Consider the following 54878-nt stretch of genomic DNA (forward strand, 5'->3'; position numbering starts at 1 on the left):
GACCCGACGTAATGCAGGTCCGCCTGGGTGACGGTCGCCCGATGGATCTTGCCGTTGAGCACCGTGCGCAGCACAGACCTCTCCTCCACACTTAGGTAAGCCTAAATGACCTTAGGTAAGGCTAACCAGCGCCGACACTCAGGGACAAGTCGCCAGCCGGGACGTGCCGGGAGAGAATCCGTGGCCTACCGCACCCTGGCCAGTTCGCCACCAGGTGTATTAGGGTGCGCCACCCGTCAGCCCGCGTCCCCGGCCTCGTCGACCAGCCCGCGGATCGCGGCGGCGACCACCTCGGGCTCCGTGACCGGCACGTAGTGCCCGGACTTCTCGGCGAAGACGTGCCGCCCGCGCGGGCTTCCGGCGACCCGGGCGGCGTGCGAGGCGTTGGCCGCGGCGCGCAGGCGTGCGTTCATCCCACCTCCGGCGAGTTTTCCGGAAATCACCGTTATCGGTATGTCGCCCAGGTCCGGGGTGTTCTCCCGGAAAGCGGCGAGCTCGTCGAGAAACGTACGGGCCTGCTGGGCGTGGGTCCGCACGATTCCGGTCGTGAACCCCTCACGCCGGATGTCGCGGGCCGCGTCCGCGGGCAACGCCTTGGCCATGCCGCGGTAGACGACACCGAGCATCCCGGCGCGCGCCAACGCCAGGTTGAGCTTGATGGCGACCCGCTCGAGCTTGCGGAAACCCGGGCTGAACAACACATCGGCCGCCTCGTCGGTCGGGTCGACCAGGACGAGCCCGGCGATCCGCGCCGGCCGGTCCGCGGCCGCGAGGCGGACGATCGGTCCGCCCGCGCTGTGGCCTACGAGCACGAACGGACCGGGTCCGAAGTGGTCGAGCAGACACCCGAGATCGTCGGCCATCCGCCGCATCGTGCGCGACCGCGGGTCGGGCGCGCTGCGGCCCAGACCCGACCTGTCGTAGACGATCGCCCGCGCCCACTCGCCGACGAGCGGCTGGACCAACGCCCACGACGAGCGCGACGCGGCGGCCCCGGCCTCGAAGACGACGGTCGGGCCGGTTCCCGGTCCCGGCAGCACCTGGGCGTACAGCTCACGTCCGTCCCCGGTGGGTACGGCGACCGGTTCACCTTGGATGTGCGCCATGCTTCCCCCTGTGCCGATTAGGCGGATCTGATGGCGACAGTTGTACCCCGGCATCAGCCCACAGGCACCGGGGCCTTTTCCGCACCATTCCCGGAACAACGGGGACAAGAAAGTCACTAGACCGAACGGGTGACACCATCTACCCCCGGGATTTGCGCTCGACCGGCGAGTGACGGACCCTCCCACGGTCCGGGGTATCGCAATGCGGAAGCGCCTCATACCAGGGTTCGTAACCCGGGAAACCGGTACCCCGTGGCACACCGACAATCGGGGGAATCAGAGCGGGATCGGCGCCGAACGGCTTGACGGGGAACCCGCCCTGGGGAAGACTCCGGCGCGTTCCGTTACTGGTGTAGCGTGCGACAATGTCGCCGTTCACCCACTGGGGAAACACTGTCGCCGGGCAGGCAGGACAGTGCTTCGGGTGAAGGCGGTACTGGGATAGAGCGATGTCGTTCGGCGTACTTGGGGGTACCCGGTGACTTCAACGCAGGGGCTCTTGAGGAGGACCGTCACGAGCGCAAGGTTGCCGCGGTTGTCGCACGAGGACTGACTACCCACCACGCGATCGGACCACCACTGTCATTCGAACTCCTGGGGGAGCTCGAGAGAACATGAGCGTGTAAGATGACCAAGACAAAAGAGATCACGGAGACCCCGATCGGGCAGCTGCCCGTTTCGACGTCCCTCGAGTTATGCCTACGGACGGTGCATTCCCGACTGTCACCGTGTTTCGCCAGAGCCGAGCCGCGGATGCGCGCGCTGAACTACATGTTCGGGCTGGCGAACATCGTCAAGAAGCCGTCTGTCGGGCGGCGCAACATAGCCACCTACGAATCGGAATACCGCGCCGACGGCGCACAACGCCTGCTCACCACCGCGCGATGGGACGACGGGGAAGTCCGCCGCAAACTGCGTGAGATGGCCAGGGCGGCCGCGGCGGCGGGCGGCGACTTCTACGTCACCGAGGCGACCTTCGCCAAGAAGGGCAACCGCGCCGTGGCGGTGGACCTGCAGTTCTCCACGGAGAACGGCCGGGCGCAGAACTGCCAGAACGCGGTCGCCCTGCTGTACGTCGGTCCGGACAGGAAGGTCTTCCTGCTGGACATCGACCTGTACCTGCCGCCGACGTGGTCGGAGAGCGAGCGCCTGCGCAAGCAGGGCAACATCCCGCCGGAGGTCAGGCACCGGTCCAAGTCGGCCATCGCGTCGGACATGATCCAGCGCGCGATCGCCGACCAGTTCCGGCCGAGGCGGATCTACCTGTCGCTCAACTGCCCGAACAAGCTGCGGTTGCTGATGCTGTTGCAGCAACAGCAGATCCCGCACCTGACGTGGCTGTCGTCGGCCGAACTCGGCCAGCTCGACGAGTCGGTCGAGCCGCGCCACCCGGGGGGTACGAGAACGGATCTCGTGCCACGGCAGATGCCCCGGCAACGACCGTCACCGATGACGGTCGCACTGACGCCGAGTCCGTCGTTGGCCACTGCCGGGAAACGCGGCAGCACCAGCTACTTCCGGGCGTGCATGCACCATCCCCTGTCCCCCAACGGAATGGGGCACGCCATGGCGGAGATGCACCACCTCGACCGGCGTTGGCGCGCGATCCGCACCCGATCCCAACTGGACCGCTACGAAGTACGCGGCTGGGTCGGCTGGCACAGGCACATGACGCTGGCGATGGCGGTCCAGTTCGCGAGCGAACTGACCGAGGAACCCGTGCCGGTCTAGAAGAACACCGCGCTCCGGGTGGATGACGCGGTCCTGGTGCGAATTCCCAACGGGGATCAGACGGTCAGGACGACCTTGCCCTGGAGGTGGCCGTCGTCCAGCAGCCGGTGCGCGTCGGCGACGCGCTCGAACGGGAACGTCTCCTGCACGTGGATCCGGAGTTTGCCCTGGTCGACGAGTTCGACGAGTCGTCGCAGGGCGACCGGGTCGGGGTCGACCGCGATGCCGCTGAAGCGCGATCCGGCTGCCTCGGCCTTGGCGGCGAGCGCCGCGTCCTCCTCGGCGACCGCCGTCACCAGGTGGCCCCCTGGGCGGAGCACGTCGAGCGAGCGTTCGACGGTGTCGCCGCCGAGGGTGTCGAGCACGACGTCAATGTCGCTGACCACCTCGGTGAAGTTGACCGCGGTGTAGTCGATCACCTCGTCGGCGCCGAGCGCCTCGACGAACTCCCGTTTGCGTCCGCTGGCGGTCGTGATCACGTGCGCGCCGAGTGCTTTCGCGATCTGGATCGCGACGTGGCCAACCCCGCCACCGCCGCCGTGGACCAGGACGCGGTCGCCGTCGGTCACGCCGCCGAGGTCCACGAGACCCTGCCAGGCTGTCAGTCCCACAACCGGCAACGCCGAAGCCTCGACGTGGGAGAGCGACGCGGGCTTGCGCGCCAGGTGCAACGCCGGCGCCGCCACGAACTCGGCGTACGCGTTGGCCGCCCGGGGGAACAGCGGCATTCCGAACACCTCGTCACCGGGCCGCAACCGCCACGTCTGCGCCTGTTCGACCACGCCGCTGATGTCCCAGCCGAGGACGAACGGCGGCTGGCCGAGCAGCGGGAACTCACCCGCGCGCAGGCGTGCCTCCAGGGGGTTCAGCCCGATCGCCTTGACACGGACGAGGACTTCGGTCGGCAGCGGCCGGGGTTCGGGTGCGTCCACAATGGTGAGTGCTTCGGGGCCGCCGACCGTCTGCTGGGTGATGACTCGCATGGGTCCCAGACTAGGTTTCCGACAGGAACCCGCAGGTACCCTTCGACGTCATGAGCGAGTACGGTCCCGGCGGTCTGTTCCTCGCGGACTGCCCGGCGCGGATGGTGGTCGACCTGATCGCCGACAAGTGGACAGTGGTCGTGCTGGCCGGACTCAGCGAAGGCCCGGTGCGCCACGGCGCGCTGATCGAGATGATCGGCGGCGGCATCTCCCGCAAGGTGCTCACGCAGACGCTCCGGCGCCTCGAAGCACACGGCCTCGTCCGCCGAAACGCCTACGCCGAGGCGCCACCCCGAGTCGAGTACGAACTCACCCCGCTCGGGGCGACCCTGATCGATCCGATCCACACGCTGACCGAGTGGGCGAGGACGCACGGCGAAGAAGTCCTCGACGCGCTCGACTCAGCTTCGTGATCAGACTGTGCCGCCACCACGACCGGTTGAAGAGAACCGGTACGGCATTGAGGCGTGGTTGAACGCCAAGGTGGCCGTGGTACCCGTCAGGTATGGCTGACCACAAGAAGCTGGCGGCGAAGCTGCTGGACGTCGCGGGTGAGACCTACGCCGAGCAGGCAGGTATCCGACTGGCCGACAAACCGTCCCCGTTGTACCGGTTGCTTGTGCTCAGTGTGCTGCTGTCCACGCGCATCAAGGCCGACATCGCCGTCGCGGCCGCCGCCGAACTGGGCAAGGCGGGGATGAGGACACCGGAGAAGATGCGGGCAGCGACCTGGCAGCAACGAGTCGATGCTCTGGGACGAGCACACTATGTCCGCTACGACGAGAGCACGGCCACCGCGCTCGGTGATGGCGCGCAGTTGCTGCTTGATGAGTACAAAGGGGACATGCGGGGTCTCCGGAAGGCCGCCGACGGCGACGCGGGCGCGTTGCACGGGCTGTTGCGGAAGTTTCCCAGGCTCGGACCCGTCGGGGCGGACATTTTCTGCCGTGAGGCACAAGGCGTGTGGCCCGAGCTGCGGCCGTACTTCGACCGCAAGACGCTCGACGGGGCCAAGCGCATCGGTCTGCCCGGCGACGCCTCGGCGCTGGCGAAGCTGGTCAAGGGCGACGACGTGGGCCGACTCGCCGCGGCGCTCGTCCGTGTCAGCCTCGACAAGGAGGTGGCTCGCCGACTGTGACCCTGCGCGCCAGCACAAGGGTTCGCGACACCGCGACGGCTCCCCGTTGATCACACGACAGATCGTGCCGTGCGCCGGTGGCAGCGCAAAGGGCTTTCATGTGGCACGATCGCGCTCGTGACCAGCAAGCCCGCCGACGCCCAGCGACTGGGTGACCTCGCGCGGCTCCGCCGTGTCCGCGACCGGATCGACCGGGACTACGCACAACCGCTGGACGTCGAAGCCCTCGCCCGCGGCGTGCACATGTCGGCCGGGCACTTGAGCCGGGAGTTCCGACGCGCGTACGGCGAGTCACCGTACGGGTATCTGATGACCAGACGGATCGAGCGGGCCATGGCGCTGCTGCGCCGCGGCGACCTGAGCGTCACCGAGGTCTGTTTCGCGGTCGGCTGCTCGTCGCTGGGCACGTTCAGCACCCGCTTCACCGAACTCGTCGGCGTCCCGCCCAGTGTCTACCGGCGTGAGGCGCTCGCGACCGCTGGGATGCCGTCCTGCGTGGCCAAACAGGTCACCAGGCCGATCCGCAACCGCGCCTAGCACGTGAACCTCGTCGGCGACCTCGTGCGCGACAGGACTGTGCGTCACCAGCAGCGTGGCACGGTCCCTCGTGGCGGAACGCAGATCGGCCAGCAGGGCCTGCGCCGTGTCGGCCTCCAGGCCCTCGGTGGGTTCGTCGAGCAGCAGGATCACCGGGTCGGCCAGCAACGCCCGCGCGAGCAGCAGCCGCTGGCGTTGCCCGCCCGACATCGACACCCCGCCCGAACCCGCGCGGGTGTCCCACCCGTCCGGCAGTGATTCGATCCAGTCGAGCAGCCGTGCCCGCCGGGCCGCGTCGGCCAGTTCGTCGCAAGTGGCGTCCGGTTTGGCGAGAGCCAGGTTGTCCCGGATGCTCGCGTCGAACACGTACGCGTCCTGTGTCACACCGGTGATCAAGGCGCGAACGTCGTCGCCGGGGAGCGTCCTGAGTTCACGACCGCCGATCGTGACGCTGCCCTCGTAGTCCACGAACCGCATCAGCACCGCGAGCAAGGTCGACTTCCCCACCCCGCTCGGACCGGCGACAGCGACCGTTCGCCCCGGCCGCACCACGAGGTCGACGGGGTCGTCCAGCCGCCCTGGAACACGCAGGCCGCGTACTTCAAGGATGTGCCCGTCCGGTGTCGCGGGTTCCTGTGGTTCGGGCACAGGTACTCGGGCGGCCGTCAACGACTCCAGCCGACGTGCGGACGTCCGGACATCACGCGACTTTCGCGCGGTGCCAGGCAATGGCGTGACCACTTCGAAGACCGCGACTGTCAGCACGACGAGCACGATGGCCGTGGTCAACGGCAGTCCGGCGTGCCGGACGGACACGATGGCCGCGATCACGGTCGCACCGTGGATGAGCAGGATCGCCGCCGTGGCGAGGCCCGCTGTCATCGCCCTGCGCCTTTCGAACGCGACGAGTTGGCCGTTGAGGTCACGCGCGGTCGCCGCGGCCGAGCCGGTCGCGTTGAACGCGGCGAGATCGGCGGCGCCCCGGAGCAGGTCAGTGGTGTGCGCGGCCAACGCACCACGCACGGCCTTCTCGGCACGCGTTCGTCCCGTGGACACGAAAACCAGCCACGGCACCAGAATCCCCGCGAGCAGCAGGCCAATCGCCAGGATCACGGCTGTCGGCAACGACAGCGTGGCGGTGAACCCGGTCGCCGCGACCGCGACCCCGGTGGCGACCGTCGCGGGAATCACGCAGCGCAGCAACAGGTCCTGTACGGCGTCGACATCGTCCACGAGCCGGGTCAACAGGTCTCCGCTGCGGAACGCCGCCACGCCGTCCGGCGCCAGCGGGATCAGCGCCTCGTACACCCGAGTCCGTTGCGCGGTCACGGCCGCCAGCGCCACGTCATGGCCGAGGAGCCGATCTGCGTAGCGGAGCACACCCCGGCCGAGGGCGAGCGCCCGTACGACGACGATGGCCACTGCCACGGCTGATATCTGCGGGTGTTCCGAGGCCCGCGCGATCAGCCACGCCGCGGTACCCATCAACGCCACCGCGGCCAGTTCAGCCGCGACCGCCGCCATGACAGCGGGCAACAAGCGCCGGTTCATCGTTGTCCACTTCGGATTGTGACGACGCGGTCGACGTGGTCGAGCAAAGCCGGGCGATGGGCGACGACCAGAGCCGTGCGTCCGGCCATCAGCCGCGCGGACGCGGCGGCGACCGCGGCCTCGCTCTCCGCGTCGAGATGGGCGGTGGCCTCGTCGAACAGCAGGATGGGCGCGTCACGCAGGAACGCGCGGGCGATCGCGATCCGCTGGCGTTGCCCCATCGACAGCCCGGATCCGTTCTCACCGAGCAAGGTGTCGTACCCGTCGGGCAGCCGGGTGATGAACTCGTCCGCCGCGGCCGCCCTGGCTGCCTGCACCACGTGCTCGATCGGCGCGCCCGGCCGTCCCAGACGGATGTTGTCGGCGACGGACACCGCGAACAGATGCGGTTTCTGCGGCACCCACGCGATCTGTTCGCGCCAGGCGGCCAAGGGGAGGTCTGCCAGATCACGCCGTCCCACCGTGACCCGGCCGGACTCCGGTTCGACGAAGCCGAGCAGGACCGCGAGCAGGGTCGACTTCCCCGCGCCGCTGGGCCCGACCAGACCGACGCGCTCGCCTGCCCGAATGCGCATCGAGATCCCGGTAACCGCTGGCATGTCCCGATCCGGGTACCGCACAGTGACGTCGTCGAACACGAGGTCGTGCGCGTCCGACACACCACCGGTCGCGGCCCGCTGCGGCGCCGGGGCGTCGTCGAGCGTGGCGAACACCCGGTCGGCGACAGCCACGCCCTCCGCGCTGTCGTGGAACGCCGTCCCTGCCGCGCGCAACGGCAGATACGCCTCTGGTGCGAGGAAAAGCACCAGCAGCGCGGTCGCCAGGTCCACGTCACCGCTCATCAACCGCAACCCCACCGGAACAGCCACGAGCGCGACCGACAGTGTGGCGACCCACTCGAGGACGAGCGAGGACAGGAACGCCACCCGCAACGTGCGCAGGGTCGCTCGCCGGTGGTCGTCCGACATCCGATGCACCACACCGATCTGGTCACGGGCCCGGCCGAACGCCCGCAGCGTGGGCAGACCGGCGACGACGTCGAGGAAGTGACCGCCGAGCCTGGACAGCAGCGCCCACTGGCGTGCCGTCCGCCGTCGGGTGTGCATGCCGACCAACGCGCCGAACACGGGAATCAACGGCAAGGTCACCACGACGACCACCGCCGAGATCCAGTCCGTGACCGCGAGAGCGGCGATCACCAGCGGCGGCACCACCGCGGCACCGACGGTCTTGGGCAGGTAGCTGGTGAAGTACGGGTCCAAGGCGTCGAGCCCGCGTGTGACCATTGTGGTCAGTTCCCCGTGCCGCTCCCGTCCCGCCCGAAGCGGCCCCATGCGCCGGATGTGGTCGAGAACGCGGCCACGCAGTTCGGCTTTGACCGTGGTGGCGGCGCGTTGTGCGAGCATCTGCTGCGCCCAGGCCAGGGCCGCGCGGGCCACGACCACACCAGCCAGGCCGAACAGCAGCGACACCGCTGCACCGGACAGGACCGACGCCAGGATGCTCGCCTGGAGAACGACGCACACCGCGGTCGAGATCGCCAACAGCCCGGTCACGACCAGGTGCCTGCGGATCGCGGGGATCTCTCGTGTCAACCGTCTTTGTGTTGCCCTCATGACGGCCTCAGAAGTAGGTGGGGGTGGTCGGGCCGACGCGGCCGCGGAACAGCCACCAGCTCCAGGCCTGGTAGACGGCGATCACCGGGACCAGGACAAGCCCGAACGGCAACAACGTCATCAGTGTGGTGTGGTCGGCCGCGCCTTGCGAGACGGTCAGCCCGCCCTCGCCGGACGTCAGGAAGTACGGGTACATCCCGGCCCCCACCAGCGGCACAGGCAGCAAGGCCGCCAGCGACGTGGCCGCGAACGCCCACCCGGAACGGTTACGGGCCACCAGCAGCACCGCGATCGTCAACGCGACCACAAGCGCTGCCACCAGAATGAACGCGACCGTTGGCCGGGTCACCGCTGTGCCACCGCTCAGTGCCGTGGTCAAAGCCACGGCCGCGATGGCTCCCAGCAACAAGGGCCGCGCCAGTCTCCTGGCTCGTTCCACGATGTCGCCGCTGCCGCGCAACGTCAGGAACACCGCTCCATGTCCGCCGAGCAGAAGCACATTGCTCACACCGGACATCACCACGAACGGGTTCACCACATCCGACCACCCCAGGGTGACGACCCCGTCTGTCCCATAGGGAACGCCGTGGAGCAGCACACCGACAACCAAACCCCACCCCACGGCAGCGATCAGCCCACCGGCCACGATCAGAACGTCCCACACCTGCGCGTTCCGCGCACGACTGCGGAGCTGCACAGCGGCCTTGCCGACCACCAAACCCAGCAACAGCAGCAGGAACAGCGGGTACAAGCCCGAGATGAGCGTGCCTTCCAGCCTCGGGAACGCACCGAACAACACCCCGGCGAACGCGATCAGCCACACCTCGTTGCCGAAGAAGAACGGGCCGAGCGCCGCCCGCACCACGCGCCGACCACGTTCGTCACGGCCGATCAGCGGGTACAGCATCTGCGTGCCGTAGTCGTAGCCGCCCAACACGAAGTAGCCGCCGAGGACCAGTCCCATCAGGACCAGCCATACCATTTCCATACTCACGCCCACTGCTCCTCTTGACCGATGTGGACACCGTCGGGCCCGCGCCGCACGAACCGCACGATCAGCCACCAGTTGGCGATGGCGAGCGCGAGCAGGACTGCCATGAAAGCGATCAGCGAGGTCCACATCGTCGCCGTGCTCACGTGGGAAACGGCCTGGTCGACGGTGAGTTCGCCGTAGACGACCCACGGTTGCCGACCGACCTCGCGAAACAGCCACCCGCCAAGGGAAGCGACGAACGGCAACGGGACGATGACCACCGTCAGCCACGCGACCCATCGAACCGCCCACCGGAAGAACACCAGAATCGCCGCGATCGCCGTGATGGTGTTGATCGTGTAGCCGAGGTAGACCATGACGTCGTGTGCCAGCGCGACGAACCCGCCGCCTTCGGCCGCGGCGAGCTTCGACGGCTGTGTCCTGCCCAGCAACGGATACTGGAGCGCGCCCACCTCGTACACCGCGATGCTCAGCACCGCACCGGCCACTGTCCCCCACCGCAGCCATCCGCGGAAGAACTCACGATCCCCTTTGAGGTACCGGTACGCGCTCACACCCGCCACGAACATCGCTCCGGTCATCAACGCGGCCACGGTGACGTGCGCGAGGGCGAGCAGCGCGCTCGGGTTGGTCATCACCGCCCCAAGGTCAGTCAGGTACGCGATGCCGTCGCGCATCTCGTGGCCGACGGGGTGCTGCATGAACCCGTTGGCCACCAGGATGAAGTACGCCGAGGCGTACGCGGTCAACGCGACCAGCCAGATCAGCGTGGCGTGCAGCGCGGGCCGCAACCGTCCCCAGCCGAAGATCCACATCCCGAGGAAGGTGGATTCGGCGAAGAACGCGATGAGCGTCTCCAGCGCGATCGGCGCGCCGATGACGTTCCCGGCGACCTTGCCGAGACCGCTCCAGCCCAGTCCGAACTGGAACTCCATCACGAGCCCGGTGACGATGCCCAGCGCGTAGTTCACCACGTAGAGCTGGCCCCAGAAGCGGGTCGCTCTCAGCAGCTTGGCTTTCCGTTCCTGGTCGCGGCTGAGCACGGCGGCGGTGTGCGTGATCGCCACGAGGGGAACCAGCCCCAGCGTCAGGATGACGAACAGCCAGTGGATGCTCGTCGTTCCCGCGAACTGCAACCGGGCCAGATCCACAACGTCCATGCCGTGGACGCTACGAGCTCCCGCTTATAACATCCACGACCAATACGGCCATGAGTTCATGTCTTCCGGAGCATGACTTGGGCGAGGTCGCGCAGCTTCAACGCCGCCGCTGGCAGGTACGTGTCCTCGCGCCACACCAGGCTCAACACGCGTTCGCAGCCAGGCGCGTCGATCTCGATCCACACCCCGGAACCACCGGTCGGCGTCTGCGCCCCGCGCGACATCGCCGGCACAAGCCCGACGCCCAGCCCGGCACTGATCAGATCCGCCGACGTGCCCAGCTCGTCGCACTCGCACGCGATCACCGGGCGCAACCCGGCGCCCGCGAACAACCGGTCCAGCAGCGCCCTCGGCCAGTACCCCACCCGGGAGGTCACGAACGGCTCCCCTGCCAATTCCGCCACGGTGACGCGGTCCTTCGACGCGAGCGGATGCGTCGTCGGAACGCCGAGCAGCACCCGTTCCCGCAGGAGTTCGACCGACCGCAGCGACGGCCCGGCCAGCGGCTGCGAGGCGAAGCACAAGTCCACCTCGCGGTCACCGAGCTGACGCACCATGGTGTCGGCGTTCGACTGGAACAACCGGACGTCGACGCCCGGGTACTCGTTGCGCAACCGCGCCACCAGCGGGGTGACCGTCAGCAGGGTCTCCGCCGCGACCGTGACACGGCCGTGTTCGAGCCCGGCCGCGTCCGCCAGTTCCCGGCGTGCCTCGTCCAGCTCGCCCAACGCCCGGTCCACGCGCCGCAGGAACGCCATGCCGAACGAGTTGAGCCGCACCTGCCGCCCCAGGCGGTCGAACAGCGGGACGCCGAGCTCCTTCTCCAGGCGCGCGATGGTCCGGCTCACCGACGGCTGGGCGACCCGCAGCTCCTCGGCCGCCTTGCTGATGTGTTCCCGCCGCGCGACGACCTGGAAGTAGCGCAGTTGCAGCAGGTCCATGGCTTCTCCGTGAGCTCAGTCGCCGGCCTGCAGCTCCTCGTGCAGGCCTCCCAGCGCGGTGACGTCGTCGACGTCGCCGGTGTGCGCACGAGTGAACCAGGTCGTGTACTCGGCGATCTCCGACAGGCGCCAGTCGAGCCGGAACAGCTCGATCATCGCCTGGTCGGCGTCGACAGAGCCGACCAGATCCACCAGGTCACGCTCCCGCGGCGCGAGGGCGAGCGACTCCCAGTCGACGAACACGAGTCGTCCCCCAGCCACGACCTGGTTGTCGTTGTGTGGTTCGCCGTGGGTGGCCACCCAGGTATGGCGCTGCCGTTGTGCCTGCTCGGTGAGCTGGAGGTAGCGCGTCGTCCAGCGGCCGATGTCGTCGAGACGTGCGGCGATGGCGGTCCTGGCCTCTTCCCCCAGCGGCCCCGCCGTCCACGGCTCGCTCACGGCCCGCGCCGTCCGATCAGAGAAGTCGGCGCCGACTGGTGGCGTCCACACCGGGATTCCCGGCGGTGGGGTGCTGCCGTGCAACACGTCCAGCGCGGCGATCACCTCGCGGAGGTGGCCGGGTTCGGCCGCCTGCACCTCGGTCGGGGTGATGCCGTCCAGCCAGGCGGTGACGCTGAGGGCCTGCTCGCCCAGCCGGACCGTGAACGTGCCCGTCGTGGCGGGCAGCGGCGGCCACACGGCGGACATTCCCGCTTTGGCCAGCGCGGCCGCACCGGCGTACGCGCCTTCCAGCGACTCGTCGGTGTGCCGGGGCGCCAGCCCGTCCAGGGTCACGAACAGCTGCCTGCCGCCGACGACCTTCCAGTGGTGCGCGCCGAAGCCGACCGGGAGGTGGGTCGCTGTCTCGGCGTCGTCGAGCCAGTACTTGCGGACGGCTTCGAGGACGGCGTCGTCGGTGACCGTGTCCGGCGGGGTGAGCATGGCCGCATCCTCGCAGGCGCGCGGCCGTGACCACTACCGATTTCGGTTCCGGGAGAAAAGTGCAAGAACGGTCGGGCAGTGTGACGATCGCAGGAGAGTCCGCCGTGGTCGACAGGGGTGTGGGAAATGCGCGTGGTCCAGGTCCTCAGTGCCTGTGCACTGGTGACGTTGACGGCATGCGGCCAGCAGGCCGACCCGGCGCAGAGCACGCCACCCGCGGGTCAGAGCGACCGGATCGAGCTGGCGAAGAAGTACGCGCCGCTGGTGGTCCTCGGCAAGGACGAGAAACACCGGCCGATCGACGCGACCACGTTCATCGCCAACTCGGAGCTGCGGTGGAACCGGGACGGCGGCTGCAAGGACGACGAGGTCGACAAACACCCGACACCGCAGTCGCTGACGGACCCCAACCGCTACCACCGGCGGGAGTCGGCGGGTCTTGGCGAGAGCATCCCGCCGTGTGAGCAAAGTGGACGCGAGTTCAACACCACCGACCCGACCCGGCCGTACGACAACGCGGAGCTGGGCGCCAACGGGTACTTCCTCGACGCCAACAACGACCTGCACGACAAGGGCACCAACACGGCACCGTCCTACGTGCAGTACGTGGACGGCACGGACGCGCACAAGGGCAAAACAGGGTACGTGTACTGGTTCTTCTTCCCGTGGAACCAGTGGACGAACCCGTTGGGTGGCCTGGGCGGCAACCACGAGGGCGACTGGGAACGAGTCACCGTGATCGTCGACGACGCCAAGGGCCCGGAAGCGATCGTGTACACGTACCACGGCCACGAATGCCGCAGGCCGCTGACCGAAGTGGACGTGACCGAGGGACGCTTGACGGTGTACTCGGCCGTCGGCACCCACGCCTCCTACCCGGTCGGCGACGTCAAGTACAAGAACAAGGAACTGCCGCCAGGCCTGAAGGACTGGGGCAAGCTGGAGGACAGCACCAGCAAGACCGGTGAGAAGTGGCAGATCTGGAACACGCTCAGGGAAGTCGAGCGGGAGCCGTGGTGGGGTTACGCTGGCGGCTGGGGCGAGGTCGGCGGGAGCGCGGCCACGAACCAGGTCCCCATCCCGTCCGTGCGAACGGACCTGGAGAAGCGGCAGACCGGCCCGGCGGGGCCGTCGAAGCACAAGAACGAGCAGATCCGCACCGAGGCGTTCACCGACCACACGTGCCAGGCCCCGGAGTCAGGCGAGTCCACCCCGACCACCGAGTCCAGCGGACCAACGCAGCCCACGACGCCCGTGACCGTGCCGAACACCAAAGAAGGCGCTATTCAGCGGTACGAGCAGGCCCTGCACGCCATCGGCAATGAGGACACCGCGACGCTGTGCGAGATCGCGGCACCGGCCATGAAGACGGTCCCGATGCCGTGCGACAAGGCATTCCAGGCCATGTTCCGGATGATTCCCGCAGCCAAGCGGAAGGCTTTGCAGACCGCTACCGTCGATCCGGCCAAGGTACAGGTGAAGTCCGGGCAGGTCACTATTCCTGCTGCCGCCATCAAGGCCGGGGTTCCTTTCGCCGAGCGGGAGCTCGGGATTCAGACTTTGGCCTACATGAATGACAACTGGTTCATCATCGACACCTGATTCTTTTCGTTCCGGTTTCGGTATGCCCCAGCCCACCGCGGCCCAAAAAGCCAGAGAATACCGACCGGTCAAGCATCGAACACATCAACGGCCCGCTCCAGCACGGCGACGATCTCACCGACACTCAACCGCACCGCCCCTTCCCGGTCGCCGACGCCGTCGATCTGTGACCGCAGCCGGTACTGAAGCATGCCGTCCGGAAGCAACTCCGCAGACAGGTCGTCAGTAGTAGGCCCCCAGTGAGCGAAGTCCGGCAACTGCCCAGCTCGATAGCGATCGACATCCAACCGCAAAGAGTGAGCGAACTGAGGCACATAAGCCACGTTGTCGAATGGCGTAACAATACGGCCATCCAGCCACACCGTGCAGGCTCGCAGTTGCGCCCCGTCTGGGTCGGCCGGTCCGATCTCGAGCGCAAAACGCGACCGATCCCCAATCAGGATCTCCGCCGCACACCAGCGAGAAACGTCGAAGTCGAAGTCGAGCGCAGCGGCGACAGCATCCATTGTGGCCGCAGTAGCCTTATCGTCGAGCGCGACCGACTCCGGTAGACCGTCGAAACCCAACTGCTCCAACGTGACGCGCAGGTTCGGATAGCCGGGCGCCCGATCAGGGTAAGTGGTGTACACGCCAATGTTGCGCAGCGTTGGCACATGCTGTCGATCCACACCGGACAGCCGGGTACCCGCGAGGTACACACGCGCGACCCGGTGATAGGGAGCGGCGTAGTCAGCGGGACCCAACTCGACCGCGAGACTCGCCTGGTCGCCGTGGATCCCGGCGGTCCGCTCGGCGAACGCTCCGAGCAGTTCGTCGGCGGCGGGGCGCCATGCCGCCTGGTCCTCGCCGTCGACTGTCGGTTCGGACTGCCGCCCTGCCAGACCGAGCAAGCCCTTGCCGCTGTGGTGGCGTACCAGTGGCTCCGGGTCGAGCATCCCGCGGTGCAATGCGGCCAGTGATCGCGGGGTGATCGGCAACGCCCGCAGCGCGATGGCCGCGTCGATCCGCTCGCTCCAATGCCCGAATCCTTCGAGCACCGCGGCCACCTCGGACACGTACTCCTCAACTCCAGTCAGCTCGCACAGCACCTGCGCAGTGCGCACGCGGAACACTCCATGCGCCGAGGCGAGCGTGGACCGCAGCAACGCAACCGTGTCCGACGGCGCACGGCCGAGACGGGCCAGCGCGCCCAGTGATTCGACCGCGACGTGATCATGGTCGGCGACACCGGCGCGCAGCATCTGTTCCGCTCGCTCCGGCGTTCGCTCGTGCTCGGCGATCAGTGCGTCGATGTCGGCGCCTTCGTGCCGCACCAAGTACGGGTCGCCGAACACTTCCCGGCGGAATTCATGCCACACCGCAAGAGGTTAGCCCAGTAGCCGACATCACAATGAAATTAGGTAAGGCTTACCTTATCTTGGAGGGAGTGATGATCTAGGAGAGGGTGTTCGTCATGAACTCGTCCCCGATGGAACGAGCTTGCCGACCGCCGCGGGTGAACCGTTCCCTCCGGGTGGCCGTCGTCGGTGCCGGGCCTGCCGGTATCTACGCGGCCGACTTCCTGGCCAAGTCCGGAGCCGAGGTCGACGTCGACATCTTCGAACGGATGCCCGCGCCGTTCGGCCTGATCCGCTACGGCGTCGCACCCGACCACCCGCGGATCAAGGGCATCGTCGACGCTCTGCACCGGGTTCTCGGCAAGCCCGGTGTCCGGCTGTTCGGCAACGTCCACTACGGCATGGACCTCAAGCTCGACGACCTCCGTCAGCACTACGACGCCGTCATCTTCGCGACCGGCGCGATCCACGACCGGCCACTCGACATCCCCGGCATCGGGCTCGACGGCAGCTACGGCGCCGCCGACTTCGTGTCCTGGTACGACGGGAATCCCCACGTGTCACGGACCTGGCCGTTGCACGCGAACAGCGTCGCCGTTCTCGGCGTCGGCAACGTCGCCCTGGACATCGCGCGGGTGCTGGCGAAGTCCGCCGACGAGATGCTGTCCACCGAGATCCCCGACAACGTCTACCAGGGCCTGCTCGACAGCGCTGTCACCGATGTCCACGTCTTCGGCAGGCGTGGACCCGCGCAGGCCAAGTTCACCCCGCTCGAACTGCGGGAACTGGATCACTCCACCACGTTCGAGGTCGTCGTCGATCCGGCGGACATCGAGTTCGACGACGGCTCGATGGCCGCGATCCGCGGCTCCAAGCAGGTCGACATGGTCGTGAAAACCCTGCAGGAGTGGGCGATCCGCGACCGCAAACCCCACCGCAGGCGGCTGCACCTGCACTTCTTCCACTCCCCCGTCGAGGTGCTCGGCAACGACGGCGTGGTCACCGGTCTGCGAACCGAGCGCACCGAACTCACCGGGGACGGCAACGTCCGTGGCACGGGCCGCTACCACGACTGGGACGTGCAGGCCGTGTACCGGGCGGTCGGCTACCTGCCGTCGCATCTCGCCGACCTGCCTTTCGACCATGACGCCGGGACCGTGCCGCACGAGTCCGGCCGGGTGCTGAGCATCGACGACAACCAGCTTGAGGGCGTCTACGTCACCGGGTGGGTCAAGCGCGGCCCGATCGGCCTCATCGGGCACACCAAGGGGTGTGCGGCCGAGACCGTCAACAGCCTGCTCACCGATGCGCCCAACCTGCCGGGCGCGCCCCACCGTGATCCCGATGCGATCGAGGACTTCCTCAGCGCGCGGGGCATCGACTACACCACGTGGGACGGGTGGCTGCGGCTCGACGAGCACGAGCGGACCCTCGGCCGGGAACGCGGACGTGAGCGGATCAAGGTCGTCGAGCACGAGGACATGGTGCGGATCTCGCGCGGTTAGGTCGTGTACCGAGGCCCCGATCCCGACTGTCGCGGACGGGGCCTCGATACACGGCCTAGTCTTCTGCTGTGCCGAAGCGGATGGTCTTCCTGCTCCTGGTGGCAGTCGGCGTTCTCGGGATCGTCGGGGTAGGGAGCCTGCTCGTCGGCGCGCAACCGGTGAACGTCGGCGAGGCGTTGCGTGTGGTGTTCGCCGATGACCGCAGCGACGCGGCTGTCATCGTGCACGACCTGCGCATGCCTCGTACCGTGCTCGGGATCTGTGTGGGAGTGGCGCTCGGACTTGCCGGGGCGTTGATGCAGTCCCTGACGCGCAATTCGATCGCGGATCCCGGCATCCTCGGCGTCAACGCCGGGGCCGCGTTCGGTGTCCTGGTCGCCGTGGTCGGGTTCGGTGTCGGGCAGTTCAGCGGGTACGTGTGGTTCGCGTTCCTCGGTGCCGCGCTGAGCACGGCGCTGGTCTACCTGATCGGCACGGTCGGGCCGCCGACGACCGCGCCCGTTCGGCTCGTGCTCGCCGGGACGGCTGTCGGTGCGGCGCTGGTCGCGTGCGCCGAAGGCATCGTTTTCCTCGATCCCAAGGCTTTCGACGAGTACCGGTTCTGGATCGTCGGTGACGTCGCCAAGCCCGACCTGTCCGTCACGGGTCAGTTCCTCCCGTTCCTCGTCGCGGGCGTCGTGCTGGCGTTGCTGCTGGGACCGCCGCTGAACGCGCTCGCGCTCGGCGACGACCTCGGCAGCGCGTTGGGTGTCCGGGTCGCCAGGACGCGGATCCTGACCGGGATCGCCGTGCTGCTGCTCTCCGGTGCGGCCACGGCCGCAGCCGGGCCGATCGCGTTCGTCGGGCTGGCCGCGCCGCACCTGGCCAGGACGGTCACCGGGACCGACCAGCGCTGGCTGCTGCCGTTTTCGGCGGTCGTCGGCGCGATCGTGGTCCTGCTCGCCGACATCCTTGGCCGGGTGGTCCTGCCGTCCGGAGAACTGCGGGTGTCGGTCATGACGGCCATTGTCGGCGCGCCCTTCTTCGTCTTCCTCGTGCGCAGGAAGAGGGCCGTCGCATGACCGCCCGCAGCGTCCGGGTCGCCAGCTTCTCACTGCGGTATTCCCCTCGCGCGTTCATCACGTCGACGCTGCTCGGTGCCCTGCTGGTGGTGCTCACCGGTTACGCGTTGACGGTCGGCAAGTTCACCATCCCGGTCGGGCAGGTCCTGTCCATGCTGACCGGAACGCCTGGGCCGCAAGGCGTCGACTACGTGTTCTGGACCGTGCGGATGCCCCGCGTGCTCACCGCCGTGCTCGTCGGTGTCCTGTTCGGCGTCGCCGGGGACATCGTCCAGAGCCTGTCCCGCAACCCGCTGGGCAGTCCGGACGTGCTCGGGTTCGGCGGCGGCGCGGCAACCGGCGCCATCCTGCAGATCCTGGTCCTCGGCGGTGGTTCCGTCGCGATCGCGTTCAGCGCGCTGGTCGGCGCGTTCGCCACCGCGTTCCTGGTCTACGCGATCGCGTACCGCCGTGGCGTCGTCAGCTACCGGCTCGTCCTCGCCGGGATCGGCATCGCCGCACTGCTGGCCGCGGTCAACCGGTACCTGCTCATCAGCGCCGACGTGACCGACGCCTACCGCGCCGCGGTGTGGCTGACCGGAAGCCTGCTCGACCGGACGTGGAACCACGTCACCATCGCGACGGTCGCGGCAGGGGTACTGCTTCCCTTCGCGTTCGCGCTGTCCACCAGGCTGCGGCTGCTGGAGATGGGCGACGACACCAGCGCGAGCCTCGGCGTCACGCCCGAACGCACGAGGACGGCGCTGTTCGTGGTCGCCGTCGGGCTCACCGGCGCCGCGGTCGCCAGCGCCGGGCCGATCGCGTTCGTCGCGCTGGCCGCACCGCACATCGCCCGGCGGCTGGTCAACGCGGCCGGGCCGAGCCTGGCCGCGTCGGGGTTGGTCGGCGCGATCCTGCTGCTGGGCGCGGACCTGGCCTGCCAACAGGTGTTCCCGACCGGTGACCTGCCAGCGGGCGTGGCCACCGGCGCACTCGGCGGGCTGTACCTCGCTGTCGTGCTGGGCACGCGGTGGCGCAAGGCTTCCCGCTAGATCTTGGGCAGGATCTTCTCGATGTCGCCGAGCATCGAGGTGGCCGCGGACGTCGACCCGCCGTCCCACCACGACGTCCTCGGCACCTCGAACACCTTGCCCGCCTGCACCGCGGGCAGCCGCTTCCACAGCTCACCGCCGGTGTACTTGGCGAACGTGGACGTGACCTTGCCGCCGTCGAACGCCCCGCCGCCGTTGAAGTGGAGGATCACGTCGGCGTCGGCGAGAGTGCCGACCTGTTCCGGCGACAGCTTGGTGAACGTGTCGCCCGGCTTGGCGGGCGCGCTGGACGGCGTGCGCTGGACGCCCATGTCGGTGAGCACGCGGGACGGGAAGATGACCGAGTCGGTGATGATCCGCAGTTCGTCGGTGGTGAACCGGAGCAGCACGATCTTCTTCGCACCGAGGACCTGCGCGTGGCGGGTACGGAACTCCGACGCGCGGGCGCGGTACTCGTCCAGCTTGCGTTGCTGTGCCTCGCGAACACCGAGGATGTCCGCGACAGTCAGCGCCGCGTCGTGCCATTCGACCTTGTCACGGGTGTTCGCGTAGGCCACGGTCGCGGTGAGGCCGGACACCGCCGGGTACTTGTCCTGCAAGGACGCGGTGTTGCCGATGATCAGGTCCGGCCCGAACGTCGCGAGCTTCTCCACGTCGACCTGGCCGAACCCGAGGTGCTGGAAGGGCCGCGCGGGCAGGTACGGCGGCACGGGCGGGTCCGCGTCCAGCGTGGCCGAGGCGACCAGCGGGATGTCGTGCTCCAGCGCGACCTGCAGCGCCTGGCCCGGGTCGAGCGTGATCACCCGTTTCGGCGACACCGGGACGTTGCTCTCGCCGTAGGGGTGTTTGACCGCCTTCGTCGCCCCGCCGCCGGGCGATGGCGACTGACCGCCCGGCCCGCAGGCCGCGGCGGCCGCCCCCACGGCCACGATCAGAAACGTCCGCCTGCGCAGCGCCTCACTCATGGCCTCATCCTCGCAGAAATCAGGACGGAGTGGCCACGCATCCGTTTCCGGTGACCAGCCGGAGCTGGCGGCGCACGGCGTTCAGATACGCGCAGCCATCCCGTCGGTTCGGCTCGATGTAACCGCCTTCGTGCCACTCGTTCCACGCGTACAACGACACGAAGTTATCCACAGTGGACGGACGGGCGGACTCGGCGACGTCGGCGCGGACCGCGGCGAGCACCCGCTCGAACCCGGTGAGGTCGGCGTCGTCGTACCAGCGGAAGCTCGCCCGCAGCGCGGCCGGATCCGGGCCGGGGTCCCCGATGGCGATGCCGATCCTCGGCCGCTCGTCGAAGTCGGACGTGGCACAACGCAGCAACGTGCCCGGGAAGTTCGAGAAGAACCGGCGCTGGTTGTCGGCGTACGCCCGGTACGAGCGCGACGGGTCGAACTGGCCAAGGCAGTCGCTGCCGTCGAAACCGGCGCCGACCGGCGGCACACCGTTCACCGTGATCAGGACTTCCTCGCCGAACCGCGCACGTGCCCGCTCGCGGATCGCGTCGGTGAACTGCCTGGTGTCCTCGACGTCGATGTGGTCGACGTCGCCGCCGCCGATCCCCCGCGCGTCGCAGACGCCGATCACCGGCCTGCCGTCGTTGGCGCGCAAGTAGTTCGGCTGCGACAGGTAGGTGTCGACGATCGTGTCGGCGGCCTTGGTGATCTGCTCGGCGGGCAATCGCAGCGCCGTGGTGCCGTCCTTCCACGGGTGCAGGCACGTCACGACGTTGAAGTCCATCTGGCCGCGGTTGGTCGCCGCCATGTACGCCTTCAGGCCCTCGGTGTAGTTCTCCGCGCCGCCGTCGGCGGGATTCCAGTACCAGTAGAAGCTGAAGTACCGCAGCCCGGCGCCGGATGCCTGGACGACGTGCTTGCGCAGGGTGTCCGGGCGGGAGTCGTCGTAGTACCCGATCGCCGGTTCGCGGTCGGTGAAGTCCTCCCCCGGCCAGTGCCACGCGTTGCGGGGCACACCGGACCCGGCGAAGTCGCGCAGCCCGCCCCACCAGTCCCCCGGCCGGTGGTGGATCTCCTCGGTCCTCGCCATCATCGCCTGGTTGCCGTCGCGGTCGAACGTGCCGAAGTAGATCGCACCGGCTCGGTGGAAGACCGGCCAGGCGTAGCCGAGCTGCTGTTCGATCCGGTAGCCGCGGTCGGCGAACTCGGACTGCCTCGCGGCGGGCACGACCCGCCGTTCGGCGCCGTTGGACATCCGGTAGAGCGCGTCGGTGCCGGTCTGCCGCCTGGCCGCGACGTGGCCGAGAACGCCCTCCTGGACGAACTTCCCCGAGTCCACCAAGGACTGCCGCTCGTGTTCCGACGCCGTCAGCAGGTACTCCGCCTGCTGCGCGCCACGCAGCCGGTACACCGGTGTACTGCCGGGAAACGCCTGTCTGCGCAGGTATCCGAGCCTGGATGGCACCGGCTTCATCCCGTGCTGGCTCGCCGCGGCGGCGCCCTCGGCCTGGGAGAGCGTCCAGAACCACCCGATCGTGTCAGCCGTGCGGTATTCCAGCAGCGGCACGGGATCGGTGACCTTGCCTTCCGCGTTCATCGCGGCGCGGATCTGGTCCTGTGTGGCGACGGTGCGCACCACGTGCGGTTGTTGCGGCGCGCCAACGCAAACGGTGAGCACCAGCGCACCCACGACCACACATGCCCAGCGTGACCCCTGCGATTTCCCTGCTGTCACAGGCCAGAGCGTACTCATGGGCCGATGCGACCGGCATCAGCCCGGGTACACGCGGATCCAGTCGATCTCCACTGTGGACGGCGTCGGCGCCGCCCCGCCGAGCCAGTCGATCTTGAACGTCGGCCGGAGTTCGGCCGTGCCAGCCTGGTCGGTGTGGAACCACCGCTGCCCGTTGAGGAAGCCGGTGACGCGGTCGGGCGCCCACTCGACGGCGACGGTGTTCCACGTGGTCAGGTCGACGCGTCTGGTCTCGGTCAGCGGGCCGCGGCCCGGGGAGTGGACGACGAACCTGGCGGTCTGCCGGTCACCGCCGGGCGCCTCCAGGAAGACGATCTCGGTCGCCCGGTGTTCGTACGCGACCGACCAGAGGCTGAATCCCGGCCGGTGGCAGTCGCAGCCACGGGGGATCCGCACCTTCGCCTCGACCCGGCCGCTGAGGGCGTCGGCCGTCCGCCAGAGGTGGCCTGTGTCGCCGTTGGGCGAACCGGTTATTAGGACGTTGCCGTCCCGCGTGGTCACGTTGGCCGGTACGTAGCGCCCGTCGGCCTGGCTGTGCCAGGGACCGTTGGCGACCCAGCCGGCCGGCAGTCCGTCGCCGGTGAGCTCCGCGCCGGGTGTCCCCCGGCTGTCGTCCGATTGGGACACAGCGGCCGCGACCACGCACGCCAGCACCAGGACGAGCGCGAGGAAAAGGACCGCCTTCCGCCGTCCCGGTCGTCGGGCGACGGGTTGCCTCGGCCGGGTCGGTGCGGCCGGGTGGACCGGCCCGATCGGACGGGCATCGTCGCGCAGGACCTTCGCGTGCAGATCCCGCAGTTCAGCGCCTGGCTCGATGCCCAGTTCGTCGACGAGTGCGCGGCGAACCTCCTGGTAGGCCGCGAGCGCCTCCGCACGACGACCGCTGTCGTGCAGTACCGTCATCAAGCTGTGCCAGGTCTGTTCGCGCAACGGGTCATCCATCGTCATCGCCCGCAGGAGCGTGATGGCTGCGGTGTGATCACCGACCGCGACCAAGGCCCCGGCCAACGTGTGTCTGGCCACCCACCTCAGCTCGACCAGCCGGGTGACCTCGGACTTCGCCTGGTCGACGTCCAGTTGCTCGTACGGGGTGCCGCGCCACAGGTCGAGCGCGTCGGTCAGCAGCTTCACGGTGTGGCCCGGGTCGTCGGCGGCGCGGCCGCGCTCGACGAGGTCCTCGAAGATCATCACGTCGACCTCGGTGCGCCGGGCGTTGAGCCGGTACGCGCCCGGCTGCCGGTCGATCCGGTTGGTCCCCGCGTCGGCCGGGCCGAGGACCGCGCGCAGCTGGCTGACGTAACTGCGGACGTTGCCGATGGCGGACGCCGGGGCGCCGTCCGGCCAGATGACGTCGATCAGCTCCGCGTCCGGCACCCAGCGGTTGGCCCGCAGGAGCAACAGCAACAGCAAGCGGCGGGGTTTCGCCGCGGAGAGCGCGGCGGCGTCCACCGAGCCGGTGACCTCGAACACGCCCATCGTCCGGAACAACACGCGCTTTCCCCTCTCACCGGGTGTGATGGCGGGTCAGCGGACCGTACGCGGCGGGCTCGGGGAACGGTCCCCCAAAGAATCTCCCGAAAATCTTCGGGCGCCGTGTCGATCCGGTCATGTCGCCGTTCGACGCGTTGACGACAGCAGGACAGCGACAACCTAGGAGCACCCCATGCGCACCCTGATCACCACCGCGTTCGTCTCGCTCGACGGCGTCATCGAGGGACCCGGCGGGGAGCCGGGCTACCGCAACACCGGCTGGACGTTCAACGACGTCGAGTTCGACCCGGCCGCGTACGAGCTCAAGGGCCGCGAGCAGGGCGAGGCCGCGGCGATGATGATGGGCCGCCGCAGCTACGAGGCGTTCTCGCCGGTGTGGCCGACCATGACCGAGGAGTTCGCCGGGTACAACGCGATGCCCAAGTTCGTCGTGTCGAGCACGTTGCGCGAACAGGACCTGGTCGGCAACTGGGGCGATATCACCATCCTGCGCTCACTCGACGACGTCGCCGCGCTCAAGCAGACCGACGGCGGGCCGATCATCGTCCACGGCAGCGCGGAGCTCAACCGCAACCTGGCGGACGCGGCCCTGATCGACCGTTACCACCTGCTGGTCTTCCCTGTCCTGCTCGGCGCGGGCAAGCGGCTGTTCAGCAGCACCGACAAGGACAAGCAGAACCTCACGCTCGTCGAGTCCGAGTCCTACGGCAACGGGATCCAGAAGCTGGTCTACGACGTCCGCTGACCCCGGCCGGACACCGTGGAAGCCGCCACCGGCGGCGGCGCGATCAGCACCGCCGCCCGGCAGCGACGGGACCACCCGTCCTATCGGCTGCTCTTGACCAGCTCGGTCACCCTGGCTTTCACCTGCGGGATCTTGGGCAGCAACTTCTCGCCAGGGCATTCGGTAGTGGCCCAGTCGCGGTGCAGCGACATCGTGGGCACGGTCTTGCGCTTGCCGTTGATCGGGTTGACGTAGTTCGTCGAGCCGAGCGGATCCAGTCCACAACGCACGCTCAGCACCGCGGCCACCTTGGCCAGGCTTTCCAGCGCGGCTGCGGTGGGCTCGACCACGCTGAGGTTGTTGATCAGGCAGATGCCGATGTTCCCGGCGTTCCACTGCGCCACGTGCCCGGCGTTGACGGGAGCGGATCCGGTGGCGGGGAACACGGGCACGCAGTCGTCACCGGACCACCGGCCCTCGAAGATCACCCCGTCGGAGCCGATCAGCAGGTGGTACCCGATGTCGCCCCAGCCGTTGTCCACCGCATGCAGCTTGTAGATGCCACGCACCCGCGCGGCCGGGTCGCCGCCGGTGCCCACGCCCTCGTGGTGCACAGTCAACGTCTGTGCCTTGAAGTACTCCGGCAGCCAGCGCTCCTTGCCGTCCTTGAGCCGGTAGCTCTCGTCCGCACCCCACCCCGATCTGGTCCGCACGGTCACGGCCAGCTTCGGCGTCGCTCGCAGTTCGACGTTCGGTCCGCACGCGGCAGCTTGCGCGGTGGGTGCCCATGCCACTCCGGACGCGACGGCGGCGGCTGAGCCGATGAGCAAGGACCGACGTGTGATCATGCGTTTTCTCCCTTTCGCCGACGGGTCGTGGTCAGACCCGTCCCGAACGGTGTCGGCGCGAGCTCGCCGCTCCTTTGCGGCTGTCAATCGACCGGGTGAATCGACACCCGTCGCGTTCACGGCCGGTTGGCGGTCGGCATCTCGATGCTGATCGGCCGCCCCGAGCCGAGGAAGACCAGCGTCGCCTTGCGCAGGACCTCGTCGATGGTCCAGGCGATCCGCGGGACGAGCGGCAGCGGGATCAGCTTCTCGCGCAGCGCGACGAACCGCGGGAAGCCGTCGCGGACCACCGGGTCCCAGAACGGTTCACGCGGCAGACCGATCCAGTCGGCGATCTTGTCGCCGTTGACGTACCGGATCAGGGCGTGCAACAACGGCCGGGACACCCCACCGTCCACATCGGAGACGATCTTCAGTATCTCCTCGGTCAGCTCGACGCCCTCGCGCGTGCGGCCCATCACCGGGTCGAGGATCTGCTGTGCCTGCGCCTCGGCCTCGGACCACGTGGCCGGGATGTACTCGTCCTTGATGCCGAGCATGTGGCCGGCGATCTGCCACAGGTGCAGGAACGCTTCGGAGTGCTCCGGGGGGAACGCGATCCGCCACGCGCGGATCTTGCGCATCACGGTCGTCGGCAGGCTGTGCCAGGTGACCAGCATCTCGTTCTGGCTGATCGGGATCTGGCCGCTGCCGCTCTGCGCCCACCGCGGCGACTGCGGCAGCAGGTGCCGCACGGCCGCGTGCACCAGCCGGGTCTTCACCGACGAGACGATCATGCGGCCTTCGGGCTTGTACGCGTCGAGCTGGGTGATGTCGGCGCCGAGCAGGCTCGTCTTGGCGATGCGGTCCTTCATCTCCGCGCCGCCCTTGGAGTAGTAGACCGCGATCGCCTCACGCGGGATGGCCGGGCTCATCAGGCCGCTGGCCACCCCGTACAGCGTGTTGATCCAGAACCCCTTGGCCCTGGTGACGGCCATCATCGTGGCCAATTTGGACCAGTCGGTCCACGCGGGCAGCACGCGGGCCTGCTCGATGAACCCGCGCACGTCCGGCGGCAGGCCGTCGGGCAACGGCTGACCGTTGCGGGTCCACGTCCGCAGCAACGCGTTGACCTTGGGCACGTCACCCCGTTCCAGCAACGAGGCGACCAGCGGGTCGGCCTCCTCGTCCCACACCCACCGCGGATCCACCCCGGCGCCCGAGCCCGCCACCGAACCGCTCGGAGCCCATGCCCACGCCTGTCCGGTCACGCCCAAGGCGCCAAGCGCGCCGAGTGCGCCACCACCGGCCAGCAACATGTTGCGCCTGCTCAGCCCTTCCATGCTCTGTACTCCTATCGGGTGGGACGGTTGGTCTCGGGGATGTCGATGTCGACCGGTTGTCCTTGGGTGAGATAGAACAGGATGTATCCGCGTGCGGCCTCTTCGAGCACCCACGCGACCTCCGGGACCAGCGGCAGCGGGACGAGTTTCTCCCTGAACGCGACCAGCTTCGGGAATGCGGAGCGCACGAGCGGGTCCCAGACCGGCTCACGCGGGATGCCGTTCCAGTCGGCCACCTGGTCGCCGACCAGGTACCGCGACAGCGCGTTGACCATCGGCCGGTTGAGCCCGCCGGGGCTGGTCTGCTCGGCGAGCATGCCCAACAGGGTGTCGGTCAGCGAGACGCCCTCGCGGGTCGGCCCCATCGCCGGGGGCAGCACCTGGTCGGACTGGGCGTTGGCCGCGTCCCACGTCTGCGGGATGAACTCGTCCCTGATCCCCAGCATGTGCGCGGTCACCTGCCACAGGTGCAGGTACGCGTCCGACTGCGCGGACGCGATGGGGACACGCCACTCGATCAGCTTGCGCATGACGTACGTCGGCAGCGTGTGCCAGGTGACCAGCATGTCGTTCTGGCTGATGGGGATCAGGCCGCCGCCGGTCTGCGCCCACTGCGGCGACCGTGGCAGCAGGTGCCGCACGGCCGCGTGCACCAGCCGGGTCTTCACCGACGTGACCACGGCCTTGCCTTCCGGCCGGTATCCGTTCAGCGATCCGACGGCGAACCCGAACAGGCTGGTCTTGGCGACGCGGTCGTTCATGTTCGCGCCACCCTTGGAGTGGTAGACCGCGCGGGCTTCCTTGGGGATCGCGGTGCTCAGGATGCCGCTGCCGGGGCCGTTCAACAGGTCGAGGTAGAACGCCCGCGACTTGTGGAAGTCGGCTGCCGCCTCCAACTTGGACTGCCGCGCCCACACGGGCAGTTGCCGGGCCTTGGTCATGAACCCCCGCAGATCCGGTGGGAGGCCGTCGGGCAGGGGTTGGTCGTTGCGGGTCCACGTCTTGAGCAGCTTGTTCACCTTCGGCACGTCGCCGCGATCCAGCAGCGAGGCCACCAGCGGATCGGCTTCCTCGTCCCACACCCACTTCGGGTCCGCGCCCGCGCTCGCCCGAGCCGGTCCCGCGAGACCCAACGCACCCAGTGCACCGCCGCCGACCAGCAACATCCTGCGCCTGGTGAGCCCATCCATACGCCGAACTCCTCCTTGAGCCGCGGGGACCGTGGTTGGTACTGTGATACAGATGACGTAACCGCGTATCATCTCCAGGAGAGCATGGTTCGCGTCACAACACCAGACTCAATTCAAGGGTGGGTGATGATGACGACCCCCGGCGCGGAGTCGCTACTGGAGCGCGCGTTGGCCGACGCGGTGGACGGTATCGACGAACACGACGAAATCACGACGCGCGTCCTGGACGGCGCGTACGACCAGTTCTGCCGAATGGGCATCCGAAGGTCCTCGATGGAGGACGTGGCGCGTCAGGCCGGGGTTTCCCGGATTACCGTCTACCGTCGGTTCACCACGAAGGAAGAGCTGGTCAAGCAGGTGGTGCAGCGGGAGTTCCGGCGGTACTTCGACCAGTTCCTGATCGACATCCGGCACGCGGAAACCACCGCGGACCGGGTGGTCATCGGTTTCGCCAGCGCGCTGCGCGCGATTCGCGGAAATCCACTGGTCGGCGGCATGCTCACGGCGGAGCCGGATGTGATGCTGCCGTCAATGGTCAGCGACAACGGATCGACACTGGCAGCGGTGCAGAAATTCGTGGCGGGTCAGCTGCGCAGCGAACAACGCGCGGGGAACATATCCGGCGACGTGGACGTGGAACTCGCGGCCGAGATGATGGCGCGGGTGTCGGCGTCGTTCCTGGTCATCCCGAGCAGGGTGGTCGACCTGGACGACGACGAACAGGTGCGGGCCGTGGCACGGAAGTACCTCGTGCCGATGATCGAGGGGTGAACGGTCCCGGCCGACGCCACTGGCGGCCGGGTTCAGCGAAGTGTCAGGCGGGCAGGTCGAACTTCCAGCCCTCGGCGGCCAGTTGCGGCAGCAGGCGGTCCATCGCGGCGACGGTCTGACTGCGGTCGCCACCGGCGTCGTGCAGCGTGATCACACCGGTCTCGGTGATGCCTTCCCTGATCCGGCGGACCAGCTCGTCGGTGCCCGGCAGCTCCCAGTCACCCGGCATGAGCGTCCAGCTCAGGTTCTTGTAGCCGAGTCCGGCCGCGACGGCGGGCGACGCGCCCCAGTGCCCGTAGGGCGCACGGAAGTACGGGATCTGGGCGCCGGGGACCGCGCGGCGGATGGTGTCCGCGGTCTGCTTGATGTCCGCGCGGATCTGGTCCGGTGTCAGCGTTTCCATGTCGCTGTGGTGCATGGAGTGGTTGCAGAGGGTGTGCCCCTCGCTGACGATCCGCTTGATCAGCGGCACGTTCCAGTCGGCCATGTCGCCGACCAGGCAGAACACCGCCTTGACGTTGTTGCGCCGCAACACGTCCAGCAGCTGCGGCGTGTAGGTCGGGCTCGGGCCGTCGTCGAAGGTGAACGCGACGTACTTGCCCGTGTTGCGGGTCTTGGTGATCAGCTCCGGTCCGGCGGCCGCTGCCGCGGCCGGGGCGGCGACGGCCCCCGTCGCTGTCGCTGTCACCGTCACCAGGGCAGCGAGCATCGCAAGTGCTTTGCGCATAACAGGAATCCCCTCCGGCCGGGCATCGGCGGCGCCCGGCTGTGATCAACTCAACCACGACGACCGCCGGGCGAACGGGGCTGTTCGGCGCAACCACTCCTGTGACCACTCTCACCGACAGCATGCGCCACAACAACAATCCACCCGATCGAGCGGAATCGTTCACTCGTGCCGGGCGATCAAGTGGTATGCGCGCGCGAGAATCGCGTATTACCACAAGCATCTGGACCATGCCACGGACTCACCTGTTCGGCTTCCTCGCAGCGGCGGCCGCGGTCGCAGCGGTCACCGTGACCACCGTGGTCACCGTGACCACGTCGAGCCTCGCCGACCCGTTGCCAGGAGGGCTCGGTCCGTGCGTCGGCCCGGAGTGCCCGGCCAAGCACCCGGCCATCAACAACGGCTCCTTCGCCGGGCGAGACGACGCGATCAACGTCTTCGTCGGCGGGGACTTCCTCGTGCGGCAGTCGGCGGCCGAAGCGGAAGGGCGCGTGGTCGTCGGCGGCAAGTTCGACCAGAACAAGGCCGCGGGCGTGTCGTCGATCTACAACATCGGCATCGTCGGCGTCGGTTCCCGTGTGCCGCCGCCCGCGGGCTCGGACTTCCTCGTCACCGGTGGCGCGGTCACCATCGCCCCGGACCAGCGACTCATCGCCGAAGGCGGCACTGTGCACCACGCCGGGCCGCTCACCGGGAACGTGATCGGCACGAAGAAGGCCGATTCCGGCGCGTTCTCGCCGTACCAGGGGCTCGCCGCCCAGCTGACCACGGCGAGCACGTGCTACGCGACCGCGCCGGCGACCGGCACGGCGGTGAACCAGAACTACCGCACGCTCTTCACCGGCGACGGCACGTCCAAGCTCCAGGTGTTCACTGTGGACTTCGACATCACGGGCAACGGCGGCGGCGCGCAGGGCATCGAGTTCGCCGGGATCCCCGCGGACGCGACGGTGCTGGTGAACCTGGTCGGACCGGCGCGCAGGATCGCGACCTACACCGGCGAGATCCAGGACGGCGGGCAGCTCAACGGCATGCGCGAACGTCTGCTGTGGAACTTCCCGGCCGCGACGGACGTCGCCATCGCGGGCACGGCCCAGTTCCAGGGCAGCGTCCTGGTCGGCAACCCGGCGAGCACCACCACCGTGACCGCGCCAGGCACCAACGGCCGGTTCTTCACCACCGGCTCCCTCACGCACGGCGGCACCGGCGGCGGAACGGGCAACGAACTGCACGCGTACCCGTTCAACGGCGACCTGCCCGCCTGCGCCAAGCCGACCACGTCGACAACCACAACGACAAGCTCGACCAAACCGACCAGCAGCACCACGACCAGCAGCAGCGCCAGCTCGAGCAGCACCACATCGAAAACCACGGCAACCACCGGCCCGGCGACCACGACTGGAACTGTCACCACGACACAGCCGGTGGTCGCCCCAACGGACGACTCGGGATACTCGGATGACCTCGCGGGCACCGGTTCCGGCTTCGGCAAGCTCGTGCCGTTCGGCGTGCTGTTGCTGATCGCGGGCGTGTTCCTGGTGCGCAGGCACCGGAACTGAGCAGGGGTCAGAGATCGGGCCAGCCGCGTCGCAGGTGGGTGAAGGCCGCGTCCAGCGCGACGCGCGGCTCGGCCTCCACCCCGGCGATGTCCGGGATCTCCAGGACGTAGCGCACGAGCAGGCGCAGTGACATGTCGTCCGTGCCGCGACCGGTCTGCTCGGCGATGACACGGACCAGCGCGGCCTCGCAGCTCATCCACAACGTCCTGGCGTAGGCCCGCAGCGCGGGCGTCGACACCACGAGCGCGGCGAGGGCGCGGTACTCGGGGTCCGCGCCCATGGCGAACGGGCCTCGCGTCGCGAAGAACTCCTCAAGGGCCCGCAGGACGGGAACGCCGTCCGCGCGGTCGAGGACCGCGCTGGTCAGCAGGCGCTCGCGCTCGTCGCCGTCGCCGAGGACCAGTGCTTCCTTGCCGCCGGGGAAGTGGACGAACAGCGTGGACACGGCCGTGTCCGCGGCGTCGGCGATCTCGGCCACCGTGACCTGGTCGAACCCGCGCTCCAGGAACAGCCGTCGCGCCGCGTCCGAGAGGGCCTGACGGGTCGCGGCCTTCTTGCGTTCCCGCCGTCCCGGCGCCTGTCCAGTCCTGTCCATACCGGCATCCTACCCGGCGGCCGAAGTCAAGCTTAAATCACACTAATTACAAATCCGGAATCACTTCGAATATCCTGTCGGGGTGAGCATCGAATCCGGCCCATGGGACGTCCGCCGACTGCCCCTGGCCGAGGGAAAGACCTTCCTGGTCACCGGCGGGAACGCGGGTATCGGCTACTTCGTCGCCGAGCAGCTGGCCGGCACAGGCGCCACCGTCGTCCTCGGCAGCAGGGACCAGACCAAAGCCGACGCCGCGACAGCCTCGATCCGGTCGCACGTCCCGCACGCGCGGGTCCGCCATCTCCCGCTGGACCTCACGGACACCGAGTCACTCAAGACGGCGGGCGCCCGGCTCGCGATCGACCGGCTCGACGCTCTCGTGTGCAACGCGGGCGTGCTGTTCGAGGAACCGTCGCGCCGGGAGAACCCGGACGGCCAGGAGCTGATGTTCGCCACCAACCACCTCGCACACTTCGCGCTGACCGGCTGGCTGGCGCCGCTGTTGGCAGAAGGGCGTGTCGTCACCACCGGCAGTCTCGTGGCGAAGTCCGCGAGGCTGGATGTCGACGACCTCCGCTACACGCGTGGCTACGAGCCGAAAGAGGCGTACTCCCGCTCGAAGCTGGCGCAGATGCTGTTCGGGTTCGAACTCGACCGCCGTCTGCGGGCATCGGGCAGCCGGACGTCGAGCATCGTGAACCACCCCGGCGGCGCGCTCGACTCGCTCACCCCGTCACGCCCGCCGGTCCACGTCCGCAGCACCGGCACACGGCTGCGCGGCCTGCCCTCGGGTGCCCTCTTGCAAGGCAAGCACGCAGGCGCGTGGCCCGCCGTCCGCGCCGTGCTCGACCCCTCTGCCCAGGGTGGCCAGCTGTGGCGCCCCCGGGTCTTCGGGCTTCGTGGCGTACCGACGCTGGAGCCCGTTAAGGGCAAGCTGGCCGACACCGAGCTCGCCGCTCGGGTGTGGGCGGCCAGCGTCGAGCTCACGGGCGTCGATCCGTTCGCCTGAGGATCAGGCCTGAGGCAACAACGTCCGGAGTACCGCTTCGAACTCGGTCGCGGTGGGTGGCCTGCTGGTCAGCAGGGCTTGGAGCAGCAGGCCATCGATGGCGGCGACGACCGCGCGGACGCGGTCCGGGTCGTCGGTGTACTGGCGGGCGAAGTCCGCGAGGGCGTCGAGCCAGCGGTCGGTGGAGCGGCGCAGCGCCGGATCCCTTGCGGCGAGCAGGAACAGTTCGAACTCCGCGGCACAGCTCATCGCCTACCCGGCCGAGCGTTACGTTCGTTTCGTTGCCACCGCCGACAAAGCTGCCAGGCCGTCCGCGACAGGAAGGGTGGCGGTGGCGCGGCAGCCCGCTGAACGGCTAGCCGCCGCGGGCCGCCGACAGGCACCGGTGTTGCTCGGACGCGTGCATGCTGTGGTTGTCGACATAAGTCGCTGTCACGTCCACCGCCCTGATCCGTTGGTGTCGGCCGAACCCGTGATCCTGCCGAGCAGCTCCAGCCGCCGTACCTTGCCTGTCGCGGTCCGCGGCACCTCGTCCCACCGGAGAACCACTGGTTCGGCCATCGGCGGCAGACCGCGGACCGCGCTCCGCCAGTCGTCAGCCGCGAGGCCGTTCTCGCTCACTACAACGGGAATCGGTGGCCGGTCGGCCGCGGCGAGCAGCACGCACTCCACAATGGACGGCAGCCGGTCCTCCACGGCGTCCTCGACCGCCAGGCAGCTCAGCCCCGGAACGGTGTCGACCTCACGGTCGAGCAGCGTCACGGCGCCCGTTCTGTCGAGGACGCCGACGTCGCCCGTGTTCCACCATTCACCTTCCGCCTTGGCCGACCATCGGTCTCGTTCGCCGACATAGGTGACACAGCGAGCGCGTGTGCGTGCGAAGATCAGGCCTGGTACGCCTCGCGGAACCGGTTGGAACGTCACCGGGTCGACCACTCGCAGCCTGGTCAACCCAGGCAGGGGCCTGCCGAGGCCGCGTGTGGTGGCGACGGTTCGCCGGGTGAGGAACCGGAAGGTCAGCGGGCCCGTCTCGCTCTGCCCCCAGCTTTGCATCCACAATGGATTTCTGCGGTGTGACGCGGTCAGCATCGCCCTGATCACCGGCGGGTGCATGGCGTCGTAGGTGCTGACGAACCGGCGGACAGCGCGGAACGGGTTGGCCGCGCCGGCAGCGAGCGGCCGCCAACGGGCGTAGACGGACGGCAGCGCCTCCACGACCGTCGGCGGATGGTCCGCGAACACGCGTGCCGCTGCGGACGCGTCGCTCAGGATCAGGATGTCCCGTGGCGCCAGGCACATCGCCGACGCCGTCCAGCAGAACGTGCGGCCGTGCGCGTAGGAGCTGGCCTGCGCCAGCACGTCGTCACGGCGGATGCCCACGACGGGCCACCGCACGGATTCCGGCCTGGCCAGCCGGTCGATGATGGTCCGCGTGGTGTGGACGACCAGTTTCGGCACACCGGTCGTCCCCGAGGTGTGGCAGATGATCAGCGGCGCGTCGGCCGGCCTGCGGTGCGGCACCGGTGGTCGCGCCCGGGTGAACTCCTCGATCCGCAGCACCCGTCGCGCCCCGGGTATGTCGCGGTCGGCGACGACGACGGCGGCGTCCAGGCGTTTCACCAGGATTTCCAGCGACTCGCCGGGCAGCAGCCCGGAGAGCTTCGCCGGGATCGCGCCGATGCGCACCGCCGCGCACGCCAGCAGGTCGTAGTCCCAGTGGTTGCGTTTGACGATCGCGACCCGGTCGCCGGGCCGCACCCCGTTCTCGTGCAGCCAGCCCGCCGTGTGCCGGACCAGGTCGGCCAACTGGGCGACGGTGTACGTGTCACCCCTGTCCGGCGCGATGTCGAACGGCCGATCCAGCCGCACCAGTGTGTCCGCACCGGCGCACTCGTCGAACAGCACGCCCATGTCGTGAGGTCTCATGCCTGCTCCCTCGCGGGAAGCCGCTGCACGGCGGTGCGCAGGAACCGGACGTGCGGACGACGAACTGGGCTCCCGTGTACGCCGCCAGCGCCCGCTCAAGTTCGACAACTTTTCCGCCGTGCGAATACTTCCCGTTCTCAATGACGTCGACAATATTCTGTCGTGTGGTTGTCCACAATTCCGCGAACGTCGCCGATTGAGTGTGAAAAGGAACCGACAGTGCACCCACCTCCGGGCCGTGAAAGACGCTTCCGAGCCTAGAACAGCCGGTCCGGCCGGTGAATCGGTTCACTCTTCCTGGTCAACAAAGCTCGTTGATGTTGACGTGCGCGCGAGGGGGATCACTAATGTCGAAGCTCGGGTTCTCCATTCGATCCAGATGCGGAATGCGGGGGCGTGAACTGTGCAGTCACTCGTGGTCGGGCTGGGCCGCGCCGGAGCGGGCCTGCACCTCCCCGTGCTGGCCAAGGTCCGCGCGTGTGTCCCCCACCTCTTCGACGACTCGCTGATCGTGGCCTGCGATCCCCGCGTCGACCTGGCCGAACGCCCCGGCCTGCTGGTGCTGCCGACGATCGGTGAAGCGGCGGCCGCTCTGGAACCCGCGACCACGGTCGCGCATATCTGCACCCCGCCTGCGGAACGATTCCACGTGATGGCCGAACTGGCCGACCTCGGATTCCGCAAGCTGATCGTCGAGAAACCACTCGCCGCCGACAACGACGACCTGGCCCGCATCATCAGGCTGCGCCGGAAACACTCCATGCACATCGAGGTCGTCGAGCCGTGGCTGACGAGCACGCTCACCGGAAGGCTGGGCGAGCTGATCCGACACGGCCGGTTCGGCGCGTTGAAGACGATCAGCATCGTGCAGAACAAACCGCGATTCCGTCGTTCGCTGAAGTCACCGGACCACCCGACGGCGTTCGACGTCGAACTGCCGCACGGAATCGCGCTCGCGCTGAGGCTGGTGGGCGCGGCCCGGGTGACCCACGCGTCCGGGTTCGACCTCGCGATCGGCGACGTGGTGGTGCCCAGGATGGGCGGCGCGCGCGTCGGCCTGCGGCACAACCTCGGGGCGCGGACCGAGATCAGCTCGGACCTCACCAGCCCGGTGCGGGAGCGGCGGATCACCGTGGACTTCGAGAACGGTGTGGCGGTCGGGCACTTCGCGGTGAGCGACGACGACGACCACTCGCAGTTGACGTTGAGCGCCAACGGCCTGCGCACCCACGAGGTGATCAGGGACGACTCGATGACCGAGTGGATGACCCAGGCGTACCACAAGTTCCACGCGGGCGTCGAACACACGAAGGGCTTCACGTTCGCGGCCGAGGTCGTGCAGTTGCTGTCCGTTGCCAAGAACATCTGCGCGGAACCCGTCGTACCCAGGAACCGGGTCACGGCCGACCACACGCCCAGCCATGTCGGCTGACCCCTTGCTGGCGGGCATCGCCGACCTGCCCGGCGACATCCCGCTCCGGTTTCGCATCGAGTGGAAGAGGGTGAAGATGCTTGTCCCGTACCGGTCACTGCTGTCCACTGTGTCCTCTGTGTTCACCGGGCACGGCGTGCCACCCGACCGGGCCGGGATGGCCGCCGAGGCGTTGTGCCACGGCGAACTGACCGGGATGACCAGCCATGGCCTGGTCAACCTGACCCGGCTGTACCTGCCGTTGCTGACCGAAGGTCGCGCGGACGCGGGAGCGGACATGCTGATCGAGTCGGATCACGGCGCGAGCGTGCTCGTCGACGCGCGCCGCACGCTCGGTCTGTGGTCGGCGACGCAGGCCATGGAACTGGCGTGTGACCGAGCGGCCCAGCACGGCATCGCCATGGTGTCGATGAAAGGCGCGACCCACATCGGATGCGCCGGGTACCACGCGGCCAAAGCGTCCGCACGCGGCATGATCGGTCTGATCGCCTCGAACTGCGGCGGGCAGGGCATCGCCCGGCCACCCGGCGGCGCCACCGCCATGCTCGGCACGAACCCGCTCGCGCTCGCCTGCCCCGCGGGCGGTCGGCACCCGTTCGTTCTCGACATGACCGACCCGGCGGCGTTCGACCAAGGTGACGCGCACCTGTTGTGGCTGGGCGGCTCGCCGGAAACGGGCGCGTACAAGGGTTTCGGGCTGGGCTTGCTGGTCGAGATCCTGGCCGCGCTGGTGCCGGGGGCCGCGCTCGGCGCGCTGTCCGGGAACGGTGGCCGCGACGACGACATCGGCGTGCTCGCGATGGCGATCGCGCCGGACGTACTGCGATCCGGGTTCGCCTCCGACGCGTCGGCGCTGTTCGACGCGGTACGCGGCTGGCCTGCGGTGGACCGCACGGCTCCCGTCACCTATCCCGGTTGGCACGAGGGCGAGCGTGCGGATCGCTGCCGTCAGTACGGTGTACCGGTCCCTCCCCCGCTGTATGAGGAACTGCTGTCCGTGATGACCGGTGTCATGCGATGAACCTCGTCATACGAAGGCGCGCAGCAGCGCGGTCGCGGCGACAGCGGCGGCCACGCAGACGAGCACCGGAGCACGGAACAGATAGGTGATCGCGGCGGCGGAAAGCCCGGCCGCGACTGTCCAATCCGCCTCGGTCCACGAAGGCCCGGCGAAGTCGGTGACGACGATGCCCGCGAGGAGCGCGGGCGCGATCAACGCGATCACCGCGGCCGCCCGCACGGGCAGCGGACGGTTGCCGAGCAGAGCCGGTCCCGCCGCTTTGATGGTGAAGCTGACGGCGGCGACGAGCAGAATGGCGATCCACAGCGGACTCATTTGGCCGTCACCGCCTTCGCCGTGCGCAGGCCGAGCAGTGCCGCGGCACCCGAGCCGATGATGGCCAGTCCGACGGGCACCACCAACACCAGTCCGGCGGCCAGCGCGGCGGCGAGCCCGGCGACCAGCCTGGCCCTGGCCGACACGCGGATCTCGTCGATCAGCAGCACCAGGAAGAACGCCGGGAAGACCACGTCGAGGCCGAACCGGTGGATGATCTCGTCGGACGGCGCGGTGAGCGCGCCGAGGAGCGTGCCGAGCACCCATGCCGGGAGTTGTACGAGCGTCGCCGAGAACATCTTCTCGCGGTCATACCGGCCGTTGCCCTTGTGCGCCGCCGCCCAGGAGGCGTCGACGACCGCCTGTCCCTCCAATGCTCGCCGCAGACGGCCGCCCTTCAGGTCCCCGGCGACCGCGATGCCCATCGGCAGGAACCGGGCGTTGATCATCGCGGCGGCCCCGACGGCCAGCCCGACGCCGCCACCACCCGCGAACGCCGTGGCCATCGCGAACTGCGCGGAGCCGGAGAAAACCAGGAGCGAGCAGGCCACCGGCGCCAGGATCCCCCAGCCCAGCGAATGCGTCATGGCGCCGAACGTGACTGCCATGACGAACGTCGGCACGCCTAACCCCAGACCGACCCGCAGGCCGGCCGCGTATCCGCTTTCGGTCGTAGCCATACTCGGCAGGTTAACACTCTATATGCATGTTAGGGTGTTAGAAACTACACTGGTGGACTGTGACGGACAGACGGACGGACAGTTGGCAGGGTTACGACTTCGTCGGCGGCCACATCGCGCTTGACCTGGTCAACACGGTCTCGTGGCGACTGGACGCGGCCAAGCTGGTCGACCGGTACCAGCTGCCGGGTTTCCTGCCGCTGTGGCTCACCAGAGCCGGTCTGGTTCGCGATGACGCCGGATCTTCGGAGATCGTCACAGCGCTGACCGGGCTGCGGGAAACCGTGTACCGGCTGCTGGTCGCGCCGGACCGAGCTGACGTCGCCCGGTTCGCCGGGTACCTCACGGCCGCGCGGCGCCGTGCCGTTGCCGAACCGTCCCTGCCGTTGCGGTGGACAGTGCCGATCGAACGTCCGGACGACGTCGTGCACGCGCTGGCCATCGCCGCGGACGAACTGCTCGTCTCACCGGACGCTGCGCTCGTGCGGCAGTGCTCGGGCAAGGGCTGCGGCTGGCTGTTCATCGACCGCACCCGCAACCACTCCAGGCAGTGGTGCAGCTCCAAGGACTGCGGCAACCGGGAACGGGCCCGCAGGCACTACCGGCGCACCGGCAAATCCCGTGCGACCACCGTGGAAGATCCCTAACCTGGGAGTCGTGGAAGACCCGCGACTCCTGCTCGCCCGCGTCCTCGACTTCGCCGAACACCACGAGGGCATCGAAGCCGTCGTCCAAACGGGATCACGAGCGCGCGGCCTGCGCGTCGACTCCTTGTCCGACTTGGACATCGAGCTGATCGGCCCCGGCGCGCCGCTGCTCGCCGGAGACGACGAGTGGCTGGCCGCCATCGCCCCGACACTGGTCAGCATCCACCTCGACAACGAGGAAGACGACGAACCCGGCTGGCCGACCTGCCTCGCCGTCTTCGCCGAGGGCCGCAAGGTCGACTTCACACTGGCCGGAACCGAGCGGCTGGTGGCGATGAGGGAACACGGTCTCGACGAGCTGTACGGCCGTGGGTACGTGGTTCACTTCGACCGCACCGGGATCGCTGCCGAGCTGTCCCCTTCGCACCCCACGCCGCCCGTCCGCGAAGCGCCGGACGCCGAGGACTTCGAGGTCAACCAGCGGGAGTTCTGGTTCGAAGCCACCCAGGTCCCGATCTACGCCGCGCGCGGCGACCTGTGGCCCGCGCTGAGCAGACTGGCCGAGATCCGCGACCTGATGCTGACGATGCTCGAGTGGTACGCGGCAACGGGATCCGAGCCCGTCGACACCTGGCACAACGGACACCACATCGCCGAATGGCTCGGCGCGGACCACTCCCGGATCCCCGAGACGTTCGCCCGGTACGAAGCGGACGACATCATCCGCGCCCTGCGTGCCGCCGCGGACCTCTACGCGGACGTCGCCACGGCGACAGGCAAAGCGCTTGCGTTGCCGGTACTGGAACTACACGACCGCGTCCTGGCGCACGTCGACGCCGTGTACAACGCTAACGGCCGCCGATGAACAGCGACTGAACGATCCGGCCGCAGTCGCCGTTCTCGTCGGACAGTTCACCGACGGCCAACCCCGAACCCCCGGGGCTGACGTTGGTGGCGGTCCGCATGCAGAACCACTCGCCCACCGGCCGGCGATGCAACGCGACCGTCACGTCGGTGTTGATCACGAACTGCCGCCGGTAGTCCACCTCGAATCCCATGGCCCAGCTCGCGTCGGCCAAGGTGAGCACCCGGGTCAACGGGGTGTCATGCTCGCCATCGACCAGGGGGATCCGCTGCCGTGCCCAGGCTCCACCGGGCCCGGACGTGTCGAAGGAACCGCCGTCGAGGAAACGCCACTCGATGGCCGAGAGGTACCCGTCGACGTGCGCGCCCGACATGCCGTGATCCGGTTGCGGCCCGGGGATCCCCGGCGGCGCCGGGTCCTGGCGCACCTCGGGCGTGTCGTCCGGACTGGGCGCCAACCGCCACGCCCGCGCGAGCATCACCGGTTCACCGTCGGACAGCAACTCGCCTTCCAGCAGATCGGTCCGCCCACCGGAACGCAGCGCACGGACGTCCACCCGGATGTCGCCGACCGGCACCGGCTTCGGGATCTCCACGGTGATCCGCGCGACGCGCAGGTCCGTCCGGCCACCGAAGCGCTCGAACGCCATGCCGAGCAACGCTGACGGCGGCCCGGCGTGCTGTGTCCGTTCGCTCCAGGGACCGGCCGTCGCCGGGCTGCTCGCGTACCGACCGTCTCCCAGGTCCTGGTAGAACGCCGTCTCTCCCATATCCGGATCTTAGACAACCGACCGGGGGCAAGTGATCCTCACCGCCATGACCGGCGACTATGTACGGGACCACCGTAAGGCATGCGTGAAGTGGTGACGGCTGAAAGTGGGAATCCACAGCAGACACACCACGACCACCGAGAGCGCCCACCCGGTGACGAGGTCGGCCCGGACCTCCAGCGACGGGTACGAAACGAAAACGAAGTACCGGCCGACCGCCTGGAAAACCAGCAGCACGGTGATGGCGACCCGGCTCCACCGCCGTCCCGTGTAGACGGCCGCGGCCAGCCAGATGTAGAGCACCGCACTGACCGGGTGGTAGATGGTGCCGGGGTTGAACCCGGCCGTCTCAGGCGCTGCCAACAGCCGCCATAAGTCCTGCACCACAACGGTGATGTGGTTGAACGCGTGCGCGCCGATCCCGGCGGACGCGACTACCACCCATGGCGGCGTGGGTTTTCCTGCCTGATCGTGCATGGCCACCTCCGGGGCGTGTCATCGGGGTTCTGACACTCCGTTGACACGAGCAAGGCCGTGGCCCGCCGCATGAGCCAGGTCACACCGTCGCGCGGGTGAGCGCGGTGTCGGCGGCGGCCAGGATGGTGCTGAACGTGCGCGTGATCATGCGTTTGGCCAGCACTCGTGTGACGAATGGGCCGATGAGGGGAATCTTGGCTTCGGCGCGGGTTGTCCATACGACGTGGGTTCCGCCGTCGACCTCGGCGAAAGTCATGCGTCCCAGCTCGTGGCGTGACGCGGGCACGCTGCGGTCGACGACGTATTCGGTGACGTAGGGCGGTTCGTAGCGGGTGATGCGTTCGCGGAAGTACCCGATTGTCCACAGGTGCACGCGAACCGCGCCGACGCCGTAGGGCGCGTCCGCGCCGGGCCGGTCCAACCGGCACCGCAGGATCGTCCTGGCCGCGGTGTAGTTGGTGGTCGTGGTGAGCCAGGCGAAGACGTCCTGGATCGGCGCGGCGATGACACGTTCGACCGTGATGGTTTCCACGGTTACCTCTCTCCTCGGCTGAGCGGGCGCACGGGTTCGGCGTGGGACAGCTTGTCGGGGTTGCGAACCCCGTACAGGCCGGTGATCAGGCCATTGTGGATCTCGAAGGCCAGCAGCCAGTCGAGCCCGGCGTCACCGGCCAGGAAACGCACCGCGGGCAGCCCGTTGTAGGTGGCGAACTCGAAGTCCGCGATGCCGGAACGCGCCGTGCGGATCGCGAACCGGGCGACCTCCTCGCGACCGGTGACCGGACGACGCGCCGCGATCACCTTCCCGCCACCGTCGGCGAACTGGACGACATCGGGGGCCATCAGGTCCATCAGCGCCTCCATCCGCCCGGTCGACGCCGCGTGCAGGAACCGCTCGGCCACATCACGGGCGGCTTCGCTGTCGGGCTCGAACCGGCGGCGGCGCGCGTGCACGTGTTCGCGTGCCCTGTGCGCCACCTGCCGGACGGCCGCCTCCGTCTTGCCGACCGACGCGGCGATCTCGCCGTGGCTGTAGCCGAACACCTCGTGCAGCACGAAAACCGCGCGCTCGGTGGGGTTCAGCGTCTCCAGGACGAGCATCATGGCCATCGACACCGACTCAGCGAGAACGGCGTCCTCACTCACGTCCGGCGCCGTACGGACCGGCTCGGGCAACCACGTGCCGACATAGTCCTCACGGCGTGCTTTGGCGGAGCGCAGTTGATTGAGTCCTTGCCGCGTCACCAGGCGTACGAGGTACGCACGGGGGTGTTCGACTGTCGCCTGGTCGACTCCGCTCCACCGGATGTAGCTCTCCTGCAGCACGTCCTCGGCGTCGGCGACGCTGCCGAGCAGTTCGTAGGCGATCGTGAACAGCAGTGCGCGGTGCGTGGCCCACGCGTCTTCGGACATCGCCGCCTCCTTGATGGGCTGTTCCGGCTGGTCACCATCGAGACACAAGGCACAGCCGGAACGTGACACCCCACGGCGTGTTCCGCGTCACAGGAAGAAGTCCGCCAGGGCGCGTGCGACTGCCTCCGGTGCCTCCTCGGCCATTGCCGTAGTCAACGAGGTGTGGGGTGTTCACGCTCTGCTCCCGCACGACGCCGTGCGAGGATGACGCCCATGACGCACCCGTCCGCGCGGCAGGTCGAACTGCTCGAAGGGGCCTACCGGTACGTGCTGGAGCACGGGATCGGCGAGTTGTCCCTGCGTCCGCTGGCGGCGGCGATCGGTTCCAGCCCACGGGTGTTGCTCTACCTGTTCGGCAGCAAGGAAGGGCTGCTCCGCGCGTTGCTCGCCCGTGCGCGTGCGGACGAGTTGGGGTTGCTCGCACGGGTGGACCGGCACGATCTCGGTGCGTTGCCGGACGTGGGACGGGCGGTCTGGTCGTGGCTGGTGTCCGTCGAGCACCGGGCGCTGTTGCGGCTCTGGGTCGAGGCGTACTCCCGTTCGCTGGTCGACCCGGACGGGCCGTGGGGCAGTTTCGCGCGTTCGACGGTCGAGGACTGGCTGGCGGTCCTGGCCGCGGCGCAGTCCCCGGCCGAGCGGGACACCCCGGACGGTCGGGCCGAGCGGACTCTGGTTCTCGCCGTGTTGCGTGGCGCGTTGCTCGACGTGCTCGCGACCGGTGATGTGGAACGGGTTTCCGCCGGTGTGGACCGGTACTTGACGAAGATCAGCTGACGGGCCATTTCGGCGTGGCCGGGGCACTGTCCGGCAGGGCCGTCCAATCCGCACGCACCGGGGAGTACACCTCGGCGACCACGGCGCCTTCCGGTCCCACTGTGACGTGGTGTGGCACGTTCGCCAGGATTCGCCACGTGTCACCGGGGCCGCGGTCCTTGGTCTCGCCGCCGACCGTGAAGCGCACGTGACCGCTGATGACGAACCCCAACTGCTCGTTGGCGTGCTGGTGGGCGGGCACTACGCTGCCGGGCTCCAGTTCGACGATCGCCATCGTGACCAGTTCGCTGGTTACGACCCGTGCTGTCACGTTGTCCCAGATCTGTTTGACGGGCATCGCGGCCAGCTCGCCGAAGGTGTCGCTCATGCCTCCCCCTCCCGACTGAACCGTTCGTTTCAGTAAACTGCCACGATCGTTTCACCAGATGGCTGTCGACGCAACCCACAGGTCAGGAACACGCCGGACCGGCGGTGAACAGCACCGCGGGGAACGCGGTCTCGTCGAGCCCGAGCAACTCGGTGACCGCCGCGTCGTCGAAACCCGCCACGGCACAGCACGCGATCCCCGCGGACGCGGCGACGAGATACAGGTTCTGCGCCAGGATCCCCGCGTCGACGTGCACAGTGCGGTAGTGCCGGATCGGGTACTTCGCCAACGTGACGTCCAGGCGGGCGACGACAGCGAGGACGACCGCGGCACGGGTGGCGAACTCGGGCTGGACCAGGACCGAGCGCAACGCCCGCGTGGGGTCGCCGAGCCGCAGCGCGGACAGCGTCCCGGCCGAGCGGTCATATCGGTGTACACCGGCGGGAACGCCGGCGACATCGCGCGCGATGGCGTAGATGTCCAGCGAGGGCAGTCCGCCCGCGGACGGTGCCATGTTGAACCGGTGCCCCCGTGTCACCCGCTGCGGACCGGCCGCCCAGCCCAACAGGTGCGCGATGTCCTGTGTAGACAGAGGCCCGGCGCCGTAGGAGTACGCCGATCGTCGCCGGGTCAACGCGTCGGCCAGGCTCGTGTCGAACGGTCGGCGGGCGGGAAGCTGAACCGTCCCGTCGCCTGGGACAAGGCCGTCAGCGTCCAGCGAACCGGCAGGCGGGCCGTTGAGGAACGAGTGCACACGGGCAAGCGGTTCGCTCATGCGTTGCGCCGCAACACTGGCGTGATCCACGCGGCCGCGACTCCGAGCGCCAGGACAGCGAGCCCGATGGCCAGACCTCCGCGCGGTCCCCAGTTGACCGACACCGCACCGGCCACCGCCGCCCCGACCGGCTGTCCGATCCCCCACGACAGCATCCGGCACGTGGTGTTGACCCTGGACTGCAGTTCCGCGGGAATCTCCTGCTGACGGAAGGTGATCGCGTTGAGCACGACCGTGGAATGGGCCGCGCCCCACAGCATCGCCGCGGGCAGGGCGACGAGCCAGTACGTGCTGGCCAGGACGAGCCCGCCGCACGCCAACGAGGTCGGCAACGCACCCAGCGTCACGCGGGCGGGACCGAACCGCCTGCTCAGCACCGGCACCAGCCGTGACGCCGCCAACCCGCCCAATCCCCAACAGCTGAACAGGAACGCGAGCCGGAGATCACCGGAAGGCGCTATGCCCAGCACCTTGTCGGCCCACGGCACGAGCATCGCCACCCAGGCGCCACCGGCCACGGCGTGTGTCGTCCCCACCAGGGTGAGGGTGCGCACGACCTTGTTCCGCCACAGGAACCTCAACCCTGTGGCGATGTCCACCTTCGCCCGCACGGGCATGGACAGGGGCGCGCGAATCCCCGCGATCAGCACCGCCGCCGCCACCGCCGTGACCACGTTGACGCTGATCAGGGGCGCCGGCGGCGCCAGCGATGCCACGAGCAGTCCGGCGAGCGCGGGGACGAACAGTTCGATCGACGTACTGGCCGCGTACAGGGTGGCGAACGCCGAGGTCAGCCGTTCCTTGCCGACCAGGGTGGGCAGGGCGCCGAAGTTGGCGGCGTCGAAGAACACGAAGCACGTCTGCACGACGAAACCGACGACGATCACCTGCGTCGCGGTCAGAACCCCGCTGTACCAGGCGATCGGGATGCTGGCCAGCGCGAGGCCGGTGACGACCTCGAGGCGGACCATCATCTCCCGCCGCCGGACCCGGTCGGCCACCGCGCCCGCCAGCAGGCCGAACACCAGGTACGGCGCCGCCTCCGTCGCGGCGACCGCGGCCGTCCAGCCCGACGACCCGGTCAGCTGGTAGACCAGCACCGGAAGGGCGACAAGGGAGACGAGGCTGCCGGTCAACGACACGACGCGGGCGGCGAGGTAATGCCGGAAATCCCGATCCGCCCTCAGGTCCACACGTGTCTCCGCTGATGCCACCCGCGCAGCCTAACGAAAACAGTTACCGTTTTCATCTGTGTCGACCGTCACATCCCCTCAGGTGTTGAAAATGGTTGTCATGTGTGGCTGGGTAGAGAGGGAATGCGACAACGAGGGAGGTGACAACACATGAAGGACATCTTTGTGAGCGTCGAGGCCGAGCGGGCCCTGCCGCACAACTCCGCCAGCCACAGCAACGCGCTGGTCGAGAACCCGTTCGACGACAACGAAGAGTGATCTGACACGGTGCCGCCCAACCCGGGCGGGCGGCACCGTGCCCACCCCACACACCGAAAGAGGTGCCATGTCCTCCGGCAACGAGGGATTACGGCCGGGGGCCGCGCTGTTCCCCAGTCCACGCAACGGAATGGCGTTGCGCGACGCCAACGGGAACCTGTTCGACCTCGCGTTGGACGAGGACACGTCCGCCGCCGTACGAGCCGCGTTGATCGGGAACGGGCAACCACCGGACGAACTCGCCGCGTTCCGCGCGGCGGGCCACCTGGGCCAACGGCGTCCTTGGCCGCACGAACGCGCCAGGATCGGCGTCCTCGCCGAACCGGCGATCGCCCAGGCATTGACCGCCCACCTCCGGCGCGCGGGCGCGATTCCCGTGCCTGTCAACGCCGACGCCGTCGACGCGACCGAAGTCCACGCCGTGTGCGCGGTGCACGACGGCCCGGCGCCGACGTGGTGGAGCGAGCTCGATTCGTTGTTGAACAGAGGAATCGGGTGGCAGCGGGTGTACCGGGAAGGACGTCACGTCCTGTTCGAACCGGTCGCGGACGACCTGCCGCACGCGGACGTCCGGGCACGCAGGCTCGCCGCGGCGGGATCCGGCCACGAACACCTCGAAACGTACTGGACCAGTTGTGCCACCGAAGAAGCCGTCCTGGGCGACGAGCGCATGACCGCCGCCGAGATCGTGCTCGTGTGCGCCATGGCCGCCCAGGACCTGGAACGCTGGGCACGGGGTACGGACCACCGCGAGAGCTCGTTCGTGCCCGAGGCGATCCCGGCCAGTCGACGGCTGCGCGTCATGGACCTGGACACGTTCGCGATCGGCGATCATCCCGTTCTGCCGGTGCCTCCGTGCGCCCCATAGCCCTCCCCATAACCCTCACTGTGCCCGGCGCGGACCTCGCGCTTACTGTGGTCGAGGCCGCCGCGCCCGGTCCGGTCGTGCTGATCAGAACGCCGTACGGCAGGCAGCATCACCTCGCCGAGGCCGATGCATGGGCCAGGCATGGTTTCCCCTGCGTAGTCGGCGATGTCCGCGGCCGCTTCGAGTCCACTGGCGAATTCCAGCCGTATCGGCACGAACGGGCCGACGGCGCGGCGGTGGTCGACTGGATCACCCGGCAGCCCTTCTGCGACGGCCAGGTCCTCCCGGTCGGCGGATCCTACGCGGCCTACTGCGCGATCACAGCCGCCCTTGCCAGGCAGGACAAGGTGCTAGGGGTCATCGCGGCCGTTCCCGCGCTGGGCGCGGGCGAGACCGTCCGTGAGCCAGGCGGCGCGGCGCGACTGGCCTGCCGAGTCGGCTGGTGGTCCGAACACGGTGACACACGACTCCCCCGGCCACCTCGGGACACCAGTGACCTGGTGACGCGAACACCTGTCAGCGACATCCATCTGAAGTCGGTGGGCTGGCAGCGGTTATGGACCGCACCCCGGCGAGACCCAGGACTGTGGAACCAGATCCCCACCACCAGGGTCCCGTTGCTAGCCGTCGGCGGCCTCGTCGACCCGTTCGCCGCCGACACCGTCGAACTGGCACGATCCTGGGGCGGTGCGACCCGACTGCTGATGGGGCCCTGGGGGCACGAGTTGGACACGCGCCGAGCCCTCGGCCACAAGATCGGCAAGACCTACCTGGACTGGGTGCACGCGCTGGACCGGCTGCATGGGCACAAGGAGCTGATCGCCGTCACCGACGAAGGTCACTGGCGGCCGATCGCCGCATCACACGAGCGATTCGACCTGGTGGTCGAGCAAGCCGGGTTCGTGGCGGACCCTGACCGGCCCTATCCGGAACACCGTGAGCACAACCACGCGGTGCTGCGAACCACTCTCCCGGAAGGCGAGATCCGCGGCCCGTTCGCTGTCGAGCTGACCACCGAGGTGGACTGTGCCGACGCGGACTGGTTCGTGCACGTGTGGCTGGGCGGAACCTATCTGGGCCACGGGGTGCGGCGAATCCGTGACGGCGCCAAGCAGTTCACGGTGGACTGCCCGCCCGCGGGTGTGAAAGTGACGGCGAACGCTGAACTGACGGTCGAGATCGCCGGGCACAACTGGCCACGGCACGCCCGCAACCCGCACACCGGCCAGGACCCCTTCACCGCCACCGAACTGCTGCCCAGCACCAGGGCAGTACTCGCCGCGACGGTTGTCCTGCCGTGGGCGTGGGACGACACGGACGCCGTACGAGCCGAGGAGATCGCCGCGTGACACTGACCACCGAATCCCTGATCGATCCGCTGACCGGCGTCGTCCGGCGGCTCGTCGACGTCGAACCCGTGCCTGGCATGCCATCGAGCTACCTGGGTGTGACGGCCGAGGTGGCCGACGCCCGCAGGCTCGGGGCGTGGCCCGCCGACCGGGTCAGCCTGGGCACCAGCTTCGGCGACCCCCAGACCGCCCGTGCGGCGGCACTGGGCGAGGCCGTGGAACGCTACTGCGGCAACCGGGTGCCACCTGGCCTGCGCGTGGCGAGCGCCCGGGAACTGGCCGCGGAAGGCCACAGGCTCTTCGGGCCCGCCGATCTGCCGTTCTTCGCGAACTGGCAGTACGAGGTGGAGCGGTTCCCGTACCGGTACTTCGACGAGAACCTCGAAATCACCTGGGCGCAGGGTATCGAGAACGGCGAACCGTGCTACGCACCCGCGTCCTGGGTGTACCTGAACTACCACACCAGCGCACGGCGCAGGCAACCACGACTGCACCACCTGAACTACGCGGGCATCGCGACCGGCGTCGGCGCGGATGACGCGTTCGAACGCGGCCTGCTGGAGCTCGTGGAACGCGACGCGCTCGAACTGTGGTGGCATCTGGGCGCCCCGACGACAGGCATCGACATCGCGTCGGTTCCCGGGCTGCCGGAACGGCTCGCCGGTTCGCGGCTACAAGTCCACCTCGTGCGGTTGCCCAGTGAGCACCCGGTGTCGGTGGTCGCGGCCGTCGTGATCGACCCGGAGACCGGGATCGTCGGCGGCGGTGGGGCCGCCCGGTTCGACCCGGTGCACGCCTGCACCAAGGCGGTGCTGGAAGCGGTGCACACGTGGGTGTTCACGCTGGGCCTGCTGGACAAGTCGGGGTGGGTGTTCCAGGCGATCGACGCGGGTGTGCTGGCCGAAGGGCTTTACCTGCCCCACCGGGACGATCGCGGCTACCTCGCCGACGCGGGCGAGAACTTCCGGCGTGTCCGTGACCTCGGCGCACAGGTGCAGATCTGGCTGGACCCGGCCGTGCAGGATCAGTGGCTGCACAGGTTCACGCACCCGTCGTCCCACATGGACGCCGCGCAACTGCCGACCGGTGACCTGGCCGCGCTCACCGCGAGCCTGGCAGGCAACCGGATCGCCGCGTTCGACCTGACCACACCGGATGTCGCGGAAACGCCGCTGCGGGTGGTCCGGGTGTGCGCCACCGGGCTCGTTCCCAACGCGCCCGCCGCGTTCCGGTACCTGGGCCTGCCGCGCTGGCAGCAGGTGATCGACGCCCGGGGCTGGGACAGCGGTCTGGTCCTGGTTCCACCACCGTTCCTGTAGGGAGAGAAAGGCTGTACATGATCGAGGTTGGACTGGCATCGGTGACCCTGCGGCACAAGTCCGCCGCCGACGTGGCCGCCATCGCCGCCGACGCGGGGCTGGGGGTCGTGGAGTGGGGCGGTGACATCCACGTCCCGGCCGGTGACCTGGCGGCAGCGGCCCAAGCGCGCAAGCTCTGTGACGACAACGGACTCGTGGTCGGGACGTACGGCTCGTACCACAAGCCGGGCGACAGCGACCCGGCCGAGTTCCCCGCACTGGTCCAGACCGCTGTGGAACTCGGGGCACGGCGCATCCGGGTCTGGGCGGGGACCCGGGCGTCCGCCGACGCGGCACCGCACTACCGCGCCGAGGTGACGTCCGCGCTCCGGCGGTGCGCCGATGTCGCCGGGGAGCAAGGGATCCCGGTCACGGTCGAGTACCACGTGGAGTCGCTGACCGACGACATCGACTCGGCGCTGGCGATGTACGTCGAAGCGGGCTCGACCGACCTGGTGGCGCACTGGCAGCCGCGGCAATCCCCGATCGTCGGGCAGTGCCTGGCCGAGGTGCGTGCCCTGCTGCCCGCGTTGGCCTCGGTGCACGCGTTCTCGTGGGGTCCCGACGGGTACACCGAGCGGCTTCCCCTTGCCGCGCGGGAGGACCTCTGGCGTCCGGTCGTCGAACTGTTGACCACGAAGGACACCGTCGAGATCCTGCTCGAATTCGTGGAAGACGACGACGTCGACGCGGTGGTCCGTGACGCCACGACGTTGCGTCAGCTCACGGCGGTGTCGTAGGAACACATCGGCTTGCCGGTGAGGTCGTCCCGCCACACGCGTCCCTTCACGCCGAAGACGGCGTGCAGCAGTTCGGCGTCGACGACCTCATCGGCGGGCCCGTGCGTGTGGACCACTCCGTCGCGCAAGGCGACGATCCGGTCGGCGTACCTCGCGGCCTGGCTGAGGTCGTGCAACACCGTCACCACCGTGAGCCCGCGTTCCCGCTGCAACCGGCGTACCAGCTCCAGCACTTCGAGCTGGTGCCGCACATCGAGGTAGGTCGTCGGTTCGTCCAGCAGCAGCACAGGTGCGTCCTGTGCCAATGCCAACGCCAGCCTGGCGCGTTGCCGTTCACCACCGGACAGGCGATCCACCTGCGCGTCGGCCAGGTCGAGCATCGCCGTGTCGGCCATCGCCGTGTGCTCGGCCTTGTCCTGACCGTTGGCCAACATGCCCAACGGGCCGCGCACGGCGTATCGTCCTTGCCGCACAAGCTGCCTGACCGTCATGGCGCCGACAGGTGGCATCGACTGGGACAGCACAGCCACCCGGCGCGCGACCTCCCTGCGGGACAGTGCGGTCAACGGCTTTCCCTGAATGGTGACGACACCGTCGGCCGGGGTGTGCAGGCCAGCGAGCACCCGCAGCAACGTCGACTTGCCGCACCCGTTGCGGCCGACCAGACCCAGCCACGTGCCCTGCTCCACCGTGACCGAGACCTTGTCCAGCACTGTTTTCGGGCCGAAACGAACCGTGATGTCCGTCGCTTCGATCATCGTGCTCCTCCGACTGTCGCGGTGGACGTCCGTTTGGCCACCCGCACCATCACCACCGCACCGGCCACCGCCGTGATCGCACCGGCGGGAAGATTCGCGTTCTGCGCCACGATGTCGGCGGCTGACACCGTCGCCGCGCCGACGACAGCGGCAACCGGCAACGCGATCCGTTGATCGCTGCCGACCAACGCACGTGCGGCGTGCGGCGCCAGCAAACCCACGAACACCAACGCGCCTGTCGAGGCGGCCGCCGCCGACGTGGTCAGCACAGCCAGCATCAGGACCACGATCCGCCACGGGACCACCGACACACCGACGGCTTTGGCGTGGTCGTCGTCGACCGCGAGCACGCCGAGAACAGCCGTCACGAGCAACGCGCCGCCGAGACCGACGACGAGGCACGGCCACAACGCCGACCAATGTTCCCAGCTCCGCCCGTTCAGGCTGCCCACCAGCCACCGGGTCATCGCGCCCGCCAGTTGCGGGCGAGCGGTGAGCAGGATCAACGTCAACCCGGACAGCACGGCCGACAGCAGGATGCCGATCACGGCGAGCCGCAAGGGATCCGACCCGCCCACCGACGCCACCAGCCAGAGCACTCCCCCGCCGAGCAACCCGCCGAGCAGCGCCACGACGACCATTCCCGTCGGCGACGAGACGTCCCCGCCGAGGGTCGTGGCGACCACCGCACCCAGGATCGCCCCCGACCCGACGCCGGTGACCTCCGGAGACGCCAACGGGTTGCGCAACGTCGACTGCAGGACCATGCCCGCGATCCCCAGGCACGCCCCGGCGCCCAGCCCGACGAGGACGCGGGGCGCCCGCAGCTCGACGATGATCTTGTTCCCGTCGGCCAGCGCGGACCACGCCTCGGCCGGCGACATCGACGACCCGGTGAGCAGCTGGACGAACGCGAGCGCGGCCGTGACCACGATCAACACCCCGAGCCATCTCATCCGCGCACACGCTTTCGCCTGCGCAACAACACAAAGACTCCTACGGTGACGCCAATGGCCGCGGTCAGCCCGCCAACAGGCAGCTCGACCGGGTACAGCACGGTCCGTGCGGCCAGGTCCGCGGCGACGACGAGCAACGCGCCGAACACCATGGACCAGTGCGCCGACGCCGTGGACACGAGACGGGCCAGTTGCGGTGCGAGGAATCCGATCCACGCGATCGGCCCGCAGAACCCGACCACGACAGCGATCAACAGGCACGCGACCGTGAGCACCAGGACCCTGGCTCGACCGGCGTTCAACCCGGCGGACGCCGCCGTCTCGTCACCTAGCCGCAACACCTTCAACGCGGGCAGGCACAACACCGACAGCGGAGCGATCACAGCCAGGCCCACGCCCACCACCAGGACATCGGTCCAGTCAGTGCCCGTCAGCGACCCCAACAGATACCTGACCAGGACGCCCTGGTCACGTGAGTCGGCGAGTGCCGCCGCTGCCAGCAGCACCGCCTGCAACGCCGCACTCACGGCCGCACCGACAAGCAGCGTGGCCTCGGGACCGACCGCGCCACGTACCGCCAGGAGCGTCAGCGCCGCACCGACGGCCGCGCCGACAAGCGCGGGGAGCAAGGGCGCCCCGGGCACGTTCAGTCCGAACACGACGCAGATGGTGACAGCGGCAGCCGAACCTCCGGACACCCCGAGCAGTTCCGGCACGGCCAACGGGTTGCGCAACGATTCCTGGAGCATCAGACCGGCGACACCCAGGGCTCCGCCCGCCAGCAGTCCGAGCGCCAGCCGGGGCGCCCGGACCTCGGCCACGACGATCTGCTCCAGCCCGGACAACTGGAAAAGCCGGTTGATCCCCACGAAGGGCGTGCCCAGCATCAGCGAGCCGACAATCAGCACGCCCGCGAGAACAACCCATGCGGCTCGGGTCAATTCCCGGGGACCTTGGCGACGGCCTCGTCGATGACGGCGGTGAGACTGCGGGTGCCGCGGCCGGACCCCCACAGCTTCGCGTGCATCTCGTAGACGTGTCCGTGCTGGACGGCCGGGATCTGGCGCCACACGGCGTTGTCCGCGAGTTGGGCGCTGAGCGTCCGGTCCTTGTCGGAGAACAGCAAGGAGTACACGAACACCACGTCCGGCTGTTTGGCCAGCAGCTCTTCGACGCTGTAGTTGCTCGCGGTCGCCGCGTCCGTTCCCTTGGCGGGGAACGGGTACGTGAACAGCTGACCGAGCAGGTCGCCCTTGAGGGACTGGTTGGTGTCCACACCGATCGAGTCGGCGCTGCCGTACATCAGCAGGGCCTTCCGCTTGGCCTTGCCGTTCTGGTGCGTTGCCGTGACCGCTGCGGCGAGCTTGTCACGGAAGCGCTGTTCGGCGCGCATGGCGGCGTCCGTGCGGCCGGTGAGGGCGCCGAGCGCCCGCAAGGACTCCAGGGACTGCTGCCAGGTCGCCGGTTCCACCAGCCACAGCGGCGCGAACTTCTCGATCGCCGGGCGCAGCGGGTCGTGCACGCCAGGCAGGCCGATCACGAGGTCCGGTCGCAGCGCGCCGATGCTCTCGACGTCCTCCGACCCGAAGCTGCCCTTGACCACCGGCACAGCGGATCCACGGTCGCCCAGCAGCGCGGGATGCGTCAGCAGTGTGGGGTTGCTCGTCGCGGTGGGGACGATGTCCAGTTCCGTCAGCACGTCGTCGCACAGGCCGTTCAGGCAGACGATGCGTTCCGGCGCCTTGGGCAGCTTCAGTTCACGGCCCCCGACGGCGACCGTGAGACCGGCGGCCAGTGGCTGGACTGTCCGGTCGATGACCGGGGCGTCCGCCCTCGGGGCGGTGGGTCCGCCATCGGCGGCGGGGGTCGAGCACCCCGCGACCAGCAGACCAACGGCTAACAGGGCCACTCGTTTCACGATCGATCCTCACCTCAGTTGGAAACGATCGTCATTATCGTGTTCAACACGGGCGGGGTCAAGAACCCCGGGTCAGGTAGGGCTACCTCCACCAGTGGTTGGGGTGTTCGCTAGGTTCCGAGCAGGTGGCCCGGTGGACGAATCTCTTCCCATGACGTTCATGTCTCCGTCGCAGGGCCAGGCGACCCCTGTACCGACAACCGCGGTGTCGGCCAGAACGCAGCCGTGGCTGGTCATGTCGGCCGCGGCGATCTCATGGGGCGTGCTCGCGTTCGTCGTGCTGCACCTGGTCAGCGGTCGCAACCCGTTCCAGGACGCGGTGTCGTTCTACGCGTTCACCGACCAGGCGCCGGGCCTGCTGTCGGTCAGCATCCTGCTGGTGGCGATCGGCTCGGCGACGACCCTGGCAGCACTGAACTCGGCCGGGATTCCGCTCAGCCGCACCACCCGGGTGCTTTTCGGGTGCTGGTCAGGCGGCCTCGCACTGGCAGCCGCCTTCCCCGTCGCCTACGGAGAACTGTCGAGCGCACTGAGCGGCGAGATCCACCAGTACGCGTGCGTCGCGGCGTTCCTGAGCATCCCGGTTCTCGGTTTCTCCCTGCTCAAGCGGACACGGGGGATTCCCGGACTGACACGCAACCACGCCGCACTGACCCGCTGGACCCGCTACAGCGTGGCCGGTCTGGCGCTGTTCGGCCTCAGCTACCTGATCGCCAAGGTCCCGGCCTTCTCGGAGCTGAGCACGATCCTGCCCGTCGGCCTCACCCAGCGGATCACGCTCACCGTCGACATCGGCCTGCTCTACTCGACACTGCACCTCGCCCGCCGCGCCAGCACCCCCGTCACGGAGCCTTTCGAGACGGCACCCGAGTACGCGGACTTCGCCGCGGAACCCACGTCGGTCCGGTAGCAACCACGGCCAGGTGGAGATCAAGCGCTGATCCGCCCGGATCTCCCACCCACCAGTACGAGAACGGCCGTCACCGACACGCCGGTGAGCAGCAGCATCGCCGCTTGGTTGCCTGCAGCGAACGTCTCGGCGCGCACCACGTCACCGGCGAACCCGCGGAACACGGTCATCCCCACGGCCAACCCGATCGCCCCGCCGAAGTTGTGGATCGTCCAGGTCGCGCCGACCGCGAGCCCAGCCGTCCGAGGCGGCACCGACGAGAGCGCCAGCACCGCGGACGGCCCGAGCACGCCCGCCCAGCCGATCCCCATCAGCACGAACGCGACCACGACGAACCCGAGGCCCGTGTCCGTGTCGAAGCTCGACTGCGTCAACGCGGACAACGAGAACGCACCGAAGCCGGTCACGATCACAACCCGCGGGCCAACGCGGTCAACCACCCTGCCGACAAGCGGAGAGAGGACAGCGACGGTCGCGGTCGTCGGCAACATGAGCAGTCCCACCGCGAGGCCGTCGAAGCCACGCACGACGGTCAGGTACAAGGGCATCAGGAACAACGCCGTGGTGTAGAAGAACGCCAGCGCGAACTCGGCGGTGGCCGCACCGAGGAACCGTCGGTCGGCGAACAACCCGAATGGGACGAGCGGCGCGGCTACTCGTCTTTCCACCAGCACGAAGCCGGCCAACGCAACCGCCCCGGCAACGATCGACCCGAGCACCTGCCACGAAGTCCAGCCGAACGTGTCGTCGAACGTGACACCGAAGATCAACCCGGCCAGCGCGACCACGAGCAGCACGAGCCCCGGCCAGTCCAGCGCGCTGTCGTCGGTGCCGTGCGACTCGGTCAGGCAGACCGCGCAGATCGCCAGTGCCACCAGCACGAGCGGCACGTTCACCAGGAACACCCAGTGCCAGCCCAGCGTCCCGACGAGCAACCCGCCGAGCAT

At 68.9% G+C, this 54878-nt stretch carries 56 protein-coding genes and 1 pseudogene (2 of these 57 cut by a window edge); 23 read left to right on the forward strand and 34 right to left on the reverse strand.

All coding sequences use genetic code 11. The features are described from left to right. Both panD and ALI144C_RS41250 read right to left on the reverse strand, forming a co-directional pair. Positions 1–74 carry the start of an aspartate 1-decarboxylase gene (gene panD / locus ALI144C_RS41245; RefSeq protein WP_076992631.1) on the reverse strand. 346 nt of this gene lie to the left of the window's left edge, so only the first 74 of its 420 coding nucleotides appear in the window; the start codon lies at positions 72–74; its stop codon lies off the left edge, out of view. Between the two features lie 162 nt (positions 75–236). Beyond that, the gene (locus ALI144C_RS41250; RefSeq protein WP_076992632.1) at positions 237–1106 is read right to left on the reverse strand and encodes an alpha/beta fold hydrolase; all 870 of its coding nucleotides are present in this window, start codon (positions 1104–1106) and stop codon (positions 237–239) included. Between the two features lie 627 nt (positions 1107–1733). On the opposite strand from ALI144C_RS41250, the gene ALI144C_RS41255 reads away from it, so the two are divergent. Continuing rightward, positions 1734–2837 (forward strand): transposase, encoded by a 1104-nt coding sequence (locus ALI144C_RS41255; RefSeq protein ID WP_076992633.1) that lies wholly within the window; start codon positions 1734–1736, stop codon positions 2835–2837. Between the two features lie 56 nt (positions 2838–2893). Here the strand turns inward: ALI144C_RS41255 and ALI144C_RS41260 are convergent, their stop codons facing one another. Continuing rightward, positions 2894–3820 carry an NADP-dependent oxidoreductase gene (locus tag ALI144C_RS41260; protein ID WP_076992634.1) on the reverse strand — a complete coding sequence of 309 codons (927 nt, stop codon included), beginning with the start codon at positions 3818–3820 and terminating at the stop codon, positions 2894–2896. A 50-nt stretch (positions 3821–3870) separates the two neighbouring features. Here ALI144C_RS41260 and ALI144C_RS41265 point away from each other — a divergent pair, with 50 nt between their 5' ends. The 3 genes from ALI144C_RS41265 (at position 3871) to ALI144C_RS41275 (ending at position 5495) form a co-directional block, all read left to right on the forward strand. After that, the gene (locus ALI144C_RS41265; RefSeq protein WP_076992635.1) at positions 3871–4233 is read left to right on the forward strand and encodes a winged helix-turn-helix transcriptional regulator; all 363 of its coding nucleotides are present in this window, start codon (positions 3871–3873) and stop codon (positions 4231–4233) included. Positions 4234–4325: 92 nt separating this feature from the next. Next, entirely contained in the window at positions 4326–4958 is a 633-nt protein-coding gene (locus tag ALI144C_RS41270; RefSeq protein WP_076992636.1) for an endonuclease, read from the forward strand. A 117-nt stretch (positions 4959–5075) separates the two neighbouring features. Beyond that, positions 5076–5495 (forward strand): helix-turn-helix transcriptional regulator, encoded by a 420-nt coding sequence (locus ALI144C_RS41275; protein ID WP_076992637.1) that lies wholly within the window; start codon positions 5076–5078, stop codon positions 5493–5495. 93 nt (positions 5496–5588) lie between these two features. Here the strand turns inward: ALI144C_RS41275 and cydC are convergent. The 6 genes and pseudogenes from cydC to ALI144C_RS41305 all read right to left on the reverse strand — a co-directional run. Continuing rightward, positions 5589–7046, reverse strand: a pseudogene (gene cydC, locus ALI144C_RS58090) (thiol reductant ABC exporter subunit CydC); the annotation flags it as partial. Next, positions 7043–8641, reverse strand: coding sequence for a thiol reductant ABC exporter subunit CydD (gene cydD, locus ALI144C_RS41285; RefSeq protein ID WP_237774559.1), 1599 nt, complete (start codon positions 8639–8641; stop codon positions 7043–7045). The pseudogene cydC and the gene cydD, both read right to left, overlap by 4 nt. Before the next feature lie 28 nt (positions 8642–8669). Next, the gene (gene cydB / locus ALI144C_RS41290; RefSeq protein WP_076992640.1) at positions 8670–9650 is read right to left on the reverse strand and encodes a cytochrome d ubiquinol oxidase subunit II; all 981 of its coding nucleotides are present in this window, start codon (positions 9648–9650) and stop codon (positions 8670–8672) included. Positions 9651–9652: 2 nt separating this feature from the next. Further along, positions 9653–10816, reverse strand: a complete 1164-nt coding sequence (locus ALI144C_RS41295; RefSeq protein ID WP_076992641.1) for a cytochrome ubiquinol oxidase subunit I — start codon at positions 10814–10816, stop codon at positions 9653–9655. 56 nt (positions 10817–10872) lie between these two features. After that, positions 10873–11757 (reverse strand): LysR family transcriptional regulator, encoded by an 885-nt coding sequence (locus ALI144C_RS41300; protein WP_076992642.1) that lies wholly within the window; start codon positions 11755–11757, stop codon positions 10873–10875. A gap of 15 nt (positions 11758–11772) precedes the next feature. Then, positions 11773–12678: an aminoglycoside phosphotransferase gene (locus ALI144C_RS41305; RefSeq protein ID WP_076992643.1), complete on the reverse strand. Its 906-nt coding sequence runs from the start codon at positions 12676–12678 to the stop codon at positions 11773–11775. Between the two features lie 126 nt (positions 12679–12804). On the opposite strand from ALI144C_RS41305, the gene ALI144C_RS41310 reads away from it, so the two are divergent. Beyond that, a complete protein-coding gene (locus ALI144C_RS41310) occupies positions 12805–14280 on the forward strand; it encodes a hypothetical protein (protein WP_076992644.1) in 1476 nt (491 codons plus the stop codon). A gap of 68 nt (positions 14281–14348) precedes the next feature. Here ALI144C_RS41310 and ALI144C_RS41315 read toward each other — a convergent pair whose 3' ends face one another. Next, a complete protein-coding gene (locus ALI144C_RS41315) occupies positions 14349–15638 on the reverse strand; it encodes a hypothetical protein (RefSeq protein ID WP_143231163.1) in 1290 nt (429 codons plus the stop codon). A 110-nt stretch (positions 15639–15748) separates the two neighbouring features. Between ALI144C_RS41315 and ALI144C_RS41320 the strand changes: the two genes are divergently transcribed. From ALI144C_RS41320 to ALI144C_RS41330, 3 genes are all read left to right on the forward strand, one after another. Continuing rightward, positions 15749–17122, forward strand: coding sequence for an FAD-dependent oxidoreductase (locus tag ALI144C_RS41320; RefSeq protein WP_076992844.1), 1374 nt, complete (start codon positions 15749–15751; stop codon positions 17120–17122). Between the two features lie 68 nt (positions 17123–17190). Continuing rightward, positions 17191–18183, forward strand: a complete 993-nt coding sequence (locus ALI144C_RS41325) for a FecCD family ABC transporter permease (protein ID WP_237774560.1) — start codon at positions 17191–17193, stop codon at positions 18181–18183. Continuing rightward, positions 18180–19214 (forward strand): FecCD family ABC transporter permease, encoded by a 1035-nt coding sequence (locus tag ALI144C_RS41330; RefSeq protein ID WP_076992647.1) that lies wholly within the window; start codon positions 18180–18182, stop codon positions 19212–19214. The genes ALI144C_RS41325 and ALI144C_RS41330 overlap by 4 nt, the downstream gene beginning before the upstream one ends. Here ALI144C_RS41330 and ALI144C_RS41335 read toward each other — a convergent pair. The 3 genes from ALI144C_RS41335 to ALI144C_RS41345 are packed head-to-tail and all read right to left on the reverse strand — an operon-like array spanning position 19211 to position 23417. Then, a complete protein-coding gene (locus ALI144C_RS41335) occupies positions 19211–20179 on the reverse strand; it encodes an ABC transporter substrate-binding protein (RefSeq protein WP_076992648.1) in 969 nt (322 codons plus the stop codon). The genes ALI144C_RS41330 and ALI144C_RS41335 overlap by 4 nt on opposite strands. A 19-nt stretch (positions 20180–20198) precedes the next feature. Beyond that, on the reverse strand, positions 20199–21908 hold the full coding sequence (locus ALI144C_RS41340; protein WP_168211483.1) for a glycoside hydrolase family 99-like domain-containing protein: 1710 nt from the start codon (positions 21906–21908) through the stop codon (positions 20199–20201). A 36-nt stretch (positions 21909–21944) separates the two neighbouring features. Next, positions 21945–23417 (reverse strand): BTAD domain-containing putative transcriptional regulator, encoded by a 1473-nt coding sequence (locus ALI144C_RS41345; protein WP_076992650.1) that lies wholly within the window; start codon positions 23415–23417, stop codon positions 21945–21947. Between the two features lie 172 nt (positions 23418–23589). On the opposite strand from ALI144C_RS41345, the gene ALI144C_RS41350 reads away from it, so the two are divergent. Beyond that, positions 23590–24162, forward strand: coding sequence for a dihydrofolate reductase family protein (locus ALI144C_RS41350; protein WP_076992651.1), 573 nt, complete (start codon positions 23590–23592; stop codon positions 24160–24162). A gap of 80 nt (positions 24163–24242) precedes the next feature. Here ALI144C_RS41350 and ALI144C_RS41355 read toward each other — a convergent pair whose 3' ends face one another. The 3 genes from ALI144C_RS41355 to ALI144C_RS41365 all read right to left on the reverse strand — a co-directional run bounded on the left by ALI144C_RS41355 (position 24243) and on the right by ALI144C_RS41365 (position 27501). Continuing rightward, positions 24243–24989, reverse strand: a complete 747-nt coding sequence (locus ALI144C_RS41355; RefSeq protein ID WP_076992652.1) for a peptidoglycan recognition protein family protein — start codon at positions 24987–24989, stop codon at positions 24243–24245. A 116-nt stretch (positions 24990–25105) separates the two neighbouring features. Continuing rightward, entirely contained in the window at positions 25106–26311 is a 1206-nt protein-coding gene (locus tag ALI144C_RS41360) for an oxygenase MpaB family protein (protein WP_076992653.1), read from the reverse strand. Positions 26312–26322: 11 nt separating this feature from the next. Next, entirely contained in the window at positions 26323–27501 is a 1179-nt protein-coding gene (locus ALI144C_RS41365; RefSeq protein WP_076992654.1) for an oxygenase MpaB family protein, read from the reverse strand. 129 nt (positions 27502–27630) lie between these two features. Between ALI144C_RS41365 and ALI144C_RS41370 the strand changes: the two genes are divergently transcribed. Beyond that, positions 27631–28272: a TetR/AcrR family transcriptional regulator gene (locus ALI144C_RS41370; RefSeq protein ID WP_076992845.1), complete on the forward strand. Its 642-nt coding sequence runs from the start codon at positions 27631–27633 to the stop codon at positions 28270–28272. Positions 28273–28315: 43 nt separating this feature from the next. Here the strand turns inward: ALI144C_RS41370 and ALI144C_RS41375 are convergent, their stop codons facing one another. Continuing rightward, positions 28316–28999 (reverse strand): polysaccharide deacetylase family protein, encoded by a 684-nt coding sequence (locus tag ALI144C_RS41375; protein ID WP_083753832.1) that lies wholly within the window; start codon positions 28997–28999, stop codon positions 28316–28318. Between the two features lie 230 nt (positions 29000–29229). Here ALI144C_RS41375 and ALI144C_RS41380 point away from each other — a divergent pair, with 230 nt between their 5' ends. Then, on the forward strand, positions 29230–30558 hold the full coding sequence (locus ALI144C_RS41380) for a choice-of-anchor A family protein (protein WP_076992655.1): 1329 nt from the start codon (positions 29230–29232) through the stop codon (positions 30556–30558). A gap of 7 nt (positions 30559–30565) precedes the next feature. On the opposite strand, the gene ALI144C_RS41385 is transcribed toward ALI144C_RS41380, so the two are convergent. Next, the gene (locus tag ALI144C_RS41385) at positions 30566–31153 is read right to left on the reverse strand and encodes a TetR/AcrR family transcriptional regulator (protein ID WP_076992656.1); all 588 of its coding nucleotides are present in this window, start codon (positions 31151–31153) and stop codon (positions 30566–30568) included. A gap of 88 nt (positions 31154–31241) precedes the next feature. Here ALI144C_RS41385 and ALI144C_RS41390 point away from each other — a divergent pair, with 88 nt between their 5' ends. Next, positions 31242–32162 (forward strand): SDR family NAD(P)-dependent oxidoreductase, encoded by a 921-nt coding sequence (locus tag ALI144C_RS41390; protein WP_202819198.1) that lies wholly within the window; start codon positions 31242–31244, stop codon positions 32160–32162. Positions 32163–32165: 3 nt separating this feature from the next. Here the strand turns inward: ALI144C_RS41390 and ALI144C_RS41395 are convergent, their stop codons facing one another. Both ALI144C_RS41395 and ALI144C_RS41400 read right to left on the reverse strand, forming a co-directional pair. Beyond that, entirely contained in the window at positions 32166–32411 is a 246-nt protein-coding gene (locus ALI144C_RS41395) for an ABC-F family ATP-binding cassette domain-containing protein (protein ID WP_076992658.1), read from the reverse strand. A gap of 183 nt (positions 32412–32594) precedes the next feature. Continuing rightward, positions 32595–34088, reverse strand: a complete 1494-nt coding sequence (locus tag ALI144C_RS41400) for a class I adenylate-forming enzyme family protein (protein WP_237774561.1) — start codon at positions 34086–34088, stop codon at positions 32595–32597. 403 nt (positions 34089–34491) lie between these two features. On the opposite strand from ALI144C_RS41400, the gene ALI144C_RS41405 reads away from it, so the two are divergent. Together ALI144C_RS41405 and ALI144C_RS41410 are read left to right on the forward strand one after the other, a co-directional pair. Further along, positions 34492–35520, forward strand: a complete 1029-nt coding sequence (locus ALI144C_RS41405; RefSeq protein ID WP_076992660.1) for a Gfo/Idh/MocA family oxidoreductase — start codon at positions 34492–34494, stop codon at positions 35518–35520. A gap of 76 nt (positions 35521–35596) precedes the next feature. Further along, positions 35597–36541, forward strand: a complete 945-nt coding sequence (locus tag ALI144C_RS41410) for an Ldh family oxidoreductase (RefSeq protein WP_076992847.1) — start codon at positions 35597–35599, stop codon at positions 36539–36541. 6 nt (positions 36542–36547) lie between these two features. Here the strand turns inward: ALI144C_RS41410 and ALI144C_RS41415 are convergent, their stop codons facing one another. Continuing rightward, complete coding sequence (locus ALI144C_RS41415; protein ID WP_076992661.1) at positions 36548–36856, reverse strand: AzlD domain-containing protein; 309 nt, start codon at positions 36854–36856, stop codon at positions 36548–36550. Next, a complete protein-coding gene (locus ALI144C_RS41420; protein ID WP_076992662.1) occupies positions 36853–37536 on the reverse strand; it encodes an AzlC family ABC transporter permease in 684 nt (227 codons plus the stop codon). Before ALI144C_RS41420 ends, ALI144C_RS41415 begins: the two co-directional genes overlap by 4 nt. Before the next feature lie 59 nt (positions 37537–37595). On the opposite strand from ALI144C_RS41420, the gene ALI144C_RS41425 reads away from it, so the two are divergent. Both ALI144C_RS41425 and ALI144C_RS41430 read left to right on the forward strand, forming a co-directional pair. Beyond that, a complete protein-coding gene (locus ALI144C_RS41425; protein WP_076992663.1) occupies positions 37596–38183 on the forward strand; it encodes a CGNR zinc finger domain-containing protein in 588 nt (195 codons plus the stop codon). A gap of 10 nt (positions 38184–38193) precedes the next feature. Then, positions 38194–39048 carry an aminoglycoside 6-adenylyltransferase gene (locus tag ALI144C_RS41430; RefSeq protein WP_076992664.1) on the forward strand — a complete coding sequence of 285 codons (855 nt, stop codon included), beginning with the start codon at positions 38194–38196 and terminating at the stop codon, positions 39046–39048. Here the strand turns inward: ALI144C_RS41430 and ALI144C_RS41435 are convergent. The 4 genes from ALI144C_RS41435 to ALI144C_RS41450 all read right to left on the reverse strand — a co-directional run bounded on the left by ALI144C_RS41435 (position 39032) and on the right by ALI144C_RS41450 (position 41707). Continuing rightward, positions 39032–39817, reverse strand: coding sequence for a thioesterase family protein (locus tag ALI144C_RS41435; RefSeq protein ID WP_076992665.1), 786 nt, complete (start codon positions 39815–39817; stop codon positions 39032–39034). The genes ALI144C_RS41430 and ALI144C_RS41435 overlap by 17 nt on opposite strands. A 57-nt stretch (positions 39818–39874) precedes the next feature. Beyond that, positions 39875–40294 carry a hypothetical protein gene (locus ALI144C_RS41440; RefSeq protein ID WP_143231165.1) on the reverse strand — a complete coding sequence of 140 codons (420 nt, stop codon included), beginning with the start codon at positions 40292–40294 and terminating at the stop codon, positions 39875–39877. Positions 40295–40373: 79 nt separating this feature from the next. Beyond that, the gene (locus tag ALI144C_RS41445) at positions 40374–40826 is read right to left on the reverse strand and encodes an SRPBCC family protein (RefSeq protein ID WP_076992667.1); all 453 of its coding nucleotides are present in this window, start codon (positions 40824–40826) and stop codon (positions 40374–40376) included. Between the two features lie 2 nt (positions 40827–40828). Then, positions 40829–41707 (reverse strand): RNA polymerase sigma-70 factor, encoded by an 879-nt coding sequence (locus tag ALI144C_RS41450; protein WP_076992668.1) that lies wholly within the window; start codon positions 41705–41707, stop codon positions 40829–40831. A 213-nt stretch (positions 41708–41920) separates the two neighbouring features. Between ALI144C_RS41450 and ALI144C_RS58570 the strand changes: the two genes are divergently transcribed. Next, complete coding sequence (locus tag ALI144C_RS58570) at positions 41921–42481, forward strand: TetR/AcrR family transcriptional regulator (protein ID WP_269086728.1); 561 nt, start codon at positions 41921–41923, stop codon at positions 42479–42481. Here ALI144C_RS58570 and ALI144C_RS41460 read toward each other — a convergent pair. The 3 genes from ALI144C_RS41460 to ALI144C_RS41470 form a co-directional block, all read right to left on the reverse strand. Further along, positions 42474–42848 carry a cupin domain-containing protein gene (locus tag ALI144C_RS41460; RefSeq protein ID WP_083753835.1) on the reverse strand — a complete coding sequence of 125 codons (375 nt, stop codon included), beginning with the start codon at positions 42846–42848 and terminating at the stop codon, positions 42474–42476. The two genes, ALI144C_RS58570 and ALI144C_RS41460, sit on opposite strands and share 8 nt — an antisense overlap. 82 nt (positions 42849–42930) lie before the next feature. Further along, positions 42931–43623, reverse strand: coding sequence for a SagB family peptide dehydrogenase (locus ALI144C_RS41465; protein ID WP_076992670.1), 693 nt, complete (start codon positions 43621–43623; stop codon positions 42931–42933). Beyond that, the gene (locus ALI144C_RS41470; RefSeq protein ID WP_237774562.1) at positions 43620–44837 is read right to left on the reverse strand and encodes an MFS transporter; all 1218 of its coding nucleotides are present in this window, start codon (positions 44835–44837) and stop codon (positions 43620–43622) included. The genes ALI144C_RS41465 and ALI144C_RS41470 overlap by 4 nt, the downstream gene beginning before the upstream one ends. A 129-nt stretch (positions 44838–44966) precedes the next feature. Here ALI144C_RS41470 and amiA point away from each other — a divergent pair, with 129 nt between their 5' ends. From amiA to ALI144C_RS41490, 5 genes are all read left to right on the forward strand, one after another. After that, positions 44967–45074 (forward strand): streptamidine family RiPP, encoded by a 108-nt coding sequence (amiA, locus tag ALI144C_RS58575; protein WP_269086729.1) that lies wholly within the window; start codon positions 44967–44969, stop codon positions 45072–45074. Between the two features lie 67 nt (positions 45075–45141). Continuing rightward, positions 45142–45942 (forward strand): hypothetical protein, encoded by an 801-nt coding sequence (locus ALI144C_RS41475; protein ID WP_076992672.1) that lies wholly within the window; start codon positions 45142–45144, stop codon positions 45940–45942. Continuing rightward, positions 45930–47291 (forward strand): CocE/NonD family hydrolase, encoded by a 1362-nt coding sequence (locus ALI144C_RS41480; RefSeq protein ID WP_083753836.1) that lies wholly within the window; start codon positions 45930–45932, stop codon positions 47289–47291. The genes ALI144C_RS41475 and ALI144C_RS41480 overlap by 13 nt, the downstream gene beginning before the upstream one ends. Next, the gene (locus tag ALI144C_RS41485) at positions 47288–48610 is read left to right on the forward strand and encodes a YcaO-like family protein (RefSeq protein WP_076992673.1); all 1323 of its coding nucleotides are present in this window, start codon (positions 47288–47290) and stop codon (positions 48608–48610) included. Before ALI144C_RS41480 ends, ALI144C_RS41485 begins: the two co-directional genes overlap by 4 nt. A 17-nt stretch (positions 48611–48627) precedes the next feature. After that, positions 48628–49389, forward strand: coding sequence for a sugar phosphate isomerase/epimerase family protein (locus tag ALI144C_RS41490; RefSeq protein WP_076992674.1), 762 nt, complete (start codon positions 48628–48630; stop codon positions 49387–49389). Here ALI144C_RS41490 and ALI144C_RS54955 read toward each other — a convergent pair. The 4 genes from ALI144C_RS54955 to ALI144C_RS41510 are packed head-to-tail and all read right to left on the reverse strand — an operon-like array spanning position 49368 to position 53021. Next, entirely contained in the window at positions 49368–50147 is a 780-nt protein-coding gene (locus tag ALI144C_RS54955) for an ABC transporter ATP-binding protein (protein ID WP_076992675.1), read from the reverse strand. The two genes, ALI144C_RS41490 and ALI144C_RS54955, sit on opposite strands and share 22 nt — an antisense overlap. Further along, entirely contained in the window at positions 50144–51103 is a 960-nt protein-coding gene (locus ALI144C_RS54960) for a FecCD family ABC transporter permease (RefSeq protein ID WP_076992676.1), read from the reverse strand. Before ALI144C_RS54960 ends, ALI144C_RS54955 begins: the two co-directional genes overlap by 4 nt. Then, a complete protein-coding gene (locus ALI144C_RS41505; protein ID WP_237774563.1) occupies positions 51100–52044 on the reverse strand; it encodes a FecCD family ABC transporter permease in 945 nt (314 codons plus the stop codon). Before ALI144C_RS41505 ends, ALI144C_RS54960 begins: the two co-directional genes overlap by 4 nt. After that, on the reverse strand, positions 52041–53021 hold the full coding sequence (locus tag ALI144C_RS41510) for an ABC transporter substrate-binding protein (protein WP_237774564.1): 981 nt from the start codon (positions 53019–53021) through the stop codon (positions 52041–52043). The genes ALI144C_RS41505 and ALI144C_RS41510 overlap by 4 nt, the downstream gene beginning before the upstream one ends. Positions 53022–53172: 151 nt before the next feature. Between ALI144C_RS41510 and ALI144C_RS41515 the strand changes: the two genes are divergently transcribed. Beyond that, positions 53173–53931, forward strand: a complete 759-nt coding sequence (locus tag ALI144C_RS41515; RefSeq protein ID WP_076992679.1) for a DUF998 domain-containing protein — start codon at positions 53173–53175, stop codon at positions 53929–53931. 20 nt (positions 53932–53951) lie between these two features. Here ALI144C_RS41515 and ALI144C_RS41520 read toward each other — a convergent pair whose 3' ends face one another. Beyond that, positions 53952–54878, reverse strand: partial view of an MFS transporter gene (locus ALI144C_RS41520; protein WP_076992680.1) — the 3' portion only. It continues 453 nt past the right edge of the window; only the last 927 of its 1380 coding nucleotides appear in the window; the start codon falls outside the window, past its right edge — the gene reads right to left on this strand; the stop codon is at positions 53952–53954.

Source organism: Actinosynnema sp. ALI-1.44 (assembly GCF_001984155.1).
GTDB lineage: Bacteria > Actinomycetota > Actinomycetes > Mycobacteriales > Pseudonocardiaceae > Kibdelosporangium.

What these genes read in the sequence shown, in the direction of transcription:
- ALI144C_RS41365 (WP_076992654.1), bottom strand. Translation starts at nt 27,501, where the DNA reads ATGGATGGGCTCACCAGGCGCAGGATGTTGCTGGTCGGCGGCGGTGCA.
- ALI144C_RS41410 (WP_076992847.1), top strand. Translation starts at nt 35,597, where the DNA reads ATGCTTGTCCCGTACCGGTCACTGCTGTCCACTGTGTCCTCTGTGTTC.
- ALI144C_RS41305 (WP_076992643.1), bottom strand. Translation starts at nt 12,678, where the DNA reads ATGCTCACCCCGCCGGACACGGTCACCGACGACGCCGTCCTCGAAGCC.
- ALI144C_RS41335 (WP_076992648.1), bottom strand. Translation starts at nt 20,179, where the DNA reads ATGAGTGAGGCGCTGCGCAGGCGGACGTTTCTGATCGTGGCCGTGGGG.
- ALI144C_RS41450 (WP_076992668.1), bottom strand. Translation starts at nt 41,707, where the DNA reads ATGTCCGAAGACGCGTGGGCCACGCACCGCGCACTGCTGTTCACGATC.
- ALI144C_RS41515 (WP_076992679.1), top strand. Translation starts at nt 53,173, where the DNA reads ATGACGTTCATGTCTCCGTCGCAGGGCCAGGCGACCCCTGTACCGACA.
- ALI144C_RS41270 (WP_076992636.1), top strand. Translation starts at nt 4,326, where the DNA reads ATGGCTGACCACAAGAAGCTGGCGGCGAAGCTGCTGGACGTCGCGGGT.
- ALI144C_RS41320 (WP_076992844.1), top strand. Translation starts at nt 15,749, where the DNA reads ATGGAACGAGCTTGCCGACCGCCGCGGGTGAACCGTTCCCTCCGGGTG.
- ALI144C_RS54960 (WP_076992676.1), bottom strand. Translation starts at nt 51,103, where the DNA reads ATGAGATGGCTCGGGGTGTTGATCGTGGTCACGGCCGCGCTCGCGTTC.
- ALI144C_RS41460 (WP_083753835.1), bottom strand. Translation starts at nt 42,848, where the DNA reads ATGAGCGACACCTTCGGCGAGCTGGCCGCGATGCCCGTCAAACAGATC.
- ALI144C_RS41255 (WP_076992633.1), top strand. Translation starts at nt 1,734, where the DNA reads ATGACCAAGACAAAAGAGATCACGGAGACCCCGATCGGGCAGCTGCCC.
- ALI144C_RS41395 (WP_076992658.1), bottom strand. Translation starts at nt 32,411, where the DNA reads ATGAGCTGTGCCGCGGAGTTCGAACTGTTCCTGCTCGCCGCAAGGGAT.
- ALI144C_RS41295 (WP_076992641.1), bottom strand. Translation starts at nt 10,816, where the DNA reads ATGGACGTTGTGGATCTGGCCCGGTTGCAGTTCGCGGGAACGACGAGC.
- ALI144C_RS41360 (WP_076992653.1), bottom strand. Translation starts at nt 26,311, where the DNA reads ATGGAAGGGCTGAGCAGGCGCAACATGTTGCTGGCCGGTGGTGGCGCA.
- ALI144C_RS41440 (WP_143231165.1), bottom strand. Translation starts at nt 40,294, where the DNA reads ATGCACGATCAGGCAGGAAAACCCACGCCGCCATGGGTGGTAGTCGCG.
- ALI144C_RS41265 (WP_076992635.1), top strand. Translation starts at nt 3,871, where the DNA reads ATGAGCGAGTACGGTCCCGGCGGTCTGTTCCTCGCGGACTGCCCGGCG.
- ALI144C_RS41260 (WP_076992634.1), bottom strand. Translation starts at nt 3,820, where the DNA reads ATGCGAGTCATCACCCAGCAGACGGTCGGCGGCCCCGAAGCACTCACC.
- ALI144C_RS41250 (WP_076992632.1), bottom strand. Translation starts at nt 1,106, where the DNA reads ATGGCGCACATCCAAGGTGAACCGGTCGCCGTACCCACCGGGGACGGA.
- ALI144C_RS58570 (WP_269086728.1), top strand. Translation starts at nt 41,921, where the DNA reads ATGACGCACCCGTCCGCGCGGCAGGTCGAACTGCTCGAAGGGGCCTAC.
- ALI144C_RS41475 (WP_076992672.1), top strand. Translation starts at nt 45,142, where the DNA reads ATGTCCTCCGGCAACGAGGGATTACGGCCGGGGGCCGCGCTGTTCCCC.
- ALI144C_RS41355 (WP_076992652.1), bottom strand. Translation starts at nt 24,989, where the DNA reads ATGATCACACGTCGGTCCTTGCTCATCGGCTCAGCCGCCGCCGTCGCG.
- ALI144C_RS41310 (WP_076992644.1), top strand. Translation starts at nt 12,805, where the DNA reads ATGCGCGTGGTCCAGGTCCTCAGTGCCTGTGCACTGGTGACGTTGACG.
- ALI144C_RS41420 (WP_076992662.1), bottom strand. Translation starts at nt 37,536, where the DNA reads ATGGCTACGACCGAAAGCGGATACGCGGCCGGCCTGCGGGTCGGTCTG.
- cydB (WP_076992640.1), bottom strand. Translation starts at nt 9,650, where the DNA reads ATGGAAATGGTATGGCTGGTCCTGATGGGACTGGTCCTCGGCGGCTAC.
- ALI144C_RS41385 (WP_076992656.1), bottom strand. Translation starts at nt 31,153, where the DNA reads ATGGACAGGACTGGACAGGCGCCGGGACGGCGGGAACGCAAGAAGGCC.
- ALI144C_RS41380 (WP_076992655.1), top strand. Translation starts at nt 29,230, where the DNA reads ATGCCACGGACTCACCTGTTCGGCTTCCTCGCAGCGGCGGCCGCGGTC.
- ALI144C_RS54955 (WP_076992675.1), bottom strand. Translation starts at nt 50,147, where the DNA reads ATGATCGAAGCGACGGACATCACGGTTCGTTTCGGCCCGAAAACAGTG.
- ALI144C_RS41490 (WP_076992674.1), top strand. Translation starts at nt 48,628, where the DNA reads ATGATCGAGGTTGGACTGGCATCGGTGACCCTGCGGCACAAGTCCGCC.
- amiA (WP_269086729.1), top strand. Translation starts at nt 44,967, where the DNA reads ATGAAGGACATCTTTGTGAGCGTCGAGGCCGAGCGGGCCCTGCCGCAC.
- ALI144C_RS41435 (WP_076992665.1), bottom strand. Translation starts at nt 39,817, where the DNA reads ATGGGAGAGACGGCGTTCTACCAGGACCTGGGAGACGGTCGGTACGCG.
- ALI144C_RS41350 (WP_076992651.1), top strand. Translation starts at nt 23,590, where the DNA reads ATGCGCACCCTGATCACCACCGCGTTCGTCTCGCTCGACGGCGTCATC.
- ALI144C_RS41400 (WP_237774561.1), bottom strand. Translation starts at nt 34,088, where the DNA reads ATGAGACCTCACGACATGGGCGTGCTGTTCGACGAGTGCGCCGGTGCG.
- ALI144C_RS41465 (WP_076992670.1), bottom strand. Translation starts at nt 43,623, where the DNA reads ATGAGCGAACCGCTTGCCCGTGTGCACTCGTTCCTCAACGGCCCGCCT.
- ALI144C_RS41415 (WP_076992661.1), bottom strand. Translation starts at nt 36,856, where the DNA reads ATGAGTCCGCTGTGGATCGCCATTCTGCTCGTCGCCGCCGTCAGCTTC.
- ALI144C_RS41300 (WP_076992642.1), bottom strand. Translation starts at nt 11,757, where the DNA reads ATGGACCTGCTGCAACTGCGCTACTTCCAGGTCGTCGCGCGGCGGGAA.
- ALI144C_RS41375 (WP_083753832.1), bottom strand. Translation starts at nt 28,999, where the DNA reads ATGCGCAAAGCACTTGCGATGCTCGCTGCCCTGGTGACGGTGACAGCG.
- ALI144C_RS41330 (WP_076992647.1), top strand. Translation starts at nt 18,180, where the DNA reads ATGACCGCCCGCAGCGTCCGGGTCGCCAGCTTCTCACTGCGGTATTCC.
- ALI144C_RS41370 (WP_076992845.1), top strand. Translation starts at nt 27,631, where the DNA reads ATGACGACCCCCGGCGCGGAGTCGCTACTGGAGCGCGCGTTGGCCGAC.